49 protein-coding genes (1 of these 49 running past the window's edge) are annotated in these 57,671 nt (G+C 58.9%); 21 read left to right on the forward strand and 28 right to left on the reverse strand.

The annotated features are described in order from the left end of the window. From GIW28_RS16940 to kdpF, 5 genes are all read right to left on the reverse strand, one after another. On the reverse strand, positions 1–2,217 hold a 2,217-nt coding region (locus tag GIW28_RS16940), incomplete at its 3' end, for a sensor histidine kinase (RefSeq protein ID WP_236490403.1). Between the two features lie 125 nt (positions 2,218–2,342). Continuing rightward, positions 2,343–2,888: a potassium-transporting ATPase subunit KdpC gene (gene kdpC / locus GIW28_RS16945; protein WP_017136081.1), complete on the reverse strand. Its 546-nt coding sequence runs from the start codon at positions 2,886–2,888 to the stop codon at positions 2,343–2,345. Between the two features lie 75 nt (positions 2,889–2,963). After that, the gene (gene kdpB, locus GIW28_RS16950; RefSeq protein ID WP_236447519.1) at positions 2,964–5,021 is read right to left on the reverse strand and encodes a potassium-transporting ATPase subunit KdpB; all 2,058 of its coding nucleotides are present in this window, start codon (positions 5,019–5,021) and stop codon (positions 2,964–2,966) included. A gap of 21 nt (positions 5,022–5,042) precedes the next feature. Continuing rightward, entirely contained in the window at positions 5,043–6,743 is a 1,701-nt protein-coding gene (gene kdpA / locus GIW28_RS16955; protein ID WP_017136083.1) for a potassium-transporting ATPase subunit KdpA, read from the reverse strand. A gap of 9 nt (positions 6,744–6,752) precedes the next feature. Next, a complete protein-coding gene (kdpF, locus tag GIW28_RS16960; protein WP_003218754.1) occupies positions 6,753–6,842 on the reverse strand; it encodes a K(+)-transporting ATPase subunit F in 90 nt (29 codons plus the stop codon). A gap of 396 nt (positions 6,843–7,238) precedes the next feature. Between kdpF and eat the strand changes: the two genes are divergently transcribed. Next, complete coding sequence (eat, locus tag GIW28_RS16965) at positions 7,239–8,603, forward strand: ethanolamine permease (RefSeq protein WP_017136084.1); 1,365 nt, start codon at positions 7,239–7,241, stop codon at positions 8,601–8,603. A 111-nt stretch (positions 8,604–8,714) separates the two neighbouring features. Continuing rightward, on the forward strand, positions 8,715–8,882 hold the full coding sequence (locus tag GIW28_RS16970) for a DUF2897 family protein (RefSeq protein WP_017136085.1): 168 nt from the start codon (positions 8,715–8,717) through the stop codon (positions 8,880–8,882). Between the two features lie 6 nt (positions 8,883–8,888). Here GIW28_RS16970 and GIW28_RS16975 read toward each other — a convergent pair whose 3' ends face one another. After that, the gene (locus tag GIW28_RS16975) at positions 8,889–9,737 is read right to left on the reverse strand and encodes an urea carboxylase-associated family protein (RefSeq protein WP_236447520.1); all 849 of its coding nucleotides are present in this window, start codon (positions 9,735–9,737) and stop codon (positions 8,889–8,891) included. 15 nt (positions 9,738–9,752) lie between these two features. Next, a complete protein-coding gene (locus tag GIW28_RS16980) occupies positions 9,753–10,397 on the reverse strand; it encodes a GntR family transcriptional regulator (protein WP_236447522.1) in 645 nt (214 codons plus the stop codon). A gap of 133 nt (positions 10,398–10,530) precedes the next feature. On the opposite strand from GIW28_RS16980, the gene GIW28_RS16985 reads away from it, so the two are divergent. Then, positions 10,531–11,109: a TetR/AcrR family transcriptional regulator gene (locus tag GIW28_RS16985; RefSeq protein WP_099549088.1), complete on the forward strand. Its 579-nt coding sequence runs from the start codon at positions 10,531–10,533 to the stop codon at positions 11,107–11,109. Between the two features lie 27 nt (positions 11,110–11,136). Here the strand turns inward: GIW28_RS16985 and GIW28_RS16990 are convergent, their stop codons facing one another. Further along, positions 11,137–11,469, reverse strand: coding sequence for a ComEA family DNA-binding protein (locus GIW28_RS16990; RefSeq protein ID WP_017136089.1), 333 nt, complete (start codon positions 11,467–11,469; stop codon positions 11,137–11,139). A 111-nt stretch (positions 11,470–11,580) separates the two neighbouring features. Continuing rightward, on the reverse strand, positions 11,581–13,575 hold the full coding sequence (locus GIW28_RS16995; protein WP_099549089.1) for a polysaccharide biosynthesis protein: 1,995 nt from the start codon (positions 13,573–13,575) through the stop codon (positions 11,581–11,583). A gap of 1,189 nt (positions 13,576–14,764) precedes the next feature. On the opposite strand from GIW28_RS16995, the gene wecB reads away from it, so the two are divergent. The 10 genes from wecB (at position 14,765) to GIW28_RS17045 (ending at position 27,338) form a co-directional block, all read left to right on the forward strand. Further along, on the forward strand, positions 14,765–15,904 hold the full coding sequence (wecB, locus tag GIW28_RS17000) for a non-hydrolyzing UDP-N-acetylglucosamine 2-epimerase (protein WP_099549090.1): 1,140 nt from the start codon (positions 14,765–14,767) through the stop codon (positions 15,902–15,904). Continuing rightward, positions 15,901–17,166, forward strand: a complete 1,266-nt coding sequence (wecC, locus tag GIW28_RS17005; RefSeq protein ID WP_099549091.1) for a UDP-N-acetyl-D-mannosamine dehydrogenase — start codon at positions 15,901–15,903, stop codon at positions 17,164–17,166. Before wecB ends, wecC begins: the two co-directional genes overlap by 4 nt. A 133-nt stretch (positions 17,167–17,299) precedes the next feature. Next, positions 17,300–18,544, forward strand: a complete 1,245-nt coding sequence (locus GIW28_RS17010) for a hypothetical protein (protein ID WP_017136092.1) — start codon at positions 17,300–17,302, stop codon at positions 18,542–18,544. A 2-nt stretch (positions 18,545–18,546) separates the two neighbouring features. After that, positions 18,547–19,008: a serine O-acetyltransferase gene (locus GIW28_RS17015; RefSeq protein WP_026013606.1), complete on the forward strand. Its 462-nt coding sequence runs from the start codon at positions 18,547–18,549 to the stop codon at positions 19,006–19,008. Between the two features lie 16 nt (positions 19,009–19,024). Continuing rightward, positions 19,025–20,647, forward strand: a complete 1,623-nt coding sequence (locus GIW28_RS17020) for an O-antigen ligase family protein (RefSeq protein ID WP_236447222.1) — start codon at positions 19,025–19,027, stop codon at positions 20,645–20,647. Continuing rightward, positions 20,647–22,488 (forward strand): asparagine synthase (glutamine-hydrolyzing), encoded by a 1,842-nt coding sequence (gene asnB, locus GIW28_RS17025; RefSeq protein WP_268938775.1) that lies wholly within the window; start codon positions 20,647–20,649, stop codon positions 22,486–22,488. The genes GIW28_RS17020 and asnB overlap by 1 nt, the downstream gene beginning before the upstream one ends. 60 nt (positions 22,489–22,548) lie before the next feature. Next, a complete protein-coding gene (locus tag GIW28_RS17030; RefSeq protein WP_236447220.1) occupies positions 22,549–24,177 on the forward strand; it encodes a heparinase II/III family protein in 1,629 nt (542 codons plus the stop codon). 7 nt (positions 24,178–24,184) lie between these two features. Continuing rightward, on the forward strand, positions 24,185–25,363 hold the full coding sequence (locus GIW28_RS17035) for a glycosyltransferase family 4 protein (RefSeq protein WP_017136097.1): 1,179 nt from the start codon (positions 24,185–24,187) through the stop codon (positions 25,361–25,363). 2 nt (positions 25,364–25,365) lie between these two features. Next, positions 25,366–26,325: a UDP-glucose 4-epimerase family protein gene (locus GIW28_RS17040; protein WP_236447219.1), complete on the forward strand. Its 960-nt coding sequence runs from the start codon at positions 25,366–25,368 to the stop codon at positions 26,323–26,325. Next, complete coding sequence (locus GIW28_RS17045; RefSeq protein ID WP_236447218.1) at positions 26,322–27,338, forward strand: MraY family glycosyltransferase; 1,017 nt, start codon at positions 26,322–26,324, stop codon at positions 27,336–27,338. The genes GIW28_RS17040 and GIW28_RS17045 overlap by 4 nt, the downstream gene beginning before the upstream one ends. Before the next feature lie 60 nt (positions 27,339–27,398). Here GIW28_RS17045 and GIW28_RS17050 read toward each other — a convergent pair whose 3' ends face one another. The 11 genes from GIW28_RS17050 to mtnA form a co-directional block, all read right to left on the reverse strand. Further along, positions 27,399–27,626 carry a LapA family protein gene (locus GIW28_RS17050; protein ID WP_169985671.1) on the reverse strand — a complete coding sequence of 76 codons (228 nt, stop codon included), beginning with the start codon at positions 27,624–27,626 and terminating at the stop codon, positions 27,399–27,401. Positions 27,627–27,645: 19 nt separating this feature from the next. Continuing rightward, positions 27,646–27,939: an integration host factor subunit beta gene (gene ihfB / locus GIW28_RS17055; RefSeq protein ID WP_003172657.1), complete on the reverse strand. Its 294-nt coding sequence runs from the start codon at positions 27,937–27,939 to the stop codon at positions 27,646–27,648. Positions 27,940–28,071: 132 nt separating this feature from the next. Beyond that, complete coding sequence (locus tag GIW28_RS17060) at positions 28,072–28,356, reverse strand: hypothetical protein (RefSeq protein ID WP_017136101.1); 285 nt, start codon at positions 28,354–28,356, stop codon at positions 28,072–28,074. Between the two features lie 161 nt (positions 28,357–28,517). Further along, the gene (gene rpsA, locus GIW28_RS17065; protein ID WP_017136102.1) at positions 28,518–30,212 is read right to left on the reverse strand and encodes a 30S ribosomal protein S1; all 1,695 of its coding nucleotides are present in this window, start codon (positions 30,210–30,212) and stop codon (positions 28,518–28,520) included. A 120-nt stretch (positions 30,213–30,332) separates the two neighbouring features. Next, positions 30,333–31,022 (reverse strand): (d)CMP kinase, encoded by a 690-nt coding sequence (cmk, locus tag GIW28_RS17070; RefSeq protein WP_169985669.1) that lies wholly within the window; start codon positions 31,020–31,022, stop codon positions 30,333–30,335. Further along, the gene (locus GIW28_RS17075) at positions 31,019–33,229 is read right to left on the reverse strand and encodes a bifunctional prephenate dehydrogenase/3-phosphoshikimate 1-carboxyvinyltransferase (protein ID WP_236447225.1); all 2,211 of its coding nucleotides are present in this window, start codon (positions 33,227–33,229) and stop codon (positions 31,019–31,021) included. Before GIW28_RS17075 ends, cmk begins: the two co-directional genes overlap by 4 nt. A 28-nt stretch (positions 33,230–33,257) precedes the next feature. Then, complete coding sequence (gene hisC, locus GIW28_RS17080) at positions 33,258–34,370, reverse strand: histidinol-phosphate transaminase (protein ID WP_017136104.1); 1,113 nt, start codon at positions 34,368–34,370, stop codon at positions 33,258–33,260. Between the two features lie 9 nt (positions 34,371–34,379). Continuing rightward, positions 34,380–35,474: a prephenate dehydratase gene (gene pheA, locus GIW28_RS17085; protein WP_003172650.1), complete on the reverse strand. Its 1,095-nt coding sequence runs from the start codon at positions 35,472–35,474 to the stop codon at positions 34,380–34,382. Further along, a complete protein-coding gene (gene serC, locus GIW28_RS17090; RefSeq protein WP_026013609.1) occupies positions 35,474–36,559 on the reverse strand; it encodes a 3-phosphoserine/phosphohydroxythreonine transaminase in 1,086 nt (361 codons plus the stop codon). Before serC ends, pheA begins: the two co-directional genes overlap by 1 nt. Before the next feature lie 246 nt (positions 36,560–36,805). Next, entirely contained in the window at positions 36,806–39,469 is a 2,664-nt protein-coding gene (gene gyrA / locus GIW28_RS17095; protein ID WP_017136106.1) for a DNA gyrase subunit A, read from the reverse strand. Positions 39,470–39,892: 423 nt separating this feature from the next. Next, a complete protein-coding gene (gene mtnA, locus GIW28_RS17100) occupies positions 39,893–40,963 on the reverse strand; it encodes an S-methyl-5-thioribose-1-phosphate isomerase (RefSeq protein ID WP_017136107.1) in 1,071 nt (356 codons plus the stop codon). Between the two features lie 109 nt (positions 40,964–41,072). Here mtnA and GIW28_RS17105 point away from each other — a divergent pair, with 109 nt between their 5' ends. From GIW28_RS17105 to GIW28_RS17120, 4 genes are all read left to right on the forward strand, one after another. Next, positions 41,073–42,404, forward strand: a complete 1,332-nt coding sequence (locus tag GIW28_RS17105; RefSeq protein ID WP_236447633.1) for a TRZ/ATZ family hydrolase — start codon at positions 41,073–41,075, stop codon at positions 42,402–42,404. Positions 42,405–42,468: 64 nt separating this feature from the next. Continuing rightward, entirely contained in the window at positions 42,469–43,167 is a 699-nt protein-coding gene (gene ubiG / locus GIW28_RS17110) for a bifunctional 2-polyprenyl-6-hydroxyphenol methylase/3-demethylubiquinol 3-O-methyltransferase UbiG (RefSeq protein ID WP_003172645.1), read from the forward strand. Between the two features lie 4 nt (positions 43,168–43,171). Beyond that, entirely contained in the window at positions 43,172–43,843 is a 672-nt protein-coding gene (mupP, locus tag GIW28_RS17115; RefSeq protein ID WP_099549098.1) for an N-acetylmuramic acid 6-phosphate phosphatase MupP, read from the forward strand. Positions 43,844–44,020: 177 nt separating this feature from the next. Continuing rightward, positions 44,021–44,761: a YciK family oxidoreductase gene (locus GIW28_RS17120; RefSeq protein ID WP_017136110.1), complete on the forward strand. Its 741-nt coding sequence runs from the start codon at positions 44,021–44,023 to the stop codon at positions 44,759–44,761. A 175-nt stretch (positions 44,762–44,936) separates the two neighbouring features. Here GIW28_RS17120 and GIW28_RS17125 read toward each other — a convergent pair whose 3' ends face one another. The 6 genes from GIW28_RS17125 to GIW28_RS17150 are packed head-to-tail and all read right to left on the reverse strand — an operon-like array spanning position 44,937 to position 51,100. Beyond that, positions 44,937–46,451, reverse strand: coding sequence for an ABC transporter substrate-binding protein (locus GIW28_RS17125; RefSeq protein WP_176991199.1), 1,515 nt, complete (start codon positions 46,449–46,451; stop codon positions 44,937–44,939). A 35-nt stretch (positions 46,452–46,486) separates the two neighbouring features. Then, positions 46,487–47,458, reverse strand: coding sequence for an ABC transporter ATP-binding protein (locus tag GIW28_RS17130; RefSeq protein WP_236447634.1), 972 nt, complete (start codon positions 47,456–47,458; stop codon positions 46,487–46,489). Then, complete coding sequence (locus GIW28_RS17135; protein ID WP_236447635.1) at positions 47,455–48,411, reverse strand: ABC transporter ATP-binding protein; 957 nt, start codon at positions 48,409–48,411, stop codon at positions 47,455–47,457. The genes GIW28_RS17130 and GIW28_RS17135 overlap by 4 nt, the downstream gene beginning before the upstream one ends. Beyond that, positions 48,408–49,265, reverse strand: coding sequence for an ABC transporter permease (locus tag GIW28_RS17140; protein WP_017136112.1), 858 nt, complete (start codon positions 49,263–49,265; stop codon positions 48,408–48,410). The genes GIW28_RS17135 and GIW28_RS17140 overlap by 4 nt, the downstream gene beginning before the upstream one ends. After that, complete coding sequence (locus GIW28_RS17145; RefSeq protein WP_017136113.1) at positions 49,262–50,209, reverse strand: ABC transporter permease; 948 nt, start codon at positions 50,207–50,209, stop codon at positions 49,262–49,264. The genes GIW28_RS17140 and GIW28_RS17145 overlap by 4 nt, the downstream gene beginning before the upstream one ends. Before the next feature lie 3 nt (positions 50,210–50,212). After that, complete coding sequence (locus GIW28_RS17150) at positions 50,213–51,100, reverse strand: proline iminopeptidase-family hydrolase (protein WP_017136114.1); 888 nt, start codon at positions 51,098–51,100, stop codon at positions 50,213–50,215. 183 nt (positions 51,101–51,283) lie between these two features. Here GIW28_RS17150 and GIW28_RS17155 point away from each other — a divergent pair, with 183 nt between their 5' ends. After that, positions 51,284–52,048 carry a LuxR family transcriptional regulator gene (locus GIW28_RS17155; protein ID WP_017136115.1) on the forward strand — a complete coding sequence of 255 codons (765 nt, stop codon included), beginning with the start codon at positions 51,284–51,286 and terminating at the stop codon, positions 52,046–52,048. A gap of 93 nt (positions 52,049–52,141) precedes the next feature. Beyond that, positions 52,142–53,074: a proline iminopeptidase-family hydrolase gene (locus tag GIW28_RS17160; protein WP_236447636.1), complete on the forward strand. Its 933-nt coding sequence runs from the start codon at positions 52,142–52,144 to the stop codon at positions 53,072–53,074. Positions 53,075–53,173: 99 nt separating this feature from the next. On the opposite strand, the gene GIW28_RS17165 is transcribed toward GIW28_RS17160, so the two are convergent. Continuing rightward, positions 53,174–54,676, reverse strand: a complete 1,503-nt coding sequence (locus GIW28_RS17165) for a nucleobase:cation symporter-2 family protein (protein WP_138454049.1) — start codon at positions 54,674–54,676, stop codon at positions 53,174–53,176. 158 nt (positions 54,677–54,834) lie between these two features. Here GIW28_RS17165 and GIW28_RS17170 point away from each other — a divergent pair, with 158 nt between their 5' ends. Continuing rightward, complete coding sequence (locus GIW28_RS17170) at positions 54,835–55,668, forward strand: nucleoside-binding protein (protein WP_236447490.1); 834 nt, start codon at positions 54,835–54,837, stop codon at positions 55,666–55,668. 158 nt (positions 55,669–55,826) lie between these two features. Here GIW28_RS17170 and punC read toward each other — a convergent pair whose 3' ends face one another. Continuing rightward, positions 55,827–57,011 carry a purine nucleoside transporter PunC gene (punC, locus tag GIW28_RS17175; protein WP_236447491.1) on the reverse strand — a complete coding sequence of 395 codons (1,185 nt, stop codon included), beginning with the start codon at positions 57,009–57,011 and terminating at the stop codon, positions 55,827–55,829. A 122-nt stretch (positions 57,012–57,133) separates the two neighbouring features. On the opposite strand from punC, the gene punR reads away from it, so the two are divergent. Beyond that, positions 57,134–57,671, forward strand: partial view of a DNA-binding transcriptional activator PunR gene (gene punR, locus GIW28_RS17180; protein ID WP_099549104.1) — the 5' portion only. 377 nt of this gene lie beyond the right edge of the window; only the first 538 of its 915 coding nucleotides appear in the window; the start codon lies at positions 57,134–57,136; its stop codon lies off the right edge, out of view.

Below are 57,671 nucleotides of genomic sequence, written 5' to 3' on the forward strand. Positions count from 1 at the left end.
GCCCAGGGCGCTGCCGACGATATCACCCGGCGAGACCCAATCGCGTGCCAGCTTCAGGGCGCCGTGACCCAGGCGTGTCATGTCCAGCAGGTTCTGGATATAGCGGTCCAGGCGCTCGGCTTCATCGCGAGTGCCTTCAAGCAATTCGCGGCGGTCTTCCAGCGGGATGGCTTCACCGAGCGCCAGCAGGCTGTCGATGCTGCCGCGCATCGAGGTCAACGGCGTGCGCAAATCGTGGGACACCGAGGCCAGCAAGGCGCTGCGCAGTTGTTCGGTTTCGCCGTGCAGGCGCGCCGATTCCAGCTCCTGCGCCAGCTGTGCGCGCGCCAGAGCCTGGGCCAATGGCTGGCTCAATGCGGTGAGCAGACGACGGCGTTGGCCGCTCAATTCCAGGCCGGGTTTGGGGCTGACGCCTAGCAGGCCCAACGGCCCCTCCTCGCCCGACAGCGGCCACCACCACCAACGCCCAAACGGCAACGTGCCGGTGCCCATGCCAGCCGGTTGATCATGCTGCCAGGCCCAATCGGCGGCGGCGCGTTCGGCTTCGGTGAGGTTCAGCGCGGTGCCGGTTTCAACCTTCCAGCCGCCCTGGCCGTCGCGATTAAGCAGACACAGGTCCAGATCACTCCAGCCGTCCAGATGATGGGCCGCTGCACTGATCACCGCCTGGCGGTCGGTGGCCGCAGTGAGTTTGCGCGACAGGTCGAGCAGTTCGCTGGTTTCTTCCTGGGTGTCGCGCAAGGCCTGCAACTGCCGACGCTGACGCGCCGCGAGGTTGCCGGTCAGCGCCGCCATCAGCAAGAAAAACAACAGGGTCAGCACGTCTTCTTCACGCTGGATGGCGAAGGAGAATTTCGGCGGGATAAACAGAAAGTCGTAGCTCAGGAACGACAGCGCCGCACACACCAGCGACGGTCCCAGGCTGCTGCGCACACCGACCAGCAGTACCGCAGCGAGAAACACCAATGAGATATTCGGCAGCGGCAACACACTGGCTACCGCCCAGGCCAGCGCCGCCGCGACGATGGTTGCAACCACCGCCAGGCCATAGTCGAACCACACCAGCCCGCGCACATCCGGCAGGCGTGGCGGCGCGGGCATGTCGTCGCTGTCGAGCACGTTGATCTCCAAACCCCGCGCATTGCGCAGCAAGCGTGCCGCCAAACCCCCTCCGAACAGCCTGCGCCGCCAGCGCATCCGCGACTGCCCCACGAGTAGCAGGCTGGCGCGGCGTTCGGCGGCATGCTGGATCAGCGTCTTGGCCACTTCGCCAGCGCGCAGCAACACCACTTCGCCGCCCAGCCGTTCGGCCAATTGCTGGGCGTTCTGCAGGCGCAGGCGCGATTGCTCGTCGTGCGCACGGCCGTTATCGATATGCACCATGCTCCACGGCAAATGCCGGCGCTGGGCCACGCGGCTGGCGTGACGCACCAGGCGTTCGGCCTGCGCATCACCGTCCACGCCCACCAGCAAACGCCCGCGCACCGCCGGGGCGGCCTGACCGAGCTGGCGGTAGCCTTGGGCCAAATCGTCATCGACATGCGCAGCAGCGGTTTGCATGGCCAGCTCGCGCAGGGCCATCAGGTTGGTCTGGGTGAAGAATGCGTCGATGGCGGCGCGGGCCTGTTCCGGCACATACACCTTGCCGTCGCGCAGGCGCTCGAGCAGCTCGCGGGACGGCAGGTCGATCAGCAGCAGTTCGTCGGCCTCTTGCAGCACCCAGTCGGGCAAGGTTTCACGCACTTGCACGCCGGTGATGCCACGCACTTGATCGTTCAAGCTTTCCAGGTGCTGGACGTTGACCGTGGTGAACACGTTGATGCCGGCGGCGAGCAGTTCCTGGATGTCTTGCCAGCGTTTTTCATGGCGGCTGCCGGGGGCGTTGCTGTGGGCCAGCTCATCCACCAGCACCAGCTTGGGCTTGGCGGCGAGCAGGCCGTCGAGGTCCATTTCTTCGAGCATCACGCCACGGTATTCGCTGCGCAGCAAGGGTTGCTGCGGCAGGCCGCTGAGCAAGGCTTCGGTCTCGGCGCGGCCGTGGGTTTCCACCACGCCTGCGATCAGGCGCACACCCTGGCGCAGTTGGGTGTGGGCGGCCTGGAGCATGGCGTAGGTCTTGCCCACACCGGGCGCCGCACCGAGGAAGACTTTGAGCCGGCCACGGCCGTCCCGTGGCAGATCGGCTAACAGGGCATCGGCGCGGCCGGAGTCGCTCATGCTTTGGAGTTCCTTCAGGTGTTTATTTGGAATCCTTCAGGCCGTCATCGCGGGCAAGCCTGCTCCCACATTTGGAATGCATTTCCCTGTGGGAGCGGGCTTGCCCGCGATAACGGCACCACGGTTTACAACGTTTCCAGCGCCATGTTCAGCGCCAGCACATTCACCACCGGCGGCCCCACCAGCGGGCTTTCGATGTGCTCATCGAGCAAGCGCTGCAGTGTAGACACGGGCACATTTCGCGCCGCCGCCACTCGCGCCAGTTGATAGGCAATCGCCGCCGGTGGCAAGTGCGGATCAAGGCCGCTGCCGGAGGTAGTCAGGGAGGCCAAAGGCACCGGCCCCTGGCCTGGCACCAACTGTTTATTCGCGTCATCAAAAATACGCGTGGCCAATGCCGGGTTGCTTGGGGCCAGGTTGCTGGCGCTGCTGGAGACCGTCGCAAACGCGCCAGCCGATGGGCGTGGGTGGAACCAGCTGTCACCGGTAAAATCCTGGGCGATCAGGCTGGAGCCGCGCACTTTGCCCTCGGCGTCACGCACCAGGCTGCCGTTGGCCTGGTCGGGGAACGCAACTTGGGCGACACCGGTGACCACCAGCGGGTAGGCAACGCCGGTGATCAGGGTCATGAGGACCAGCAGGCTCAGGGCCGGGCGGATCATGTTAGTCATCTTTAAATCCTCAATAAATCGAGTAACCACTGTGGCGAGGGAGCTTGCTCCCTCTCCACAAAAAGTGCGATCCAGTTACACCAGGTGCAGCGCGGTCAGGAGCATGTCGATCGCCTTGATGCCCACGAACGGCACCAAAAGCCCGCCCAACCCGTAGATCAGCAGGTTGCGGCGCAGCAACGCCGCCGCACTCGCCGCCTGTACGCGCACACCGCGCAGTGCCAGGGGAATCAACACCACGATAATCAGCGCGTTGAAGACGATCGCCGAGAGAATCGCGCTCTGCGGGCTTTGCAAATGCATCACGTTGAGCACGCCCAACTGCGGGTAGATCGAGGCAAACAGCGCCGGCAAAATCGCGAAGTATTTAGCCACGTCGTTGGCGATGGAAAAGGTCGTCAACGCACCGCGGGTCACCAGCAGTTCCTTGCCGATCTGCACCACGTCCAGCAGCTTGGTCGGGTCGCTGTCGAGGTCGACCATGTTGGCCGCTTCGCGAGCGGCCTGGGTGCCGTCGTTCATCGCCATGCCGACGTCGGCCTGGGCCAGCGCCGGAGCGTCGTTGGCGCCGTCGCCGCACATCGCAACCAGGCGACCGTCGTTCTGCTCGTGACGAATGCGGGCGAGTTTTTTCTCTGGCGTGGCTTCGGCCAGCACGTCGTCCACGCCCGCTTCAGCGGCAATCGCGGCGGCGGTCAACGGGTTGTCGCCGGTGACCATCACGGTGCGAATCCCCAGTTTGCGCAGTTCGGCGAAGCGTTCGCGGATGCCGGGTTTAACCACGTCCTTGAGGTGGATCGCACCGAGCAGTTTGCCATCGGCGCATACCAGCAATGGCGTGCCGCCGCTCTGGGCGATCTTGTCGATTTCCCGCGAGAGTGCCGGCTGCAGGTCACGGCGTTGTTGGCCGATAAACGCCAGCAGTGAATCGACCGCGCCTTTGCGGAACACACGGCCTTGGTAGTCGACACCGGACAAGCGCGTTTCGGCACTGAACGGCACGGAGGTCAGCTCCTCCAGGGTTGGCTCGGCCTGAGGGTGCAAAGCACGCAGGTATTCGACGATGGATTTGCCTTCCGCCGTGTCGTCCGCCAGGGACGCCAGCAACGCGCCTTCAGCCAGGTCGCGACCACTGACGCCAGGCGCTGCGATCACGGCTGCACAGCGACGGTTGCCGAAGGTGATGGTGCCGGTCTTGTCCAGCAGCAGCACATGCACGTCACCCGCAGCTTCCACCGCACGCCCGGATTTGGCGATGACGTTGAGGCGAACCAGGCGATCCATGCCGGCGATACCGATGGCCGACAACAGGCCGCCGATGGTGGTCGGAATCAGCGTCACCAGCAGCGCGACCAGGAACACCAGCGGCAAGCTGCCATTGGCGAAGTGGGCGAACGGCTGCAGGGTGACCACCACCAGCAGGAAGATCAGCGTGAGGCCGATCAGCAGGATATCCAGCGCCACTTCATTCGGGGTTTTCTGGCGTTTGGCGCCTTCCACCAGGGCGATCATGCGGTCCAGCGTGGACTCGCCCGGATTGACGGTGATGCGGATCAGCAACCAGTCCGACACCAGCCGCGTGTTGCCGGTGACGGCCGAACGGTCGCCGCCGGATTCACGGATAACCGGTGCGGATTCGCCAGTGATCGCCGCCTCGTTGACGGCCGCGATACCTTCGATGACCTCGCCGTCACCGGGGATCATCTCCCCGGCCGCGACGCGCACCACATCACCTTTGCGCAGGCTGGTGGCCGGCACAACCTTGAAGCTGCCGTCGGCCTCTTTGCGGCGGGCGCTCAGGCCTTCGCTGCCGGCTTTGAGGCTGTCGGCGCGGGCCTTGCCGCGACCTTCGGCCAAGGCTTCGGCAAAGTTGGCGAACAGCACGGTGAACCACAGCCACACGGCGATTTGTACCGCCACAAAGGTCGGCACCGAAGTGTCCGGCACAAAGCACAACACGGTGGTGAGGATGGCGGTCAACTCGACCACCAGCATCACCGGCGAGCGTTGCAGTTGGCGTGGGTCCAGCTTGACGAAAGCCTGGACCAGCGCCGGACGCCAAAGAGCGGAGATGGCGGTTTTGGCCGGTTCCTGAGAACTCACAGGGGCCGCATTTTTTGCAGGCATATTCATTTTCATATCCCCTCTAGCTCTTTATTTAGGAGCAGCCATGCTCAGGTGTTCAGCAATTGGGCCCAGTGCCAGCGTCGGCAGGAAAGTCAGGCCGCCCACCAGCAAAATGGTCACGGTCAACAGGGTCACGAACAGTGGGCCATGGGTCGGGAAGCTGTTCTGGCCAATCGGTGCGGTTTTCTTCATCGCCAGGCTGCCGGCAAGGGCCAGTACCGGGAGGATGTAGCCGAAGCGGCCGATCAACATACCCAGGCCCATCATCAGGTTGTGGAACGTGGTGTTGGCACTGAAGCCGCCGAACGCCGAGCCGTTGTTGGCACTGGCCGAGGTGTAGGCATACAACAATTGACTGAAACCGTGCGGGCCGGGGTTGCTGATGGCCCCCGCCGGACCCGGCAGGCTGGCGGCGATGGCGCCCAGTACCAGGGTGCCGATCGGCATCACCAGCAAAGTCACCACCAGCAATTGCACTTCCTTGGCCTGCAGCTTCTTGCCCAGGTATTCCGGGGTGCGGCCGATCATCAGGCCGGCGAGGAACACCGCGATCAACACGTTGAGCAACATGCCGTACATACCGGCGCCGACGCCGCCGAAGATCACTTCGCCGACCATCATGTTGACCAGCGCCACCATGCCGCTCAGCGGGTTGAGGCTGTCGTGCATACCGTTGACCGAACCATTGGACGCCGCTGTAGTGGTGACCGACCACAACACGGTGGCAGTGGTACCGAAGCGCACCTCTTTACCTTCCAGCGGCGCGGTTTGCTCAACAGCTGGGTTGTTCAGGGTGGGGTTGGGCTGGTATTCGGCCCACAGCGAGGTCGCGCCGCCGATCAGGAACAAGGCCAGCATACAACCGAGGATCGCCCGGCTCTGACGCAGGTCTTTCACGTAATGGCCGAAGGTGAACACCAGCGCCACCGGGATCAGGATGATCGCCGACAACTCGAACAGGTTGGCCCAGGCAGTCGGGTTCTCAAACGGGTGCGCCGAGTTGACACCGAAGAACCCGCCACCGTTGGTGCCCAACTGCTTGATCGCAATCTGGCTGGCTGCCGGGCCGAGTGGGATCACTTGGTCCACGCCCTGCATCGTCACGGCATTCACATAGTGCGCGAAGGTTTGCGGCACGCCCTGCCACACCAGGAACAACGCGAACACCAGGCACATCGGCAGCAGGCCGTAGAGGGTGGCGCGGGTCATGTCGACCCAGAAGTTGCCCAGGGTCTTGGTGGATTTACGCCCGATACCACGGCACAACGCGACCAGCACAGCCAGGCCAGTGGCGGCGCTGACGAAGTTCTGCACGGTGAGACCGATCATCTGGCTGAGATAGCTCAGGGAGGCTTCACCGCTGTAGTTCTGCCAGTTGGTGTTGGTCATGAAACTGACCGCCGTGTTGAAGGCCAGCGTCCATTCCTGACCCGGCAATTTCTGCGGGTTAAGTGGGAGATATTCCTGGAACAACAACACGGTAAACAGCAACACAAAACCGGCCAGGTTGAACGCCAGCAGTGCCAGCGTGTACTTCTGCCAGCTCTGCTCCTGGTGCTCGTCCACGCCGGACAAGCGATAACAGCCGCGCTCGACAGGGCCGAGCACGGGCGAGAGCCAGGTGCGCTGGCCTTCCATCACCTTGTAGTAGAACCGCCCCAGGAACGGTGCCGGCACCAGCACCACGGCAAAGAAGGCGATGATCAGCCAATAGTCATAACTGTGCATAGCCTGCTCCTAGTTCCGATCCGCGCGTAACAGCGCAACCAGCAGATAAATGAACAGCGCCACGGCCAATAGCAGTGACACCCCGTCCAGAACACTCATGGAAGTCTCTCCGTTTTGCGGCGATTGCCGCGTGTGGGGCAATTGTCGGCAGGAGTGGCGTAAAGGAACGAGAGCGAGGGTATGGGCGGGGCGTAAAGACGGCGTAAAGAGTGGGTTTATGCGGGGTTTACAGGGGGATTTTCAGCGCCCGGGCGGGCCTCATCGCGGGCATGCCCGGCTCCCACCATTGAAATGCATTCCCTGTGGGAGCCGGGCTTGCCCGCGATGGCGTCGGTGAGGCCACCACCGCACCCATCTGGTGCGACGCCGAAAAAATTCAAACGCCAAACCGTCCCCATGGCGACAGTTCGGCGCCTTTACGACATGAGTTCGCGCAATGGCATGGCCGCTGCAACACCCAGTAATCATTCCAACCCGTTCAGGGAGCGCCACACGATGAACACACAACTCAAACCCACCTTGGGCACCCTGCATTTATGGGGCATTGCCGTCGGGCTGGTGATTTCCGGCGAATACTTTGGCTGGAGCTATGGCTGGGGCGTGGCCGGCACGCTGGGCTTTTTGGTGACCTCGTTGATGGTCGCCGCCATGTACACCTGCTTTATATTCAGTTTCACCGAACTGACCACCGCGATTCCTCACGCGGGCGGGCCGTTCGCCTACAGCCGTCGCGCCTTTGGCGAGAAAGGCGGTTTGATCGCGGGCCTGGCGACCTTGATCGAATTTGTCTTCGCACCACCCGCGATTGCCTTGGCCATCGGCGCTTACCTGAACGTGCAGTTCCCGGCACTCGATCCGAAACACGCGGCTGTGGGGGCCTACATCGTGTTCATGGGCCTGAATATCCTGGGGGTGAAGCTCGCCGCGACCTTTGAACTGGTGGTGTGCGTGCTCGCCGTCGCTGAATTGCTGGTGTTCATGGGCGTGGTCGCGCCGGCGTTCAGCTTCAGCAACTTTGCCCTGAACGGCTGGGCGGGTTCCGACACCTTTGGCGCACCGGCCATTGCCGGGATGTTTGCCGCCATTCCTTTCGCCATCTGGTTCTTCCTCGCCATCGAGGGCGCAGCCATGGCAGCTGAAGAGGCGAAAGATCCCAAGCGCACTATTCCAAAAGCCTACATCAGCGGCATCCTGACCTTGGTGATCCTGGCCATGGGCGTGATGTTCTTCGCCGGTGGCGTGGGCGACTGGCGCACCCTGTCGAACATCAACGACCCGCTGCCGCAGGCGATGAAAAGTGTGGTGGGCACCGGCTCCGGCTGGCTGCACATGCTGGTGTGGATTGGTCTGTTTGGCTTGGTGGCAAGCTTTCACGGCATCATCCTCGGCTATTCGCGGCAGTTCTTTGCCCTGGCCCGTGCTGGTTACTTGCCGCCGTTCCTGGCCAAACTGTCGCGCTTTCAAACACCGCACCGGGCCATTATCGCCGGCGGTGTGGTCGGTATCGCCGCGATCTACAGCGACGGCCTGATCAACCTGGGTGGCATGACGCTGACCGCAGCGATGATCACCATGGCGGTGTTCGGCGCCATTGTGATGTACATCATGAGCATGCTCAGCCTGTTCAAGCTGCGTAAGACCGAACCGCTGCTGGAACGCACCTTCCGCGCACCGGGCTATCCGATCGTGCCGGCTATTGCGCTGGTATTGGCGCTGGTGTGCCTGGTGGCCATGGCCTGGTTCAATGCGCTGATCGGCTTGATATTCCTGGGCTTTATGCTGGCGGGGTTCATCTACTTCCAGCTGACCGCCCAAGACCGTGCCGACGCACCGGCTGATGCGATGTTGACCGGGCGCTAAGGTTAACGAGGCGGAACAGGCCTACAATGAACTACTCAGAACGCCTGTTACTCAAAGCCGTTATTAGCGTGGGAACATCCTCCGACGCTGGTCCGCCTCAAGGAGAGCCTTATGCCGTGGTATGCGTGGTTGATTTTAGTGGTAGCGATCGGGTCGATCGTCGGTGGGCTGCTGATGCTGCGTGACAGCGCCAACAAGGTGGAACTCACCGACGAACAACGCAAACGCGTGGTCGAGCGCAACGCCCAGGCGGACGCCAAGGATGCGCAGGACCGCTGAAGCAGGTTATTCCCAGGCTGCCTTGGCAATATGCAAGCCGTGCTGCCCCTTGTAGGCAGCACGCTCAGGCTGGCTCCAGCCGTTGAGCAACGCCTCCTCCAAGCGATAGATCTCTACGCCCAGCGGGCGGCACACGGTCAATGGGTCTTGTGCGTCCGGCCCCCACATCGGTAGCGACAAGTCCCCGCCCGGGCACGTCGACAATGCGCAGAGCAAATCAATCTCGGCAAAAAACTCCAGGTAATCGCCCTTCTGCGCCGGGCAGGCTTTCATGAAGTACATGTCGTCATGATTAAGACCGGTGCACTGGAAAATATTCAGCACATCGTGCACGTCAAATTCGGTCAGGCCATGGGGCAGCACGGCGCGGGTCAAGTTGGAATGGCAATGGTGGTGGAAGTCTTCGCCGGTGAGCATGCGGTTCACATACGGGTCACAGCGAGTGCCGAGCAAATCGTGCAGGCGCCCACCGTGTTCATCGATGCCGTAGCCCGCCAGGCTGTCATCAGTGATGGTCACCAAGGGGCGCAGAAACGGCAGGTTCGACCATAGCCGGTCATGGGTACTGACATGGGCGCCCTGCAACTGCCGCGTGCGTGCCGCCCATAGGCGTTCGCGCGGGTCATTGGCGTTCCACACATTGAAATCGCCGACCTGTGGCCCTACCGGCGTTGTCACGCGAAACACATGCCCGGCCGGCACTTTCCACGCCCTGCCCGTGCGAATCGGCACTTCAAACTGCTCGATCAATGTGCGTTTACCCGCCTGGTCGCGAATACGTGCGTAGAAGGCCGTGTCCACTTGCAGCGCCGAGCCTTTGCTGACCTGATAGGCAGCCGGATAATCTTTGTACATGGGTGCAATCCTCCATCAAGGGTAATCAAACAGCGCCAGGGACAGCTGTTCAGAATCGTGCAGATAGAGGCTCATCGCCTCCTGCGCAGCTGGTTTATTGCCCTGCGCCAGCAAGGTGTAGATCTCACGATCACGCTCCAGCCAGGGCGACTGAAAACGTTGTTCATCGGGCGCCGCACAAAACACCAGGCGCAATTGAGCAATCACTTGGGCGAAAAACTCATCGAATAAAGGGCTGCGCATCAACCCGACAATGTGCTGGTGGAACACCAGGCTATGAGTGGCAACGGCGCGCCAATCTTCGCGCTCTCGCGCCAGCGTGGTGGCGTCGATGGCATTTTGCATACGCACGTCATGGTCGCCCGTCAGCGTGCCACTCTGGGCGATGGCCTGCAGCTCAAGGGTACGGCGGACCACGAACAGGTCACGCACGTCGTCGCGCGCCACACGCCGGACCATCACGCCCTTGTTGCGCACATAACGGGTGAGCCCCTCCTGCCCCAAACGGTGTAACGCTTCGCGAATGGTATTGCGCGAGGCGTTGTAGCGCTTGACCAGGTCCACTTCGACCAGCGCCACACCTGGCAGCAGCCGCCCACTCATGATGTCGGCGCGCAGTTCAAGGGCAATCTGATCGGCTAGAGACAAGCTGAGCGTCATCATGGCACCTCGATTGTTGAACAATTCATGCAACGGATGTAATCACTTTTCATGCCAAGCCCGCTGAATACTGTCTCTATGGGTAAACAGGTTCGACTCCGCTAAAATGCGCACTCGTTCTCGAGGCCGTCCTATGCGTTATTCAACAGACCACAAAGCCCAGACTCACCAACGCATCATCAAGGAAGCCTCCGTACGATTTCGCCGCGATGGTATTGGCGCCACCGGCCTGCAGCCCTTGATGAAAGCGTTGAACCTGACACACGGCGGGTTCTACGCGCATTTCAAGTCCAAGGATGAACTGGTGGACAAAGCCCTTCTGGCCGCCGCCGCAGAGCTGGATGCCCATTGCGCAATGTTGTTCAGCCAGAAACGGCCGCTGGATGCGTTCATCGACAGTTACCTTTCGCAATGGCACCAGACCTCGCCGGGTGAAGGCTGCCCGCTGCCCACGATGTCGTCGGAGCTGGGCCTGCGAGGGCAGCATAGTCCGGTAACGGATGCGGTACTTGAAGCCAGGTTGACGCAGATCGACTCAGCATTGGAGCACCCAAAGGGGGAACACGAGAGCCTGGTACTGATGTCGACATTGGTGGGCGCATTGGTGTTGGCCAGAAGCGTCGAAAACCCGGAACTGGCAGCCCATATCATGGAAGTGGTACGCGGGTGTTTGAAAGAACAGGTCTCGGACAAACAGAAGGCCGGTCAATGACCGGCCTCTTGCCCAGGATTTACACCCTTAGTTGATTGCCAGCCTGTCGCGGTTTTTCTCCAGCAACGCCTTGCCGATGCCTTTGACTTCCAGCAACTCGTCTACCGCCGTGAAAGGCCCGTTGCTGTCGCGATAGGCGATGATCGCCTTGGCCTTGGCGGCGCCAATACCGAACAGGTCGCGGCGCAGGACTTCAGCATCGGCGGTGTTGAGATTGACCTTGGTGGATTGCTCGACGTTAGCCATCTGGGCCGTGATAGGCGCCGGGGCTTCGGGTTTGATGGAGGGGGCTGCGGTGGTTGCTACGGAGAGGCTGGTGAGGACTGCAAAGATCAGGGAAGAAATATAGGCGTTTTGCATTGGTGACACTCCATGACAACGGTAGAAGAAAAGCAGCTTTCCAAAAGCTGCTTTTCTAACTTAGGCGATGTGGGGAGAGAGTCAAAAACGGGTGAGTAACAGGGTGTTAACTCACGGCTCCAAACGGCGCTGCTGGTAGATCCAATCGACGATTTCGCCGTCGGGCGAGTAGCCACTGACTGTCTCGCGCAGGATCTGACGCACACGGGTGTAGTCGTCCTCACTCACCGCGCCGAGCAATTCGCTCAGTTTGCTTTTGAGTACGTCCCACGCAAGGTGATCCTCGTTGGCGCTCATAATCATCGGGTGCTGGGTAGCGACGACGTTGTTGCCGATCAGCAACTCCTCGTAAAGCTTTTCGCCTGGCCGCAATCCGGTGAACTCAATCGCGATATCCCCGAGAGGGTTTTTATCCGTGCGTACACTCAGCCCGGATAAATGAATCATCTTTTCCGCAAGCTCTACAATTTTTACGGGCTCACCCATGTCCAGAACGAACACGTCCCCCCCCTGCCCCATGGAACCGGCCTGGATCACCAGCTGGGCCGCTTCGGGGATGGTCATGAAATAACGCGTAATTTTTGGGTGTGTGACGGTCAATGGACCGCCTGCCTTGATCTGCCGGTGAAAAAGCGGAATCACTGAGCCGGAAGAACCCAGTACATTGCCGAACCTGACCATCGTGAAGCGCGTTTTGTTTACGCGGGCCACGCCAGACTTGTCGCCAAACATCACCGGCGCTTTTTCAACGCTGAGGGCTTGCAGGGCTAATTCTGCAAGGCGCTTGGTACTCCCCATCACATTAGTGGGGCGAACAGCCTTGTCGGTGGAAATCAGCACAAAGTTCACCACACCGGCCTTCAAGGCTGCCTGGGCGGTATTCAAAGTACCAATGATGTTATTCAAGACACCTTCGGCAATGTTGTGTTCGACAATCGGCACATGCTTGTACGCAGCCGCATGATAAACCGTGTCGACGTGCCAGCTCTTCATAACATCAAGTAATTTATTCTCGTCGCGTACCGAACCCAGAATAGGCAATAACTTAATGGGCATTGACTCATGCGCAACGCGGTGTTCAAGTTCGGACAGGATACTGTAGAGGTTAAATTCGCTGTGTTCGAACAAGAGTAAGGTCTTGGGTTTCTGCGTCAAAATCTGCCGGCATAGCTCAGACCCGATCGACCCCCCTGCTCCCGTGACCAAGACCGACTGGCCAACGATACAACGTGCAAGCAGGTCTTCCTGGGCTGGCACTGCATCACGCCCCAGCAAGTCGGCAATATCGACTTCCTGAATATCGTCGACCTTGACGCGGCCACTGGCCAGGTCCATAAAATCCGGAACACTGCGCACATGCAGCGGAAAACGCTCCAAGTTCGAGAGAATCTCACGCCTGCGCCCGCGGCCCGCCGAAGGCACTGCGAGCAATATCTGCTGAGCGCCTGTTGTGTCGATCATCTGCTGAATATGCTTGGGCTTGAACACCTGCAGCCCAGAGATGACACGACCTGCGATACTCCCGTCGTCATCGATGAAGGCGACCGGCCGCATGACACGCCCCATGCGCAACGCAGCAACCAATTGATTACCCGCCGAGCCGGCTCCGTAAATGGCAACTTTCGTCAAGCCATCATCACGATTGGTAAAGGGAACATGCTGTGCTGCAGAGAACCAATCCCCCATGAAGTACTGGCGCATCGCTAGTCTCAACCCGCCTACGGTAACCAGGCACAACCACCAATAATTGAAAATAACCGAGCGTGGAACAACGTATTGATGGTTGCTGTAAAGATAGACAGCCAAGCCAAGAATAAGTGAAGAAAGGCTCACCGCCTTGATAATAGTAATAAGTGCATCGTTACCAAAGTAACGCATGACGGCGCGGTACATGCCAAAGCGAACAAACAGGGGAATGGCAATAACCGGAGCGCTCACGAACAGCCATAAGTATCGCTGGATCGGTTGTTCCATCTCGGCAATTCCAAGCCGTACGACGAAGGCCAACCATAATGAAATCCACACCAGTACAATATCAACAAGCACCTGAAGAATGCGCTTGTGGCGGCGCGGCAGATTTAATAAAAAAACTCTCATCTTATCCATGCCCCTCTCCAACACTTTTCCACGCTCCTAGAATCAAAACCCTGCCCGCGAATAGACGAAAATAGCGATCCACAATGAATAACCCGCACTGAACAAAAATCGTACAGACGTGGCAACTGCATGAAAATCTCCTTTCAGAAAAATCGCACTCCTTTGACGACCTTTCCTTGGGTTAATAACCCCTATTCTGTACAGAAAATACCACGGTGGTACTCGACACCTACAGTAAACACCATAGATGGGATGATACCCTTGTTGTGTCGGAAATCCTTTGAAATCCTTTCTCAGCCCCAAAAAAAACCAGGACGGGTAGGCACTGACCCCTACGAAACCGCGGGGTTCGAGCGCTCACGAACAAAAAATGGCGAACACCTGACAAGCTGCTAGGCTTGGCCCGAGACGTTGAGTTGCAGCCGTATCATTAGCTAGCACAGCAACAGCATCGTATAGCAAAATGTAACAAAAATGGTCACCCTTAAAACAATACGAGAGAGGCTGATGCCACCGTCGATGTTCATTAATGGTATAGCTGGACTCTAAGTCCCTTAATCTAGAACGTCCCGCGAATGCCCTTTTAGAGCCAGTCGAACAGCTGTTCCATTCCAATCTTGGAAAAAACACGCCTAAAGAGGCTATACTCCGCAACGCGTTCACCTGCGCCGCTAGAGCGGAAAGCGCTGTAGGAAAAATCTGTAAGCATCCGCCGCGACAAAATAATGACCGGATCACCCGCACTTGACGGTTGACTTTAATCATAGAGATGCTAATCCGCGATCATGTTTTAACGAAACTAACCAGCCCCAATGCAAGCCAATTTTTGCCTTGGAGCCGAATGGGAGGGATACTTTAGAGTATGCGCACTACTTGCTGAGTGATCATCGCAGGTGTACATACGCACTGCCAAACGGGACGAAAGGAGGACGCCCGAGAATTTTCACTAGACCCAGGCAAATGGCTTGGAATTCGCACGAACCTCAACTCACGGGCCTGCAACTGCCTGCGAGTGGAATTCCAAAAAATAACGCATGCACAACTATCAGATGTCATGTTTCCACTATCTGATTGTGCTGTCCCGCGGCCCTGCGCCCTGGCATAGCGTGTGCAAAAACGTATCACAACTGACGGCACCCTAATCCGCGGATTATGACGTAAGCGTGCATTGAATTTTACTTTAAGTAGCGGTGTTGCGATGACTTTAAGAACCCTGTGTGTATTCGGCACACGACCTGAAGCAATCAAAATGGCTCCCTTGGCGTTGAGCCTTGCAGCAGATGAGCGCTTCACTGCCAAGGTCTGCGTGACTGGACAGCACCGAGAAATGCTCGACCAAGTGCTCAGTCTCTTTGAAATCAAGCCTGATTTCGATTTGAACATCATGAAGTCCGGCCAGGATCTGACCGATGTCACGAGTGCCATCTTGCAGGGAATGAAAACTGTCTTCGCAACCTTCAAACCGGATATTGTCCTGGTCCATGGCGACACAGCGACGACGTTCGCCACCACATTGGCCGCTTACTATCACCAAATTCCTGTGGCTCACGTCGAAGCCGGCCTGCGCACCGGAAACCTCTATTCTCCGTGGCCTGAAGAGGCAAACCGCAAGCTGACTGGCGCTCTTGCGGCATTGCACTTCGCACCCACTGAAACGTCCAGGCAGAATTTGCTGAGAGAGGGGGTCGCAAGCCAAAGCGTCCATGTGACCGGCAACACTGTCATTGACGCGTTGCTGGATGTGGTGGGCCGAATCAAGACCCGTCCGGCCCTGCAACAGCAATTTCACCAGCAGTTCTCGTTTCTGGGCGATTGCCAGCGAGTGATCCTGGTCACGGGTCATCGCCGCGAAAGTTTCGGCGGTGGCTTTGAGAATATCTGCCAGGCCTTGATCAATACGGCCCTGGAGTTCCCCGATGTCGAGATTGTGTACCCCGTTCACCTGAATCCGAATGTACGCGAGCCAGTCAATCGCCTGCTCAGCGACATCCAGAATATCCATCTGATCGAACCCCTGGATTATCTGCCCTTTGTGTATTTGATGGATCGCTCTTATCTAATTTTGAGTGATTCAGGTGGCATTCAGGAAGAGGCCCCCTCTTTAGGTAAACCTGTGCTGGTGATGCGTGACACCACAGAGCGTCCAGAGGCGGTTGACGCGGGCACAGTCAAACTTGTCGGGACTGAAATTGAGGCCATTACCTCTAACTTGAGAGTCTTGCTGACTGATGTTGAAGCCTATGGCCAGATGAGCTTCGCTCACAACCCCTATGGTGACGGAAAAGCATCCGCACGAATTCTCGATGTACTTTCACGAATTAAAAAGGCTAATTCATGAGCTTTGAAACTGTTTCTGTAGTCGGCCTCGGCTATATAGGGCTTCCGACGGCAGCTGTTTTCGCTGCACGTAAGAAAAAAGTCATTGGCGTCGACGTCAACCCGAACACAGTTGCAACCATCAACCGCGGCGAAATCCATATTATCGAACCGGATCTGGATATCGTCGTACGGGCCGCCGTTACCGAAGGCTATTTGCGGGCAACTCTAACCGCAGAGCCGGCCGATGCCTTCCTGATTGCCGTCCCGACACCGTTCAAGGGCGATCACGAACCCGATCTTTCCTACATCGAATCAGCCAGCCGAGCCATTGCTCCCGTCCTGAAAAAGGGTGACTTGGTCGTGCTGGAATCAACCTCCCCAGTCGGGGCTACCGAGCAAATGTCTGCCTGGCTGGCAGAAGCCCGTCCGGACCTGACATTTCCGCAAACCCATGGCGCAGAGTCGGACATCCGCATAGCGCATTGCCCTGAGCGCGTGCTGCCGGGTCACGTACTGCGGGAGTTGATCGAAAACGATCGCATCATCGGCGGGCTTACCAGCAAATGTTCAGAAGCTGCGCGGTCTCTATATAAAACATTCGTTGAGGGTGAATGCATCATCACCGACGCCCGCACCGCCGAAATGTGCAAACTCACAGAGAACAGCTTTCGCGACGTGAATATCGCGTTTGCCAATGAACTGTCGATGATCTGCGACGAACTCAACATCAATGTATGGGAGCTGATCCGCCTTGCGAATCACCACCCTCGCGTTAATATCCTGCAACCTGGCCCCGGTGTGGGCGGTCACTGCATCGCTGTCGACCCCTGGTTCATTGTCAGCAAAACGCCCGCCCTGGCACGCCTGATCCGCACCGCAAGGGAAGTAAATGACAGCAAGCCAAAGTGGGTATTGGAGCAGGTTCAACTGGCTATCGGTCAATTCCTGCAGGAACATCCGTCGAAAACCGCCAAGGACGTTACGGTTGCCTGCCTCGGGCTGGCCTTCAAGCCGGACATCGACGACTTGCGTGAAAGTCCATCCTTAGAGATCACCGCACACATTGCCCAGTCCCATCCCGGTACTGTTCTGGCGATTGAACCGAATATCGCGCACCTGCCGGCTCGCCTTGAAGGTATTGCAACCCTGAGCGGAATCGATCAGGCGCTGTCATCTGCGCACGTGATTGTCCTGCTGGTCGATCACAGCGTATTCAAGAAAATCCCGGGCGCACGCCTGTCCTCGCTCAAAGTCATCGACACACGCGGTGTGTGGGCTTGAAAAAAGCTTGATGAATACCGCTTAATCGACGCAAGCCGTTAGTATTGCGTCGGTTTCCGAGCACCGAGCTGGGCACGTTTGTTAAATGATCATGCAATTGCATTTGTCATGATGAGGTTCAAGAGGTTCTGGCATGGTCAATTTATTGATCCAGGTGCTGACACTGATAAGTGGCCTGGTTGTTAACTTTGTGATTCCCGGACTTTACGGCTTGGAAGCGTACGGCGCATTCATCAAGGCCAACGTGCTGGTATTTTTATTTCAAAAACTGTTGGATATCGTCAATGAGCAGCTGATTGCCACCGTGGAGGCCGAGTACATTCTGGTGACTTCATTATTTATGGCCGTACTGATTTTTGTACTGTTCAGCGCTGTGAACCTGATTGACCACATTGGCAACCCACTCCTGCTTGGGGTGATGCTTTTGAGCTCGGCATGCCTGTTATCGCTGTTCGGGCTACGCCTGCAACGCTGGATCGTGGCCTACCTGGTGCTATTTCTTGGCGTGTTTTTCACGCTCCTGTTTATCAGCTACCAACAAATAGTCTCGCTGACTATCGTCGACATACTGATTCTGACCAACTTGATTCCGTGCGCGTTTGCGGTAGCGGTGCTGTTTTTCAAAGGTGCGAAACTGCCCGTCGGCAAACAGCTGCTGCAGACCTGCCAAGGTGTGCTGCTGTTATTACCCAGAATGATATCCATCACCCTGGTGTTCAATCTGTTCACCAACATCTTGCCCTTCATTCTTTCCAAGAGCCTGCCCGTGCGCGACCTTGGATTGTTCAGGGTCATCGTCTCGATCATTCAATCCGCTACCAGCCTGTTCCCCATCAACGTCAGGGCAGTGTTTGTCGCCTTCGTCTCGGGCGGGCAACGCCAAGCGCAATATAGAATCATCACGTCGATCGCTATTTTCTACTTCGCGTTGGTAGGCTTATCGGGGTACGCAGCGGTTTGGCTGTTCCCTCAGTACTCGAACTATCTGGTGATGCTGCCCTGCCTGCCAGTGCTGTACTGGGCAGTGGTGACAGAGCGCTATCTGGTCGCCTCCGGCCTGCACCGTAAAGTCATCGTGGCAAACCTTGTCATTGCGCCACTGGCCATAACGAGCATGATTCTGTTTGTCAAAGACTTGAACCAGGCACAGTTGTTCTACGCTATCGGGTTCTCGGCCTACTTGTTGTTCCTGCACATAAGCTGCCGTCCTGGCATTCGCTTGCCGGTAGTTTTTTGGGTCGCCTTACTCTCTCCCCTGACTATCTTTTTGACACACATCAGCCTGGTCTGGGCCGTGCTGTATATGTGCTCGCTCATGATCATTGCAGTGGGAGCACTCCAGCTTCGACCCGCTGATCTTCGCACGCTGAGGTTTTAACCGTGAACGCAGTAAAACTTTATCGAGTTGGAAACTGGCTGCACCGGCGTCGAGTGCCGTTATTACCAGGCCTTGTTCGAAATGTGATTTTCCTACTGTTCAACTCTTACATTCCAATTACCGCAACGATCGGAAGGGGCACGATATTCGCCTATGGCGCGATCGGCGTTGTACTGCACGCAAATGCCAAGGTTGGCGACGGCTGTGTGCTGGGCCAAGGCATCACCATCGGCGCCGCTGAGGGTTATGTCACCAGCGAGATCAATCGCTGCCCCGTCATCGGTGACAACTGCTACATAGGGGCCGGGGCAAAGATCATTGGCGATATCGTCATCGGCAATAACTGTCAAATTGGCGCTTCAGCGGTCGTATTGAAAGACGTGCCTGATAATTCAATCGTTGTGGGAATACCCGCAAAAGTGATTGGACAAACAGCCAGCGACTATAAAGCCATACGCCCTTGAACAATGGAGTACCGCAATGCGTCAACCTGACTGCGTAAAAAATTCTATGGCGATCACGGCGGCAGCGCTCATCGCCATTTTATTTATGCTGGATCCTGGCGTGCTTTTCTACACGGCCATTATCGGCAGCGCTTTATTGGTATTGACGGCCATCATGTCGCCTTGGCTGGGTTTATTGGCGCTATTCCCATTGGCCTTTGCTCTCCACCCCGCGCCCACTTCGTTGGGCGCTCAGGAAGTGGCGTTTGCTGCCCTGCTGGTGGCGGTATTCCTCAGCGCATTGATCAAATTGCTCCGTACTCTGGGTTTTACATCGGTCCTGCGCCTGTTCGCCGCGCCATTGCTAATAGGCCTTGGGTTTCTAGTGCTGAACCTGGTTGTAGCGATGTACCACCATGTTCCGATGACTGATTGGCTCAGAGGGGTCGTGCCCTTTCTGTTTATCTATGCACTGATCCCGATCTGCGCTCTTGTAGGCCGCGAAGAAAACAACGTTCGTTGGCTCGGCGCTTCGGTGGGAACCCTGATTTTATTGACCGCAGGCTACATCGTTTTCTATTACTTCTATCACGGTCTGTGGCAGCCGTACTGGACCCTTGAGGTCAACGGGGAGATGGTAAAAATCCCTTATGAAGAAGCGCTGCGCAACGTTAACGCACAGGGCCCAATGCGTGATCGCATCACCATGGTGCTGGCGCAAGCAACCGACGCGATCCTGCCGCTGGGCATGGTGCTCGGCTATGTCGTCGGCACGCTGACCCCTGACCGAAGGGTTGCATGGATCAGTGGCCTGATATCGCTGCTATGCACAGCCGCCGTGCTGATCACATTCACACGAAGCATGCTGATCAGTGCACTTCTCGTCATTGGCTTGTTCGCGCTCTATACCTTTTTCGCGCGCAGGCACTTATGGCTAAAAGTAGTATCCGGCATTGTCATTCAAGCGCTGTTTTGCCTTGTGTTTATTTTTGCCACCGGCATGCAAGACGTATGGCTCGGGCGCATGAACTCCCTGGCGAATACTGCATTACCTATCGCAACCTCTTCCATTGCGTCCATGGGAGAGAAACACACGCAACCTGACGCTGCGGTGCCTGTAGTCTCCGAGTCCAAGCCCGCTGCCAACGAGAAGCAGGACTTCAACGTCTCTTCCCGGGTACAGGAATATAAAATCGCCTGGCGCATGTTTCAGGACCACCCCGCGCTGGGCAATGGTATCGGGATCAAACACGAGATGCGCTGGGAGAAGCCCGGCGGTGATTCATTCACGGAGTCAGTTGGCTATATCCATAACTGGCCACTGTACATGCTGATGGTCGGCGGCGTCTTAGGGCTGCTGATGTACATCACTGTCCTCGGTGCTCCCGTTTTATATCGGTTCACCACTCTGAAATCCGACCCCGCTCACCTCACCGTGATTCGCACGGCGGTCATAACGCTGGCGATCTACGGGTTGTTCTTCGCGGTGTTTCGCCTGATCTCTTTCAACTTACTGCTCGCAGCAGCTTGGGGCGTAATGCTGGCGCATAAGCATTCAAATCAAATGATGGGTACCGCCTTGCCTGACGGGCATACAGCGTCACTCTCCAACACCAGGCCGGAAACGGTCGTCAAAGACACCAGGGAGACGTCGGTATAATGTGTGGCCTCAGCTTTTTTGCAGTCAAAGACGGTGTACCCGAGACCCAGGTCCAAATGGAAAAAAGCCTGGCGGTTACACGGCACCGTGGCCCGGATGCATCCGGCACCTATTTCGCCAGTGTCGCGGGCTATCAGGTAGGGCTAGGACACAACAGGCTGAGCATCCTGGATTTGTCACCGACTGGCAGCCAGCCGATGTTTGCCGACAATCATGGTGTAAGTATCGTGTTCAATGGCGAGGTGTTTAACCATCACGAATTGCGCCGGCAACTGATCGAAAAAGGCTATACCTTCAAAGGCACCTCCGATACCGAAGTTATCCTGCAATTGTACGTAGAACATCAAGAGCAGGCCTTTGCACTGCTTGAAGGCATGTTCACGTTTGTCATATTGGATGAGCCGCGCCAAAAAACCTTTCTGGTAAGGGACGTCGTTGGCATCAAGCCGGTGTATTGCTACACCGGCGTCGACGGCTTCTACGCCTGCTCAGAAATCCGCGGCCTGAAATGTTTTTCGCAGGTAAACACCGACATAGACCCTGATGATGTCTTTGAGTTTTTCAACAACGGCTTTCTCTACGAACCCAACACCGGCTACACATCCATCAAGAAACTGATGCCCGGTAGTTACCTGGCGTTCGACCTGGCAACCGGCAAGATGACAACCCAGCGTTACCAGAGCGCCATGAACTTCAAGACCGAGCAAAGCCTCGTGCAGGATGTGCGTTCTGCCGTGACGCGCCAATTGGAAGCGGACGTCCCGGTCGGGGTATTTTTCAGTGGTGGCGCAGACTCCAGCATCCTGGCAAGTTTCACCGGTGATGCTGACTTATTTTTTGCACAGTACGACGCAACGGACGACTCCGCTGTCGATACGAAGTTTTCCGCCAGGATCGCCGAACACCTTGGCAAAAAGCTGGTGGTCACGGAGATTCTCGACTCAGATATAGACCCCTTCGAGTCCATCGACTTCGTCGCTGCCAACACCGAAGAACTGGTATCCGACTATACGTTCTGGGCAACCTACCGCTTGTCCACCGAAGCCAGGAAAAGTGGATATACCGTCATGCTCAGTGGCATGGGCGGAGATGAGGCGTTTGCAGGTTACCCACGCTACACAGTACTCAAGCATCACACACTCATCAGGCTGCTGTATCCCGTATTAAGTGCACTGCTAAAACTCAAGTTATTTCCAAAGCGGCTCGACAAAAAGTTCGAACGGTTGGTGTCCTATGCTCAGGAAAACTATTGGCCCCTGGCGTATTCGCGCATGCTGGGGTACTTCTCCCGCCAAGAGTTGCAGGGCTTTTTTCGTGACTACAACGAGCTTGAACGACACTACAAGCAACGCCTGTCCGGCGTAATGGATCAGTACAGCGGCGCCGTTGAAGACAAAGTCAAATGTGCACAGCATTTTGACCAGACAGGCTTCTTGAGCCATAACCTGAGTGTCTCGGACAAGGCCAGTATGTTGGCCAGTATCGAACTGCGCGTTCCGTTGCTGGACGAGCGTGTGGTGGCCAGCGGTCTTGCAACCTCAAGTGCAGATTTGCTTAAAGGCGGAGCGCCAAAGGCCCCACTCAAACAGCTCCTGAAAAGCCTGCTTCCCGCCTCATTGGTTGATCGCCCCAAAACAGGCTTCAACCCACCTCTGGATGGCATTATTCAACGCATAGGCCAACAACGCCTGCTCGCCGAGTTCGAGCGCATCTACACCTATGTGGCCCGAGGAGAGGTGGAAAAATTAGTGAACAATCATTTTTCAGGCAGCGCAAACAACACCTACAAACTCTGGCAGGTGTTGTACTTCGAGCGCTGGCTGAAAATAAATTTCCCTTAACTGGCGTCAGTCAATACTCACTACTTTAACTTTCAAGTGACTGACCTAAGCAGGACGTTGATGCAACGAATAATCAAGCTCTACCACACCGTTAAAATGCTGCGATTGAAGCAGGTTGTTTACCGTCTTTACTATCGCTTCGCTAAAGTTCGGCCTTTTTCGGCACAAGGCTTTACCCGGCGCCCCGGAATTAACCTGGCGAAGGCTCCCCATTGGTGTGCCTCGCGCTTCGGTGCCGACGAACAGTTTGAATTCATGGGCCTGACGGCGCCGATTGATTGGCACGATCAGACACGCCCGAAAATTTGGCAATACAACCTGCATTATCTGGATCATCTGGCCTCTTCAGGCGAAGACCGAAGAGACTTCGACACGCGCCTGGTCAACAGTTGGATCACAAACAACGCCCCCTTTCACGGATGCGGCTGGGAACCCTATACGCTCTCTTTGCGCATCGTAAATCTGATCAAGTGGCTGCAACAACAACCGAGCCTGGAACCGCACTGGCTGGACAGCCTGGCTACACAGGCCCACGCGCTGTCTGAACAGATCGAATATCACATTCTCGCTAACCATTTGTTCGTGAATGGCAAGGCACTGGTGTTTGCCGGGAGCTTTCTGAACGGCGATCGGGCAGACAGCTGGCTGTCCAAGGGTTTGAAGATCCTTGATGAGGAAATCAAGGAGCAGTTTCTGGCGGACGGTGCGCACTTCGAACTTTCACCCATGTACCACGCGTCTCTTCTTTGGGACATCTGCGACCTGCTGAACCTGGCCACTCACTCCGAGCTGCCGGAACTTAACATTCGCAAAAACCAATGGAAACACCAGATTGAGCAAGGCCTGGTCTGGTTACGCAGCCTCCAGCACCCGGACGGTGGCATTGCGTTCTTTAATGACTCGGCATTCGGCATTGCACCCACACTGCTCGATATAGAGGCGTACGCGCTTGAATTGGGATGCCGTGCGCCCAATGACATGCCCACCGCTACGATTGCAGCTGTACACCAGGTTGAAAGTGGCTACGTGGCGATCAATTTTGGCGATCAGTGCAAAGCATTGTTGAACCTTGCGCAGGTTGCGCCTGATTACCAGCCAGGTCATACCCATGCGGACACCCTGAGCTTCGAACTCAGCCTGTTTGGACAGCGCGTGTTCGTCAACTCTGGAACGTCTCAATACGGCGAAGACGCGGAACGTCAACGGCAACGCAGCACGGCAGCGCACAACACAATAGAAGTGAACGGTGAAAACTCATCTGAAGTCTGGGCCGGATTCAGGGTCGCACGGCGCGCACGTACCACCGTGGGTAAGCTGGAACAAACAGTCGATACCGTACGTATCAGCGGCAGCCATGACGGCTACCTGCGTCTACCGGGGAAAAACCTGCACGTTCGCGAGTGGGTTGCGATGGCCGGTGAATTACAGGTGATAGATTCCGTCTCCGGCACATTCGATCAAGCTGTATCAAGGCTATTTTTACACCCTGATATCCGTATCACTCAACAAGGCAACACGGTAACGATCACCCTGCCCGGCGGTCAGGTCGCTGTCGCGACACTAGAGGGCGCAACCCGGATCAATGTGGTGTCTTCCACATGGCATCCGGAATTCGGCAAGTCTGTTCCCAATCAGTGCATCGTCGCTGAAATGTCGACAGACAAACTGACCACCCGCATAACCTGGTGAGGCTTACGTGAAACTTTTGATTTTGAGCTTTTACTACCAGCCTGATCTGTCAGCCGGTTCATTCCGCACGACAGCACTGGTAGACGCACTTCTGGAGCAACTCCCTGCAGACGCCCATATTGAGTTGATCACAACCCTGCCGAATCGCTACAGCTCCTTCAGCAGTCAAGCCCCGGAACTGGAGAAGCACCCGAGGCTCACCATCCGCCGAGTGGCCCTGCCTGGCCACAAGAGCGGGATGGTCGATCAAGCAAGAGCGTTTCTGGTGTATGCCAACGCTGCACGCAAGATTGTGCGAAACCAAGACTACGATCTTGTCTATGCGACTTCTTCACGCCTGATGACCGCTACGCTGGGAGCGGTGATCGCACGCACAAAACGAACGCCGCTCTACTTGGATATACGCGACATCTTTGTCGACACGATCAAGGATGTGCTGTCCAAAGAAAAAGTCTGGTTGCTTAAACCCTTATTATCGCTGGTTGAACGTTTTACCATTCACTCGGCGCAAAAGGTCAACCTGGTCTCTGAAGGTTTTCTTCCTTACTTCAAATCACGCTATCCCGACCAACGCTACTCCACCTATACGAATGGCATCGATGGCGAATTCCTGGATGCGCAACCCGTCGCTGAAGAAAAGGTGCCCAGCCCGATCCTGGACATTGTCTATGCGGGAAATATCGGTGAAGGCCAGGGGCTGCACAACATTATCCCCCAACTGGCCAAACAACTTGAAGGGAAGGTGCGATTCCGCGTGATCGGCGACGGAGGCCGGATCGAGCTTTTAAAACAAGCCATTGTCACTCACGCCTGTACTAACGTTGAACTCTTGAAACCGGTCAAGCGCGAACAATTGATCGAGGCTTATCAGTCGGCGGATGTGCTTTTCCTGCATTTGAACGACCACGACGCCTTCCGCAAAGTCTTGCCATCAAAAGTCTTTGAATACGCTGCACTGGGCAAACCGATCTGGGCGGGCATCTCTGGTTACGCAGCCAGTTTTGTCTCTGAACATATTGAAAACGCTGCCGTGTTTGCGCCGTGTGACGCCGCCGCAGGGATCCAGTCCTTCAAGACTCTCAATATTATGACGCGCCCGCGCCATGCCTTCGTCGAGCGTTTCGCGCGTGGCCGCATCATGCGCGAAATGGCGAAAGATGTTCTTTCACTCACAGGAACTCCTTGATTATGCAAATCCTCCTGACGGGAGCGAGTGGCTTTGTCGGTAGCGGGTTAATCGCGCCACTGCTTAAACGCCAGCACTCGATTACCGCTGCTGTACGCGAGCTCAAGGCCGATCTTGATACGCGCGTCAACCAGCGCCTTATCGGCGGGCTATCCGACGATCAGGATTGGCAGCTGTTGCTCGAGAGCCAAGAAACGGTGATCCACCTGGCCGCCCGGGTCCATGTCATGAGTGACGCATCCACCGATCCCCTTGCCGAATACCGGCGGATCAATGTCGAAGGCACCTTAAACCTGGCCCGCCAAGCGGCGGCTGCCGGGGTTAAGCGCTTTATATTTATCAGCTCGATCAAGGTCAATGGCGAGAGCACGGCGACTGGCGCGCCGTATACGGCTGACGGTCCCACAACCCCTACCGACCCTTACGGCATCTCTAAAAAGGAAGCAGAGCAAGGCCTGCGAAAACTGGCTTCTGAAACTGGCATGGAAGTGGTGATCATTCGTCCCGTATTGGTCTACGGACCCGGCGTTCAAGCGAACTTCCTGAGCATGATGCGCTGGTTGCATAAAGGCCTGCCCTTGCCCTTTGGCGCCGTGAACAATCGACGCAGCCTGGTTGCCCTGGACAACTTGATTGATTTGATTGTGACGTGCACCGAGCACCCCGCTGCCGCCAATCAAACCTTCCTGGTCAGTGACGGGGAGGACCTCTCGACCACAGCGCTTTTGCGTCGAATGGGAACGGCTCTGAACAAGCCCGCACGCCTGCTAGCTGTGCCGAGTTGGTTGCTGCAAACCGGCGCCACTGCGCTGGGTCGCCGGGCACTCGCTCAAAGGCTATGCGGCTCCCTGCAGGTCGATATTGGCAAGACCCGCGAACTGCTGGGCTGGACACCGCCGAGCAGCGTTGACCAGGCACTGAGTAAAACAGGTAAACATTTTTTGGAACGGCAAACTAAATGAATATGTGGTGGTTGTTACCGGCTGTGACGATTGTCGCACTCCTTTTAACGGGGGCCTTGCGTCATTACGCTCTGGCTCGAAGCCTGATCGACATCCCGAATGCGCGCAGCTCGCACGTCGTGCCTACGCCCAGGGGCGGTGGTGTCTCGATCGTCGTCAGCTTTCTGTTAGCGCTATTGCTGACTGCCAGCCTTGGCCTGATTACATGGCCACTCACGTACGCATTATTCGGCGCCGGGACCGGCATCGCGGTATTGGGTTTTTTGGACGACCATGGCCATATCAGCGCACGTTGGCGCCTGCTAGGGCACTTTATAGCCGCGGCATGGGCACTGTTCTGGATCGGTGGCCTGCCGCCGCTGGTGGTGGCGGGACTCGCCGTCGACTTGAGCTGGATCGGCCATATGCTGGCAGCGGTCTACCTGGTATGGCTGCTGAACTTGTATAACTTTATGGATGGAATTGATGGAATAGCCAGCGTCGAGGCTATTTGCGTATGCCTTGGCAGTGCGCTGCTCTATTGGCTAACAGGTCATGAGCTGATCGCGTTTACACCGTTATTACTGGCGTTTGCAGTGGTTGGCTTTCTGTATTGGAACTTCCCAAAAGCCCGTATCTTCATGGGCGATGCGGGCAGTGGGTTCCTCGGCATCACGCTGGGGGTGCTGTCGCTGCAAGCGGCCTGGGTCTCGCCGCAGCTACTGTGGAGCTGGCTGATCCTGCTGGGTGTGTTTATCACTGATGCGACATGGACCTTGCTGCGCCGCCTGCTCAGAGGCGACAAAGTCTATGAGGCCCACCGCAGCCACGCCTACCAGTTCGCTTCTCGCCAGTTCGGTAAACACGCACCCGTTACCCTGGTGGTAGCGGCAATCAACATTGGATGGCTGTTACCTATGGCGCTGCTCGTGGGCAACGGCACGGTGGATGGCTTTCTGGGACTGCTGGTGGCCTATCTGCCGCTGATAGCGTTGGCCGTAAAGTTCAGGGCTGGAGAGAAAGAACCGAATTGAACCAGTGCAAAGGGGCGGCGATCGCCTCCCCTTCCTTCCACTCATCAATAGTGGCCAGGATCAAACTCGAGTCTTGCGCCGCGCCCTGGCAACCCACGCCATCAGTGGGCCAACAAGCATTCCGACCAATAAAGCGAGCACTACGAAAACAGAAATTGGTAACTGCGGGGCTGCCCAACTCAGGAACTGCAGAGAAACCGACTGTTGATTTTCCAGCACAAATGCCACGATGCACAGCAGCAGCACCAACACTACCAGCATTGCAATAACACGCGTCAATCTACTCATGCCCACTCCCTCACGAGTATCAAACCTCGTCTTCATCCTCATTAACTCGATCGCGCAATTCCTTGCCCGGCTTGAAGTGAGGCACAAACTTACCGTCAAGGCTGACGGATTGCCCGGTTTTCGGGTTGCGACCCACTCGCGGTGCACGGTAGTGCAGGGAGAAACTGCCAAAACCACGGATCTCAATTCGATCCCCGGTAGCCAGGCATTGGGACATCTGTTCAAGCATAGTCTTGATAGCCAGCTCTACATCCTTGGATGAAAGCAGCCCTTGATGGGTGACAATTCGTTCGATCAACTCCGACTTCGTCATATTTTTCCCTTCTTTTTCAAGCAGCTAGGAAAAGCGCTTCGAAGGTTTTAGCATGACTTGGTGAATTTGAACAGCCCACCTGCCAACTTATCTGCAGCATAAACGGATACCCGGAACACATGCTTGACCCCCTCAATTACAGATCACCAACATGGTACGAGTGACAGCGCCGGCAGGGTTCCAGCCGAACAGATAGTCACCCTCCTCGTCCTTGGCATCACTGGATCGGGTGATGACCTTGTAGCCCTGCATTTTGCACTCCCGGGCAGCGCGCTTCTCACACTTGTCCCAGTTGCTGCCAAGGCCCGAGCAATCGATCTCAATGCCGCTGACGCCGCGCTTGGCGTGGGTTTTGGCACTGGTGGCAGTGCAGCCTGCCAGCAGCACCACTGCAAATAAAACGATAAGCCTGTTCATTCAAATCCTTATTGAAACAACAACACAGCGGAGCATTTGTTAAGAACTATAGTCAGCTCTGACACTGGGCTGCACGCCTTGGTTCTAACTTGTTGATTCAACGAATTTCAGGCACAAAAAAGGGCGACCGAAGTCGCCCTTTTTCTATGGTCTGACAGAACTTAGTTCTGCTTTTCCATTTGTGCACGCAGCAGGTCGCCCAGAGTGGTCGGACCCGAAGCGATGTCAGAGGTAGCTGGCTTGTCGCGCAGGCTCTGGATTGCTTCTTTCTCTTCGATCTCGTCCTTGGACTTGATGGAGAGTTGGATCACGCGGCTCTTGCGGTCAACGCTGATGATCTTGGCTTCTACTTCCTGGCCTTCTTTCAGAACGTTGCGCGCGTCTTCAACGCGGTCACGGCTGATTTCGGAGGCTTTCAGAGTCGCTTCGATATCGTCGGCCAGAACGATGATGGCGCCTTTGGCGTCAACTTCTTTCACAGTGCCTTTAACGATTGCGCCTTTGTCGTTCTCTTGAACGTACTCGGAGAACGGATCGCTTTCCAGTTGCTTGATACCCAGGGAGATGCGCTCGCGCTCTGGGTCAACCGACAGGATAACGGTGTCCAGCTCGTCGCCCTTCTTGAAACGACGAACAGCTTCTTCGCCCACTTCGTTCCAGGAGATGTCGGACAGGTGAACCAGGCCGTCGATGCCGCCGTCCAGACCAATGAAGATACCGAAATCGGTGATCGACTTGATGGTGCCGGAGATTTTATCGCCCTTGTTGAACTGGCCAGAGAAATCTTCCCATGGGTTAGATTTGCACTGCTTGATGCCCAGGGAGATACGACGACGCTCTTCGTCGATGTCCAGAACCATAACTTCCACTTCGTCGCCGACTTGTACGACTTTCGAAGGGTGGATGTTCTTGTTGGTCCAGTCCATTTCGGAAACGTGTACCAGGCCTTCCACGCCTTCTTCCAGCTCTGCGAAGCAGCCGTAGTCGGTCAGGTTGGTAACACGCGCGGTTACGCGAGTGCTTTCTGGGTAACGAGCTTTGATAGCAACCCATGGATCTTCGCCCAGCTGCTTCAAGCCCAGGGAAACGCGGTTACGCTCACGATCGTACTTCAGAACCTTGACATCGATCTCGTCGCCAACGTTGACGATTTCGGAAGGATGCTTGATACGCTTCCAAGCCATGTCGGTAATGTGCAGCAGGCCATCGACGCCACCCAGATCGACGAATGCGCCGTAATCGGTGAGGTTCTTGACGATACCTTTGACTTGTTGGCCTTCCTGCAGGGATTCCAGCAGAGCTTCACGCTCGGCGGAGTTCTCTGCTTCCAGGACGCTGCGACGGGAAACGACAACGTTGTTGCGCTTCTGGTCGAGTTTGATGACCTTGAATTCGAGTTCTTTGCCTTCCAGGTGCGTGGTGTCGCGCACAGGACGAACGTCGACCAAAGAACCTGGCAGGAACGCACGGATGCCGTTAACGTCGACAGTGAAGCCGCCTTTAACCTTACCGTTGATAACGCCCTTGACCACTTCTTCAGCTGCGAAGGCTGCTTCGAGAACAATCCAGCATTCAGCGCGCTTGGCTTTTTCACGGGACAGCTTGGTTTCACCGAAACCGTCTTCAACCGAGTCCAGAGCAACGTGAACTTCGTCACCGACATTGATAGTCAGATCGCCAGCATCGTTGTAGAACTGTTCCAGCGGGATCAGAGCTTCAGACTTCAGACCAGCGTGAACGGTTACCCAGCGAGCTTGGTAATCGATATCAACGATAACACCGGTGATGATGGAGCCTGCCTGAAGGTTCAGGGTTTTTAGGCTTTCTTCAAAGAGTTCCGCAAAGCTTTCGCTCATTTTAATTCCTGTTGATAAGGGCGAAGAATACGCCCATCTCCACACCCCAGACGGTGTGGGTCAGTTTCAGTTAAAAGAAGCCACCGCAGGACTATGACTGGTCCCCTGCGGCCTTCTTGATCACCCTGCGATATCGCGAATGGCGATTTCACTCAAGATGCGTTCCAGCACCTGCTCGATGGACAACTCCGTGGAATCCAGCTGTATGGCGTCAGCCGCCGGCTTTAGCGGGGCTACCGCACGCTGGGTATCACGCTCATCGCGTGCACGGATCTCATCTAGCAGACTCGACAGACTAACACCATCGACTTTGCCCTTCAACTGCAAGTAACGGCGGCGAGCACGCTCCTCGGCGCTGGCGGTCAGGAAAACCTTCAGCGGCGCCTCGGGAAACACCACGGTACCCATGTCACGGCCATCAGCGACCAGGCCCGGCGGCTCCTGAAACGCCCGCTGGCGCTGCAGCAATGCGTCACGCACGGCCGGCAGAGCGGCAACCTGGGAGGCCCAGGAGCCGACTTGTTCGTTGCGCAGGTCATCGGTCACGTCATCACCCTCAAGGATGATGCGCTGCGGATGACCTTCCGTCGCGCCGACGAACTGCACATCAAGGTGCGCCGCCAGCAGCTTCAGGGATTCTTCGTTGGTCAGGTCGACGCCATGGTTGCGTGCGGCAAAGGCCAGCAGGCGGTACAGCGCGCCGGAATCCAGCAGGCACCAGCCCAGGCGCTTGGCCAGAATGCCGGCGATCGTGCCTTTGCCCGAGCCGCTTGGCCCGTCGATGGTAATCACCGGTGCTTTGATATTCACAATTGAGCCTCTTGGGCAACACGGATGCCGACGTGGGCACACAGTGTAAGAAAATTCGGAAAAGACGTAGCAACATTGGCGCAGTCACGGATACGAATCGGCGCGGCCGCCCGTAGGGAGGCCACGCTGAACGCCATGGCGATGCGGTGATCACCATGGGATTGCACTTCGCCACCGCCCATTGGGCCACCGTCAATGATAATCCCATCAGGTGTCGGTTCACACTTCACGCCAAGGGCCAACAGACCATCGGCCATGACCTGGATGCGGTCGGACTCCTTGACCCGCAGTTCTTCGGCGCCACGCAGCACGGTGCGCCCTTTGGCGCAGGCCGCCGCCACGAACAACACCGGGAACTCGTCGATCGCCAGCGGCACCAGGGCCTCGGGAATCTCGATGCCTTTTAACTCAGCGGCGCGCACGCGCAGGTCGGCAACTGGCTCACCGCCCACTTCACGCGGGTTTTCCAGGGTGATATCCGCGCCCATCAGCCGCAGGATATCGATCACGCCAGTGCGCGTCGGGTTAACGCCAACGTGCTCCAGCAGCAACTCGGAGCCTTCAGCAATCGAAGCCGCCACAAGAAAGAACGCCGAAGAGGAAATATCCCCCGGCACTTCTATATGCGTAGCCGTCAATGCATGGCCCGACTCGACAGACGCCGTAGCCCCCGCCACGGCAACCGGATAACCAAACCCACGCAACATCCGCTCGGTATGATCACGGGTCGGCGCAGGCTCGGTCACCGAGGTCTTGCCCTCGACATACAACCCGGCCAGCAACAGGCAGGACTTCACCTGCGCACTGGCCATCGGCATCGAATAGTCCAGGCCTTTGAGCGCCTGGCCACCGCGAATTGTCAACGGCGGATGCCCGTCCGGTCCGGTCTCGATCACTGCGCCCATTTCCCGCAGTGGCTTGGCCACGCGGTTCATCGGGCGTTTGGACAGCGATGCATCACCGGTCAACACACTGTCAAAGCGCTGCGCCGCGAGCAACCCGGACAGCAAACGCATCGACGTACCGGAGTTACCCAGGTAGATCGGCCCCGGCGCCGGCTGCAAACCGTGCAACCCCACACCATGGATCGTCACGCGCCCGTGGTGCGGCCCTTCAATCACAACGCCCATGTCACGAAACGCCTGCAGGGTTGCCAGGGCATCTTCGCCTTCGAGGAAACCTTCGACTTCGGTCACGCCGTCGGCCAATGAGCCCAGCATGATCGAGCGATGGGAGATCGACTTGTCGCCCGGCACCCGGATCTGCCCGCTCAAGCGGCCGCCCGGTTTGGCGAGAAAGGTCTGCTCATCGGCGTTCACAGCGGTTTCCATGTAGGCCCGGCGCGCCAGGATCTTGCTGAAATGCTCACGCGCCACCCGCGCACGGGTGAACACGCCCAATAATTGATGGCCATCACCCGCATCAACCGCATCGCGCAAGGCGTCGAGGTCACTGCGGAAGGTGTCCAGGGTGCGCAACACAGCTTCACGATTGGCGAGGAAGATGTCGTGCCACATCACCGGGTCACTGCCGGCAATCCGCGTGAAATCGCGAAAACCACCGGCGGCGTAACGGAAAATCTCAAGGTTTTCGTTGCGCTTGGCCAGAGAATCCACCAAGCCAAAGGCCAGCAAGTGCGGCAAATGGCTGGTCGCCGCCAACACTTCGTCGTGGCGCTCGACCTGCATGTGCTCGACATCCGCGCCCAACTCGCGCCACAGACGATCCACCACCGCCAAGGCCGCCGGATCGGTCTGCTCAAGCGGGGTCAGAATCACCTTATGGCGACGGAACAACTGCGCATTGGACGCCTCGACGCCGCTCTGCTCGGAACCGGCAATCGGATGGCCCGGCACAAAACGCGCCGGCATGCCGCCAAATGCGAGTTTGGCGGCGCGCACCACATTGCCCTTGGCACTGCCGACGTCCGTGAGGATCGCCTGGCCAAGGTCCATATCCGCCAGCAAGGCCAGCAACTTCTCCATCGCCAGAATCGGCACGGCGAGCTGGATCACATCCGCGCCCTGGCACGCCAGCGCCAGGTCTGCCTCACAGCGGTCCACCACGCCCAGCTCCACCGCCAGCTTGCGCGATTGCGGGTCAAGGTCCACACCGACCACCTCGCCACACAGTCCGCTTTCACGCAGGCCCTTGGCGAAGGAGCCACCGATCAACCCCAGGCCGACCACCACCAGGCGACCGATCATAGGCACAGCAGGTTGCAATGCAGTGACATCAACCACGAGCCAGAACCTTGGCCAACGCCTCCAGGAAGCGACTGTTTTCGGCCGGCAAGCCAATGGTGATACGCAGGTGGTTCGGCATGCCGTAGTTGGCCACCGGGCGCACGATCACGCCTTCGCGCAGCAGGCCCTGGAACACCGGCGCGGCGACTTGGCCGAGGTCCACACAAATAAAGTTGCCCTTGGAAGGAATCCAGCCCAGGCCCAGCTCACGGAAACCTTCCTGCAGCTGCAGCATGCCGCTTTCGTTGATGCGACGGCCCTCTTCGAGGTACTCGGCATCCTTGACCGCCGCACACGCCGCCGCCAACGCCAGGCTGTTGACGTTGAACGGCTGGCGCACACGGTTGAGCACATCGGCAACCACCGCGGTGGACAAGCCGTAACCCACGCGCAGCGATGCCAGGCCGTAGGCCTTGGAGAAGGTACGCGACACCAGCAGGTTCGGGTAAGCCGCCAGGAAGTCCAGGCCGTCCGGCAGGTCGCTGCCTTCGGCGTACTCGATGTAGGCTTCGTCCAGCACCACCAGCACGTGCTCGGGCACGTCCTGCAGGAAGTCGTTCAGCGCCTGGGCGTCGAACCAGGTGCCGGTCGGGTTGTTCGGGTTGGCGATAAACACCACGCGGGTTTGCGCGTCGATGGCCGCCAACATGGCCGGCAGGTCATGCCCCCAATCCTTGGCAGGAATGACGCGGGCGTCAGCCCCCACAGCCTGGGTCACGATCGGGTAGACGGCGAACGCGTGCTCGCTGAACACCGCATTCAGGCCTGGCGCCAGGTACGCACGGCCGACCAGCTCAAGAATGTCGTTGGAACCGTTGCCCAGGGTTACCTGGTTCGGTTCGACGCGGCAGTTCTCGGCCAGCAGCGACTTGAGGGCGAAGCCATTACCGTCCGGGTAGCGGGTCAGCTCAGTCAGTTCCTCACGAATCGCCGCCAATACTTTTGGGCTTGGGCCCAGCGGGTTTTCGTTACTGGCCAGTTTTACGATCTTCGACGGGTCCAGGTTCAACTCACGCGCCAGCTCGTCCACAGGCTTGCCTGGAACGTAAGGCGACAGTTGTTGCACGCCCGGCTGAGCCAGGGCGAGGAAGTTGCCACTCATGTTAAAGCCTCACAAAACCGCTTTCGGGTAAGAGCCCAGCACCTTGAGTGCCACGGCTTCTTGACTGATTTTCTCCAGCACCCCTTTGACCAGCGGGTCGCGGTGGTGGCCGATGAAGTCGATAAAGAACACATACGTCCATTTACCGCTGCGCGAAGGGCGAGTTTCGATTCGCGTCAGGTCAATCCCGTTATCGTGGAACGGCACCAGCAGCTCATGCAGCGCGCCGGGCTTGTTGCTCATGGAGACGATGATCGAAGTTTTGTCGTCGCCGGTCGGCGGCACTTCCTGGCTGCCGATCATCAAGAAGCGCGTGGAGTTATCCGGGCGGTCTTCGATTTTTTCGGCCAGGCGCGTCAGGCCATACAGGCCCGCAGCCATGTCACCGGCGATGGCCGCCGAATTCCACTCACCCTTGACCCGCTTGGCCGCTTCGGCGTTGCTGGACACCGCCACGCGCTCGACATTCGGGTAATGCGCGTCCAGCCACTTGCGGCACTGGGCCAGCGATTGGGCGTGGGAGTAGATACGGCTGATGCTGTCGGTCTTGGTGTTCTCGCCCACCAGCAGGTGGTGGTGGATACGCAGTTCGACTTCACCGCAGATCACCATGTCGTGCTCAAGGAAGCTGTCCAGCGTGTGGTTGACCGCGCCTTCGGTGGAGTTTTCCACCGGCACCACGCCAAAATTCACCGCACCGGCCGCCACTTCGCGGAACACTTCATCGATGGCCGCCATCGGTTTGCTGATCACCGCGTGGCCAAAATGCTTCATGGCCGCTGCCTGGGTGAAGGTGCCTTCCGGGCCGAGGTACGCCACCTTAAGTGGCTGCTCCAGCGCCAGGCACGACGACATGATTTCACGGAACAACCGCGCCATCTCTTCGTTGCCCAACGGGCCTTTGTTGCGCTCCATCACGCGCTTGAGCACCTGGGCTTCGCGCTCAGGCCGGTAGAACACCGGCACTTCGCCCTCAGCCAGGGACGCCATTTTCACGCGGGCGACTTCCTGGGCGCAGCGCGCACGTTCACTGATCAGCTCCAGGACTTTCTCGTCCAGGCTGTCGATGCGTACACGCAGGGCCTTGAGTTCTTGCTCAGACATTAGCCGTGTTCCTTTTCGAACTCTGCCATGTAGGCAACCAGCGCGTTGATCGCGTGGATGTCGACAGCGTTGTAGATGGAGGCGCGCATGCCACCGACCGAACGGTGGCCCTTGAGGTTCAGCAGGCCACGTGCGTCGGCACCGGCCAGGAATGGCTTGTCCAGGCGGTCATCGGCCAGGCGGAACGGCACGTTCATCCACGAGCGGTCGGTGAGGTTGATCGGGTTGCTGTACAGGCCGCTGGCGTCGATGAAGTCGTACAGGGTGCGCTTCTTCTCTTCGTTGAGCTTGCCCATGGCGGCCACACCGCCCTGCTCTTTCAGCCATTCAAACACCAGGCCCGACAGGTACCAGGCGAACGCCGGCGGCGTGTTGTACATCGAGCCATTATCGGCCGCGACCTTGTAGTTGAGCATGGTCGGGCACAGCGAACGCGCGCGGCCCAGCAGGTCTTCGCGGACGATGTTGACCAGGATGCCGCTCGGGCCGATGTTCTTCTGCGCACCGGCGTAGATCATGCCGTATTTGGACACATCGATCGGGCGCGAGAGGATGTCCGAAGACATGTCGCACACCAACGGCACGTCACCCACTTCCGGCACCCAGTCAAACTCCAGGCCGCCGATGGTTTCGTTGGCGACGTAGTGTACGTAGGCCGCGTCTTTGGACAGCTTCCACTCGTTCTGACCCGGAATGGCGAAGTAATCGTACGGCTTGGCGGTACCCGCCACGTTGACGTGACCGTAGCGCGAGGCCTCTTCAATCGCCTTCTGACCCCAGATACCCGTGTCGATATAGTCGGCAGTGCCGTCTTCCGGCAGCAGGTTCAGCGGAATCTGGGCGAACTGCTGGCTCGCGCCGCCTTGCAGGAACAGCACCTTGTAGTTGGAAGGGATGTCCAGCAAGTCGCGCAGATCCTGCTCGGCCTTGGTGGCGATGGACACAAACTCATCGCTGCGATGGCTCATTTCCATCACGGAGAGGCCTTTTCCATGCCAGTCGAGGAGTTCACCCTGCGCACGCTGCAGGACTGCTTCAGGAAGCGCCGCGGGACCGGCACAGAAGTTATAGGCTCTCTTGCTCACATCCAATCTCACTCTGATCTGGTTGGGGCTGCAATCATGTTCGGCAACGGCCTTGCGCTGGCGCGAGCCCTTGTGGGAGCTGGCTTGCCTGCGATACAGGCACCTCGGTAGTTGCAGTGATACCGCGGTGATGCTATCGCAGGCAAGCCAGCTCCCACAGGGATCGAAGCCAGACCAAGGACATGTGTTTCAAAGGGGACACAAACAACAAGGGGGCGAATCTTCATCCGCCCCCTGTGTGTCCGCTTATTCCTGCGGTTCTTCTTCGTCTGCGGCAGCATCGAGGGTTGGCTCGTCGACGTTGTCATCGCCGGTTGCGATCACCTCGCCATCGAACACCGCACCGTCTTCGCCTTCCAGCTCTTCGCCTTCGACTTCCGATGGCTCCTGAACGCGCTCCAGGCCTACCAGCGTTTCGTCGCTGGCCAGCTTGATCAGCGTCACGCCCTGGGTGTTACGGCCCAGGCTCGACACTTCAGCCACACGGGTACGCACCAGAGTGCCCTGGTCAGAAATCAGCATGATCTCCTCACCATCAAGCACCTGCACCGCGCCAACCAGACGGCCGTTGCGGTCGTTGCTGACCATGGCGATTACGCCCTGGCCGCCACGCTTGTACTCCGGGAACTCGCTGATGGCGGTCCGCTTGCCATAACCACGCGCCGAAGCGGTGAGGATCTGGCTGCCTTCTTCCGGGATCAGCATCGAAATCAGCTTCTGCCCTTCCGGCAGACGCATACCGCGCACACCGCGAGCGGTACGACCCATGGCGCGAACGTCGGATTCCTTGAAGCGTGTCACTTTGCCGCCATCGGAGAACAGCATGACTTCACGCTCGCCATCGGTGATGGCCGCAGAGATCAATACGTCGCCTTCGTCCAGCTCCAGGGCGATCAGGCCCACGCTGCGCTGGCGGCTGAAGGATTCCAGCGGGGTCTTCTTCACAGTACCCTTGGCGGTGGCCATGAAGATGAAGTGACCTTCGGTGTATTCCTCGACTGGCAGCATGGTGGTGATGTATTCATCACTGTCCAGCGGCAGCAGGTTGACCAACGGACGACCACGGGCAGCGCGGGAGGCTTCCGGAATCTCGTAGGTCTTGAGCCAGTACACCTTGCCTTTGCTGGAGAACAGCAACAGCGTGGTGTGGCTGTTGGCAACCAGCAGGTGAGCGATGTAGTCCTCATCCTTCACGCCGGTAGCCGATTTACCTTTACCGCCACGACGCTGAGCCTGGTACGCAGCCAATGGCTGGGTCTTGGCGTAGCCACCGTGGGAAATGGTCACCACACGCTCTTCTTCCGGGATCATGTCACCCAGGGTCAGGTCGAGGCGCGCATCGAGGATTTCGGTGCGGCGCACGTCGCCGTATTCGGCACGGATCACTTCCAGTTCTTCGCGGATCACTTCCATCAGGCGCACAGCGCTGTTGAGGATGCGGATCAGCTCGCCGATCTGGTTGAGAATCTCCTGGTACTCGGCCAGCAGTTTCTCGTGCTCCAGGCCGGTCAGACGGTGCAAACGCAGTTCCAGAATGGCCTGGGCCTGTTCCGGCGACAGGAAGTACTTGCCGTCGCGCAGGCCGTATTGCGGGTCCAGGGTTTCCGGACGGCACGAATCGGCACCGGCACGTTCAACCATCGCCACGACGGCGCTGGATTCCCACGGCATCTTGATCAGCGCTTCCTTGGCTTCCGACGGCGTCGGCGAAGCCTTGATCAGCGCGATCACCGGGTCGATGTTCGACAGCGCTACCGCCTGGCCTTCCAGGATGTGGCCGCGCTCGCGGGCCTTGCGCAGTTCGAACACGGTGCGGCGGGTGACCACTTCGCGGCGGTGACGCACGAAGGCTTCGAGCAGGTCCTTGAGGTTCAGGATGCGCGGGCGGCCGTCGATCAAGGCCACTACGTTGATACCAAACACGCTTTGCAGCTGGGTCTGGGCGTAGAGGTTGTTGAGGATCACCTCAGGCACTTCGCCACGACGCAGCTCGATCACCACGCGCATACCGTCTTTGTCAGACTCGTCGCGCAGTTCGGTGATGCCTTCGAGCTTCTTCTCTTTAACCAGCTCGGCGATCTTCTCGATCAAACGCGCCTTGTTCAGCTGGTACGGGAGTTCGGTAATGACGATCTGCTGGCGGCCACCGACCTTGTCGATGTCTTCGATCATCGAGCGGGCGCGCATATAAATGCGGCCACGGCCGGTACGATAGGCTTCGATGATGCCGGCACGGCCGTTGATGATCGCGGCAGTCGGGAAGTCCGGACCGGGGATGTATTGCATCAGCTCATCGACGGTCAGCTCAGGGTTGTCGATGAGGGCCAGGCAACCGTCGATGACTTCACCGAGGTTGTGCGGCGGGATGTTGGTGGCCATGCCCACGGCAATACCGCTGGAGCCGTTGACCAGCAAGTTGGGAATACGGGTTGGCATGACGGCCGGGATCATTTCGGTGCCGTCGTAGTTCGGCACCCAGTCCACGGTTTCTTTATGCAGGTCAGCCAGCAGCTCGTGCGCCAGCTTGGTCATGCGTACTTCGGTGTATCGCATGGCCGCAGCGTTGTCGCCGTCGACCGAACCGAAGTTGCCCTGGCCGTCTACCAGCAGGTAGCGCAGGGAAAACGGCTGGGCCATCCGAACGATGGTGTCGTACACCGCAGTGTCGCCGTGAGGGTGATACTTACCGATCACGTCACCGACAACACGGGCAGATTTCTTGTACGGCTTGTTCCAGTCGTTACCCAGCTCGCTCATCGCGAACAGCACACGCCGGTGCACGGGCTTCAAGCCATCGCGCGCATCAGGCAGTGCCCGACCGACAATTACGCTCATTGCGTAGTCGAGGTAGGACTGTTTCAGCTCGTCTTCGATATTGACCGGGAGGATTTCTTTGGCCAGTTCGCCCATGAGAAGCCTGATTCCTTTTTCGGGTGAAACCTCGTCACATCCATATGGGACGAACGAAGCTCGCCGTTGCTGGCAGAGTGCCTGACAACGACTTACGACAAATCAACGAGTTATGACACGGATCTGCACGTTATGGGCAACCCCTCGGGGCGGCCCTGGAAACCGCCGGATGTTATCACAATCGCCGCCACGCACCTATCCCCCTGATGCGCATGGAGGCTAGTAATTTGACGGATGACAGGCTTGAGAGGGACGAGAGAGGCTCAGAGCGGGGTGGGTGCTGTTTTTTGAGGCTGGATCCAAGGGTTTTATTGACTTACAGGGCCAATCGCGGGCAAGCCCGCTCCCACATGTTGGCCTGCGAGCACCGTAAGTGTGGGAGCTGGCTTGCCTGCGATAGCGATCCAACAGCCACCAAAGCCCTCAATGCAGGCGCTTACGGCACATCAACTTGGCCAGCTTGGCAGTATCGGGCCGTTCGACAATGCCTTTTTCGGTCACGATCACATCAATCAGGTCCGCCGGCGTCACATCGAAGACAGGATTAAACGCCGCAACCTCCAACCGCTGCCCGCCCACCTCAAGCAACTCCGCGGCATCACGCTCTTCCAGGCTGACATCATCACCGGTGGCCATCATCAAATCGAGCGTCGAACTGGGCGCCACCACCATAAAACGCACGCCGTGGTGCATGGCACACACCGCCAATTGATAAGTGCCGATCGGGCCGATCACATCACCATTGGCCGCAATGCAGTCGGCGCCGACCACGACCCAGGTCACGCCCTTGGTCTTGAGGATATGCGCCCCCGCCGAGTCGGCATTGACCGTGGCCGGGATACCCTCGCCCGCCAACTCCCAGGCCGTCAGCCGCGAACCTTGCAGCCACGGGCGGGTTTCGTTGACATAGACATGTTCGACCAAACCCTCGAGGAACGCTGCGCGGATTACCCCAAGGGCCGTGCCCACGCCGCCAGTGGCCAGGGCGCCCGCATTGCCATGGGTGAGGATCGCCTGGGCGTTGCCCTGGTGCTTGCGGATGCGTTCGAGGCCCAATTGGGCCATGACCAGGTTGGCTTCGCGGTCGCTTTCATGGATCGCAATGGCTTCGGCTTCCAGCACCGCCAGCGGGTCGGCGTGTTTTTTGACCCGATCCAGGCGGTCACGCATGCGCTTCAAGGCCCAGAACAGGTTAGCGGCGGTCGGACGGCTATCGGCCAGCAATGCATAGTCTTCTTCCCATGCCGCCTGCCAGTCACCGCCTTCGGCGATCCGCTCGCGGGCGGCCAGCACCAGGCCGTAGGCAGCACTGATGCCGATAGCCGGCGCGCCACGCACAGTCATGCTGCGAATGGCTTGGGCGACTTCAGCCGCCGTGGTGCAGGCCACCCAGGTTTCCCGCGAGGGCAAGGCACGCTGATCGAGCAGGTGCAGTGCGCCATCACGCCAATCGATGGCCTTCACTTTCTCTGCAGCTAACAGTCGGTCGCGCATCCCTTACCCCGCACTCATGAACAAAAGCCGCCGATTATAGCGATCCGCCAGCCAGGACGCTCGGGTATACTTCGCCCTTCTTTTATAGCTGCCTGGGAAGAAGCCTGCGATGACCTCCACTGCCGCCCCGCTCGACTTATTGCTGCTGCCAACCTGGCTGGTACCTGTCGAACCCGCTGGCGTGGTGCTCAAGGAGCACGGCCTGGGCATCCGTGACGGGCGCATTGCGTTTATCGGGCCACGGGCGGCGGCCTTGAAGCTGACAGCCAGCGAAGTGCGCGAGCTGCCGGGCATGCTGCTCAGCCCCGGTTTGATCAACGCCCACGGCCACGCGGCGATGAGCCTGTTTCGCGGCCTGGCCGACGATCTGCCGCTGATGACCTGGCTGGAAAAACACATCTGGCCCGCCGAAGCCAAATGGGTCGATGAAGCTTTCGTGCGCGACGGCACCGACCTGGCCATCGCCGAACAGCTCAAGGGCGGCATCACCTGCTTCTCGGACATGTACTTCTACCCCAAGGTCGCCAGCGACTGCGTACATAACAGCGGCATGCGCGCGCAGATCGCGCTGCCGATCCTCGACTTCCCGATCCCAGGCGCCAGCAGCGCTGATGAGGCGATTCGCCAGGGCGTGGAGCTGTTCGGCGACCTCAAGCACCACCCGCGTATCAAGATCACCTTCGGCCCTCACGCGCCTTACACCGTGAGCGATGAGAACCTGGAAAAAATCCGCGTGATCGCCGAAGAACTGGACGCCGCCATCCATATGCATGTGCACGAAACCGCCTTCGAAGTGCAACAAGCCGTGGACAAGACCGGCGAACGCCCACTGGCGCGCCTGGGCCGTCTGGGCCTGCTCGGCCCACGCTTCCAGGCCGTTCATATGACCCAAATCAGCGAGGGCGACCTGGCTTTGCTGGTAGAAAGCAACACCAGCGTCATCCATTGCCCGGAATCGAACCTGAAACTGGCCAGCGGCTTTTGCCCGGTAGAGCGTCTGTGGCAGGCTGGCGTGAACGTGGCCATCGGCACCGACGGCGCGGCCAGCAACAATGACCTCGACCTGTTGGGCGAAACCCGCACGGCGGCGATGCTGGCCAAGGCTGTCGCGGGCTCGGCCACTGCCCTGGACGCCCATCGCGCCCTGCGCATGGCTACGCTCAACGGGGCGCGCGCCATGGGCCTGGACAGCGAGATTGGCTCGCTCGAAGTCGGCAAGGCGGCGGATATCGTCGCATTCGATCTTTCGGGGCTGGCGCAACAACCGATCTACGACCCGGTCTCAACGCTTATATATGCCACCGGACGCGAGTGTGTGAAACACCTTTGGGTCGCCGGCAAGCAGTTGCTCGACGACCGGCGATTGACCCGCATGGATGAACAACAGTTGACCGCCACGGCCATCGCCTGGGGCCAACGGATCAGCGGGCACAGCGAATAACGAAGGTCTTGAACCGCGCCGTTCAGGACTGAATAACCGATTTATCAGATTTAGAGGATTCACCATGAGCAACGTCGACCACGCCGAAATCGCCAAGTTTGAAGCCCTGGCCCACCGCTGGTGGGACCGCGAAAGCGAGTTCAAACCCCTGCACGACATCAACCCGCTGCGCGTCAACTGGATTGACGAGCGCGTCAACCTGGCCGGCAAGAAGGTGCTGGACGTCGGTTGCGGCGGCGGCATCCTCAGCGAAGCCATGGCCCAGCGCGGCGCCACCGTGATGGGCATCGACATGGGCGAAGCGCCGCTGGCCGTGGCCCAACTGCACCAGCTGGAATCCGGCGTGAGCGTCGAATACCGCCAGATCACCGCCGAAGCCCTGGCCGAAGAGATGCCCGAGCAGTTCGACGTGGTTACTTGCCTTGAGATGCTCGAGCACGTGCCAGACCCGTCCTCGGTGATCCGCGCCTGCTTCCGTATGGTCAAGCCGGGCGGCCAGGTGTTCTTCTCCACCATCAACCGCAACCCCAAGGCCTACCTGTTCGCGATCATCGGCGCCGAATACATCATGAAGCTGCTGCCGCGTGGCACCCACGACTTCAAGAAATTCATCCGCCCAAGCGAGCTGGGCGCCTGGAGCCGTCAGGCCGGGCTGACCGTCAAGGACATCATCGGCCTGACCTACAACCCGCTGACCAAGCACTACAAGCTGGCGAGCGACGTGGACGTCAACTACATGATCCAGACCCTGCGCGAGGAGTAAGCCTGTGAAGTTGCGAGCAGTTCTCTTCGACATGGACGGCACCTTGCTGGACACCGCGCCGGACTTTATCGCGATCTGCCAGGCCATGCGCACCGACCGCGGCCTGGAGCCGATCAACCCCCAGCACATCCGCGATGAAATTTCCGGCGGGGCACGGGCGATGGTCGCCGTGACCTTCTCGATGGACCCCGAATCGCCTGGCTTTGAAGCGTTGCGCCTGGAGTTCCTGGAGCGCTATCTCAAGGGCTGCGCAATCCACAGCAAACTGTTCGACGGCATGGCCGAGTTACTGGAAGACATCGAGAAATCCAAACTGGTCTGGGGCGTGGTCACCAACAAACCGTTGCGCTTTGCCGAACCGATCATGCAGCAACTGGGCCTGGCCGAGCGTTCGGCACTGCTGATCTGCCCGGACCACGTGAAGAACAGCAAGCCCGACCCCGAGCCGCTGATCCTGGCGTGCAAGATGCTCGACCTGGACCCGGCCAGCGTGTTGTTCGTGGGCGATGACCTGCGCGATATCGAGTCTGGCCGCGACGCTGGCACCCGCACTGCGGCGGTCACCTTCGGCTACATCCACCCGGACGACAACCCACGCAACTGGGGCGCCGACGTGGTAGTGGACCACCCGCTGGAGCTGCGCAAGGTGCTGGATAACGCGCTGTGCAGTTGCTGATTGTTCGAGATACCCACTAGCACTGAGATCACTGTGGGAGCTGGCTTGCCTGCGATAGCGGCCTGCCAGCTAGCACTTGCGGTGACTGATACTCCGCCATCGCAGGCAAGCCAGCTCCCACATGAAATGGATTCCACTTCAAGGCCTGTTTCAGCTTGAATTCTGTCGAGGTTTTTTATGTTTGATTACTCCGCACGTCCAGAACTGCTCAAAGACCGGGTGATCCTGGTGACCGGTGCCGGTCGCGGGATCGGCGCGGCGGCGGCAAAAACCTATGCCGCCCATGGCGCTACCGTGCTGTTGCTGGGCAAGACCGAAGCCAACCTGGCCCAGGTGTATGACGAGATCGAAGCGGCCGGCCAGCCGCAGCCGGTGGTGATCCCGTTCAACCTGGAAACCGCCCTGCCCCATCAATACGATGAGCTGGCAGCGATGATCGAAAAAGAATTCGGTCGCCTCGACGGCCTGCTGCACAACGCCTCGATCATTGGCCCACGCACGCCGATCGAGCAGTTGTCCGGTGAGAATTTCATGCGCGTGATGCACGTAAACGTCAACGCGATGTTCATGCTGACCAGCACATTATTGCCACTGCTCAAGCTGTCCCAGGATGCGTCGGTGGTGTTCACCTCCAGCAGCGTCGGGCGCAAGGGCCGGGCGTACTGGGGCGCTTATGGGGTGTCGAAGTTTGCCACCGAAGGCTTGATGCAAACCCTGGCAGACGAGCTGGAAGATGTGGCATCGGTACGCTCCAACAGCATCAACCCGGGCGGCACACGCACCAGCATGCGTGCCCAGGCGTATCCGGGCGAAAACCCGATGGAAAGGCCTGCACCGGAAGACATCATGCCGGTGTACCTGTACCTGATGGGGCCGGACAGTGCCGGGATCAATGGGCAGGCGTTTGATGCGCAGTAAGCCCTGACACTGTTCACCTGAAACAACAGGGAACCCAATGTGGAACTGGGTTCATGTGGGAGCTGGCTTGTGTGGGAGCTGGCTTGCCTGCGATGCGGGCAACTCGGTCTATCTGTTAAACCGAGTTGATACCATCGCAGGCAAGCCAGCTCCCACATTTGCTTAGCGGTGACCGTTAGTTCTTCACCACTTCCTCAAGGGTAAAACGCCCCAGCGGGTTCTGCAGGAAGTTGCTCACGTTCTTGCGTGAGATGTTGATGTACGGGCTGTAGTACAGGTCAATCCAGTTCACATCCTGCTTCGCCAGCTTCTGCAACTCCACATACATCTGCTCACGCTTGGCCGGGTCGGCCTCGATCCGCGCCTGCGCTACCAGTTCCTTGACCTTGTCGTTCTTGTAGCGGGTCATGTAGTTCTGGTTGGTGTCATGGCCGAGCACGAAAGTGGTCTTCTGGTCCGGGTCGAGGATGTCGTTGGTCCAGTACATCACCGAAATATCGTACTCACCGTCCACCAGCATCTGCCAGCTTTGGGTCGGGTCGACCTTTTGCAGGTTGGCGGTCACGCCGACCTTGGCCAACTGGTCCTTGATGATCACCGCAATCTGCTCGTCAGCTTCGTTGCCGGCGTTGACCACGTAGTTGAGTTTCAAGTCCTTGGCACCAGCCTCTTCCAGCAGTTTCTTGGCGGCGGCTGGGTCATACGGGCGTTGCAGGTTGTTGGCGTAGTGGTACAACGAGCCTTTGGGGATGTAGGAATAGGCCACGGTGCCTTGGCCGTACGTGGCGCTCTTGACCAGCGACTGCTTGTCGATGGCCATGTCCAGCGCCTCGCGCACCTGCGGCTTGGCCAGCAGGCCGTGGGCGTGGTTGATCAGCAGGTGATCTTCGCGGGTCGACGGGTCGGCATGGATCACCACGCTTTTGTCTTTCTTCAGCTCTTCCACGCGGGAGAACGGCACGAAGATCGCCGTGTCCAGCTCGTTGTTCTGCACCATGCGCATGCGCGTGTTGTCGTCGGTGACCGAGACCCACTCCACGCCATCCAGGCTCACGTTCCTGGCCTGCCAGAAGTTCGGGTTCTTTTTGAGGATCACGCGGTCGCCCTTGCGCCACTCCTCCACGGTAAACGCGCCGGAGGTCACTGGGTTTTCCGAGTAGGCGTCTTCGCCCATCGTGGTCATGGCTTTTTGCGACAGGATCGATACCGTCGGCGAGGCCAGTTGCGAGAGGAAGGCCACAGCCGGGGTTTTCAGCGTGACCACCAGGGTCTGCGGGTCGCTGGCCTTGGCCGTGCTGATCAGGCTGAACGGATCTGCCCACAGCGACGCCTTGTTGTCGCGGATGCGCAACAGGCTGAACGCCGCGTCATCGGCGGTGATCGCCGAGCCATCAGAGAACTTGGCGTCACGCAGCTTGAAGGTGTAGGTCAGGCCGTCCTTGGAAATCTCCCAGCTTTCGGCCAGGCCCGGTTCCATCTTGGTGCCCAGGTTATCCACGCGCACCAAGGTGTCGTAGACGTTGGCGAACACCCACGTATCGCGGTTCTGTGCGCTTTTGATCGGGTCGAACGTGGTGCTGTCTTCACGGCAGCCGATGGTCAGCACGCCGGCGGCGTGGGCCAGCCCGGCAGTGAGGGACCAGGCGGTCAGTGTCGCGGCGGCGAGCAACTTCAAGTGGCGCGATTGCATGTCATAACTCCTTGTTCATGAATGGCAGAAGTGGGTCAAAACAGAGGTTCTTCAAGCACGCAACTGTACCGATGCTCGTGCAGGTAATGGGTCGGCGGCAACACCACGGAACACATCGTCCGGGCATGCCGGCAGCGCGGGTGAAAGGCGCAGCCGGTGGGCAACTTCAGCGGGCTCGGGGGCTCACCGGGCAACGGTTCTGCGGGCAACGGCCGGTGCGGATCGATCTCGGGAATCGCCTCGATCAACGCCGCCGTATACGGATGGCGTGGCGCAGTAAACACTGATTCCACTGGCCCTTCTTCGACGATTTTGCCCAGGTACATCACCGCCACGCGGTCGCACAGGCGCCGCACGATGGCCAGGTCATGGGCGATAAACAGAATCGCCAGGTTCATGCGCTGTTGCAGCTCCAGCAACAGGTTGATGATCTGGCCCTGAATCGACACATCCAGTGCCGCCACGCATTCATCGGCAATGATCAGACGCGGCTCCACCGCCAGGGCGCGGGCGATGCCGACGCGCTGGCACTGGCCACCGCTGAGGGAGCCGGGTTTACGGCTGGCGAGTTCAGGGCGCAGGCCCACCAGGTCAAGCAGCTCGACCACGCGAGCCGGTATCTGCTCCGGGGCGACCTTGCGCTGCACCCGCAGCACTTCGGCAAGGGTTTCGCCAATGCTGTGTCGCGGGTTCAGGGCAGCGTAGGGGTCCTGGAAAATCATTGCGGTTTCATGCCGCAGGCGGGCGATGTCGATAGCACTGCCCCGGGCCATGTCGACGCCATCGAACAACACCTGCCCGGCGCTGATCGGGGTGAGGTGCAGAATTGCCCGCCCCAGCGTGCTTTTGCCACTGCCGGACTCGCCCACCAACCCCAGGGTTTCACCTGCGGCCAGGTTGAGCGACACACCATTGACCGCCCTCACCCACTGTTTATTAAGGCCCAACACACCCGTGCCGGACGCGGCAAACCGCACCTCCAGGTCCTTGATCTGCAACAGGCTCATGGGCGCTCTCCCAGCGGATAGTGGCAGGCTACGCGCGCACCTTCGGGCAGCACCTCAGTGCAAAACGCCGCCACTTGCGGGCAGCGCGGGTTGAAGCGGCAACCGTCGGGCAAGGCATCCAGTAACGGCGGCTGGCCAGGGATGGTGCGCAGCAAGGCGTGGCCGCTGCTGTGGGCGGGTTGGCAATCGATAAGGCCAGCGGTGTACGGGTGTTGTGGATGGGCCAGCACGTCGTATTTGCTCGCGTGCTCGCACAGGCGTCCGGCGTACATCACCGCGATGGAATCACAGGTCTGCGCCACCACGCCCAGGTCATGGGTGATCATGATGATCGCCAGGCCACGCTGGTCTCGCAGCTCCAGCAGCAGGCGCAGGATCTGCGCCTGCACCGTCACATCCAGCGCGGTGGTCGGCTCGTCGGCAATCAGCACTTGCGGGTTGCAGCCCAGGGCCACGGCGATCATCGCGCGCTGGCGCATGCCGCCGGAGAACTCATGGGGGTAGTTGTCGACCCGCGCCTTGGGATCGGGAATACCGACCTGGCGCAGCACCTCGATGGCTTGCAGGCGCGCGTCTTTTTTCGACGCACCCTGATGCAAACGGATGCCTTCGGCGATCTGCTCGCCGATGCGCATCAACGGGTCAAGGTGACTGCTGGGGTTCTGGAAAATCATGCCCAGTTGCCCACCGCGCACGGCGCGCATGCCAGCCTCATCGAGTTGCAACAGGTCGCGACCGGCCAGGCGCACAGCGCCGCCTTGCACCCGCAGGTTGGGCGACGGCAACAGGCGCATCAGGCCGCGACAGGCCAGGGTTTTGCCCGAGCCGCTTTCACCCACCAGGCCGAGGATTTCACCTTCGGCCAAATCAAAGGACACACGATCAACCAGCGTGACCTCTCGCCCACCATTGTTGGCGATCACGCTGAGGTCCTGCACGTGAAGCAGGCTCATGAACGATCCCCCAATACTTGCGCCACACCATCGGCGAGCAGGCTGAAACCCATGGCCAGGGTCACAATGGCCAGGCCCGGGAAGGTGCAAAGCCACCAGGCGGTGGTGATAAACGCCTGCCCTTCGGCGACCATCGTGCCCCACTCCGCCGTCGGCGGTTGCACGCCCAGGCCCAGGTAGCTCACGGCGGCGCCGTTGAGCAGCACCAGCACGGCGTCGGACATCGAAAACACAATCGAGCCAAACATCGCGTTGGGCAATAAGTGCCGGAACAGAATGCGCCCATGGCCAAAGCCCAGGCTCTTGGCGGCCAGGGCGAAGTCGCTTTCCTTGAGCACCAGGATCTGCGAGCGGATCAACCGCGCATACGACACCCAGCCCACCAACGCCATGGCGATATAAAAACTCTGCAAGCCCGGCCCGAGGATGGCCATGATCGCCAGCATCAACACCAGGAACGGGAACGCCAGCACCACGTCGATCACGCGCATGCACACGCTGTCGAAGCGCCCGCCGATGTAGCCGGAAACAGCGCCGATAAAAGTGCCGATCAGGAACGGGAAGATCACGCCGATAACGGCCAGTTGCAGGTCAATCCGCGCGCCCCATATCACCCTCGAAAGGATGTCTCTGCCGTAGTTATCCGTGCCAAATGGGTGGGCAAGGCTGGGCGCCAGCAAACTCAGATCGGTGTTCTGCGCAATCGGGTCATACGGCGCGAGCCACGGCGCGAACAACGCCAGGGCCAACCACATAAACAAGATCAACAGCCCCCACGCAGCGGTCAGCCGGCCGTTGCGAAAACCAAACCGCAGGCGCAAACGCCACGGCGCAATCAGTGGTCGGCTGCTCATTGCATCTTCACCCGTGGATCGAGGGCCACGGTCGCCACGTCCGCGACGAAGTTGACCACCACCGTCGCACACGCCAGCACCATCGCCACGCCCTGCACCACCATGTAGTCGCGGGTAAAAATACCGCGCACCAATAATTGGCCGATGCCGGGAATCGCGAACAGGCTTTCGATCACCACCGTGCCGCTGATCAGCCAGCCGATATTCACCGCCAGCAGGTTAACCGCCGGCACCAGGGAGTTGGGTAACACATGCCGACGAAACACCGCCGCCTCCGATAACCCGCGTGCGCGGGCAGCGGTGACATGGTCAGCCTGCAACTCCATCAGCATGCTCGCCCGCAGGTTGCGCACCAGCACCGCCGCCAGCGCCAGCGCAATGGTCAAGCACGGCAGGACCATGTGGTGGGCTTTATCTGTAAACGTGCGACCGTAGCCCGATACCGGGAACAACCCCCACTTCACACTCAGCAACAGAATCAGCATCAAGCCCAGCCAGAAGGCCGGCATGCCCAGGCCGACCGTGGTGAACACGCGGATCAGGTTATCCGCCCAACCGCCTTTGTTGCGCGCCGCCACGGTAGCCAGCGGCACCGCGATCAACAGCGCCAGCAGCACACTGCCGAGCACCAGCACCAGCGTCGGCTCGATGCGGGTGACGATCAGTTTCAACGCGTCGACCTTATAGAGCAGTGACTGGCCGAGATCGCCCTTGAGCAGGTTCTTGAGGAAGTAGAAATATTGCAGCCACAAGGGCTGGTCCAGGCCGTATTGGGCGCGGATTTTCAGCAGCGCGTCCGGCGTGCTGCGCGAGCCCAGCAAGGCGCGCGCCGGGTCGCCGGGGATCGAGCGCACCAGCACAAAGGTGATCAGGCTGATGCCAAACAACACCGGCAGCAATTGCAGCGGCCGGGACAGCACAAAACGGTAACGCGCAAGATTCATCCGTCAGCCTCGGTGGCGAGCGAGGAAGTCCAGCAGCACCGGGAAGTACGCGTGGGGTTCCTCATAAAACGGCATATGGCTGCTGTTGGGGAATACATGCAACTCGGCGTGTGTGGCGGCGAGTTTCATGCGATGGGCGCAAGCGGGTGTCAGTTCGTCGTGCTGGCCGGTGGTGATCAGGATCGGCATCTTGAAATCGGCCATCTCCGGGATGCGGTTCCAGTCCTTGAGGTTGCCGATATAGAGGAACTCGTTGGGGCCTTGCATGGTTTCGTAAGGCCCCATGTTCCAGTCGCCCAGGGAGCGCTTGACCGGCTCCGGCCATTCGTCCAGACGGCAGACGTGGCGGTAGTTGAGCAAGGTGATAGCGGCCTGATACTGCGGATGATCGAGTGTGCCCATGGCTTCATGGCGCTGCATCATGGCCACGGTTTCGCTGCCGAGGGCACCGCGCAGGCGTTCGAGCTCCTGGGACAGGTGCGGAATATCGCCGACGGTGTTTTCCAGGATCAGGCTTTTCAGGGCGTCGGGATAGTGGATGGCGTACTCGATGCCCAACCAGCCGCCCCACGAATGCCCAAGCAGATGCACGCGGCCCAGGCCCAGTGCCTGGCGCACGGTTTCGACTTCTTCGACATAACGGCCAATTTCCCACAGGGAAACATCTGATGGTCTGGCTGATGCGCCCGTGCCAAGCTGATCGAATGCAACCACTCGCAGGTTATGCTCTTTGAGCCAGCCATGGGCGTCGCGCAAGTAGTCACACGGCAGGCCCGGGCCGCCGTTGAGACACAAGAGCACCTCATCGCCGTCGCCAAAGCTGTAGGCCACGAGGTTATGGCCATCGACCTGCACGTTGTATTGCTGGTCGGGGGCAATTTCACGCCACATGCATACATTCCTTGTGTTGTATCGGCCTGGCAGGTAGCGGCCGTTTACAGGGCCAACACTACCGAGGATGCCGCGCGTCCATAACCTAGTAGTTCTTATAGGTTTGGCCTGGCAGTCCTTCGCCGGGGCGTGGCATTCTACTTGCCGCAAGTCGAGATTCAAATGAATTCGGGAGCAGAACGGATGCTGTCCAAACTTACTGCCTTCAACAACCGCCTCATGCCCGGCAGGAGCCTGGTTGAACAGGTGGACAACACGTTTGTCCTCGCCCAGCAGTTGGGCTTTGATGCGTTGGTGTATGACTACACGCCGGTGCCCATCGACCAGGACGGTTCGCTGATCACGCCTTCGGTGCTGGAGTCGCGCAACACGCCGTCGGACTGGCACGCGTTATGGTGCAGCGAAGGGTTTTACCAGATCGACCCGGTGCAGCACCTGGCCTTGAGCACGGTGTCGCCGTTCGTGTGGTCCTATGAGGCCAAAGCCGACACTGCGCTGCAAAAGATCATCGACCCGTGCCATGCGCCCGTGTCCTCTTATTTGCATGAACGCCAACTGACCTGCGGCGTCACCGTGCCGATCCACCTGCCGCGTGGCGGCTTCGCGTCGCTGACCGGCCTGCGCACCGGCAAGGCCAGCACGGTGCTGGAAGATGCCCAGCAAACCTTGACGGACTTCAGCCTGATCACCCATGCCTTGCAGGAAGCAGCCTACCCGCTGCTGAGCAAAGAGCTACGCACCTACCCGCACATCCATCTGACCAAACGCGAGCGCGAGTGCCTTAAATGGGCGGCGGAGGGCCTGACCGCCGCCGAGATCGCCACGCAGTTAAGCCGCTCACTGGCGGTGGTCACCCTGCACCTGGCCTCGGCCATGCACAAACTGGGCGCCAAGAACCGCGTACAGGCGGTGGTGCGCGCGACCCATTACCGCCTGCTCGAAGATTGATCCGTCGGTAAAACCTAGCTGTTTTGCTAGTTACTTAAACGCTGCGTGCCGACTATCGTATTCCTGATCCTTTTTTTCAGAGCAGGGTACGAAATGGAATTCATCGAGAAAGTCCGCGAAGGCTACGCGGCCTTCGGCGCCTACCAGACCTGGTACCGCGTCACTGGCGACCTGGGCACCGGCCGCACGCCCTTGGTGATCCTCCATGGCGGCCCCGGTTGCACCCATGACTACGTAGACGCGTTCAAGGACGTCGCCGCCAGCGGCCATGCGGTGATTCACTACGATCAAATCGGCAATGGCCGCTCTACGCACTTGCCGGACAAGGACGCGTCGTTCTGGACCATCGACCTGTTCCTCGACGAGCTGAACAACCTGCTGGACCACCTGCAGATCAGTGACAACTACGCGATCCTGGGGCAATCCTGGGGCGGCATGCTCGGCAGCGAACACGCGATTTTGCAACCCAAGGGCCTGCGCGCGTTTATCCCGGCCAACTCGCCCACCTGCATGCGCACCTGGGTCAGCGAAGCCAACCGCCTGCGCCAGCTGTTGCCCGAAGGCGTGCATCAAACCCTGCTCAAACACGAACAGGCCGGCACTTACCAAGACCCGGAATACCTTGCGGCGGCGCGGATCTTCTATGACCAGCATGTGTGCCGAGTAAACCCATGGCCGGAAGAAGTGGCGCGCACCTTTGCAGCGGTGGACGCCGACCCGACGGTGTACCACGCCATGAGCGGCCCGACCGAATTTCACATCATCGGCAGCTTGAAGGATTGGAGCGTGATCGGGCGCCTGTCGGCGATCAATGTGCCGACGCTGGTGATATCAGGACGCCACGACGAAGCCACGCCCTTTGTGGTCAAGCCGTTCCTGGATGAAATCACTGACGTGCGCTGGGCGTTGTTTGAAGACTCCAGCCACATGCCCCACGTGGAAGAACGCCAGGCGTGCATGGGGACTGTGGTGAAGTTTCTGGACGAGGCGTGTTCGCTGCCGCACCGAGCACTCAAGGCTGGCTGAGTTCAACTGTGGGAGCTGGCTTGCCTGCGATAGCGGTACATCAGTTACAGGTGCAGTGACTGGCTCGCCGCCATCGCAGGCAAGCCAGCTCCCACAGTTTTAGACCTCGGTGGTCTCAGGCTTTGCGGCCTTCCTTGGCACCTCAGCCACCACTGGAATCTCCTTCCCTTCAGCATCAAACAATTTACCGCCACTGAAGTAATCGCCATCGCGCAACGCCGCCACGTCGTGGAAGCACAAACTGCGCTCAGTCCCGGCCACAAACACCGACTGCTGGTCCGAGTTACCGGCGGTGAAGTGGTTGAACGCCAGGTTCAGCAGAATCGCCATGATCGCCGACGAACTGATGCCCGAATGGAAAATGGTCGCGAACCAGGTGGGGAAGTGATCATAAAAGTTCGGCGCTGCAATCGGGATCATGCCGAAACCGATGCTCGTTGCCACGATAATCAGGTTCATGTTGTTGCGGTAATCCACCTTGGACAGCGTGCGAATCCCGCTGGCCGCCACGGTGCCGAACAACACAATACCGGCGCCGCCAAGCACCGAAGTCGGCACAGCCGCAATCACCCGCCCCATAAAGGGCAGCAGGCCCAACACCACCAGAAATACACCGCCAGTGGCCACTACAAAGCGGCTTTTCACCCCCGTAACCGCCACCAGGCCGACGTTCTGGGCGAAGGCGCTTTGGGTGAATGAACCGAAGATCGGCGCAAACATGCTCGACAGCATATCGGCACGCAGGCCATTACCCAGGCGCTTGGAGTCGACTTTGGTGTCGATGATCTCGCCGACCGCGAGGATGTCCGCCGAGGTTTCCACCAACGTCACCATCACCACGATGCACATGGAAATGATCGCCGCCACATGGAAGGTCGGCATGCCGAAATGGAAAGGTGTCGGGAAGCCGAACATCGGCCCTTGGGCGACGCTGGAGAAGTCCGCCATGCCGAGGAATACCGCGATCACGGTGCCGATCACCATGGCCAACAGAATCGACAGGCGCGAGATGGTCGCGCTGCCGATCTTGCTCAGCAGCAACACCAGCACCAGGGTCAGTGCCGCCAGGCCGATGTTGGCCATGCTGCCAAAGTCCGCTGCGCGGCTATTGCCGCCCATGGCCCAGCGCGCTGCCACCGGCATCAGCGTCAGGCCGATGGTGGTGATCACGATGCCGGTGACCAGCGGCGGGAAGAACTTGGTGATCCGTGAGAATACCGGCGTGATCAATAAGCCGATAAACGACGCGGCCATCACCGCCCCCAGTATCGCCGGCACCCCGCCCGCGCCATCACTGCCGACAATCGCCACCATCGTTGCCACACCGGCAAACGACACGCCCTGCACCAGCGGCAACTGGCAGCCAAAAAACGGCAGGCCGAGGGTTTGCAGCAACGTGGCCAGGCCACCGGCAAACAGCGAGGCGGCGATCAGCAGGCCGATATCCGCCGGCGACAACCCGGCCGCCTGGCCGACGATCAACGGTACGGCAACGATGCCGCCATACATGGTGAGCACATGCTGCAGGCCGTAAGCCATGTTGGCCGCGACGCCGAGATTCTCGTCTTCTGGCCGCTGCGGTGACGCCTTCGGGATAGTCATGGTGAGGGGTTCTCTGTTTTTGTTGTGCGAACACTGTATGCAATGTTTGGACTGGATGTCCATAGAGTTGTATACAATCAATCGAACAAGATACCCTCCATCGGCGTTACAAAAACAATCCGGCCGTCATGAGCCAGAACGCCAAAGGACCTAGAACAATGAAAAAGGCATTACAGGGCGCCACCGTTGCATTGACCCTTCTCGGCGGTGGGGAGGCCGTCGCGCTGGAATGGATGAACAACAGCGTGGGGTTTCGCTACGGCCAGCACTTCACCAACCCCAACAACCCCGACGACTTCAGCAAGCGCATCTACAGCTTTACCCACGCCAGCGGCTACCAGTACGGCAGCAACTACCTGAACCTTGATGTGTTTTTGTCCGACAGCAGCGACCCACGCAAGGGCACCGACCACGGTGGCAGTGAGATCTACGCCGTGTACCGACACCAGCTGTACGCCTCACGGGTATTCGATGTGCCGCTGGGCACCGGCCTGGTCAAGGATTACGCCCTGACCCTGGGCTTCGACGCCAACCGCAACAACAACTTCGCCTCAGCTAAAAAACGCGCGCTGGTGATCGGCCCGACGTTGAAGTTCAACACCGTCGGCGTGCTGGATTTGAGCCTGATGTACTACAAGGAAAAGAACCACACCGGCATCCCCGGTGCGAAAGAGTCGAACCACACCTTCGACGACACCTACATGCTCAACCTGACCTGGATGCGCCCGTTCGACATCGCCAACCACGCGGCGAAGTTCCAGGGGTTTATCAATTACGTCGGGGAAAAGGGCGAGGACTACCACGGCCGCGACACCGCGCCGGAAACCCTGATGCGCACCGCGCTGATGGTGGCGGTGCGGCCAGGTAAAAGCGTCAAGCCTAACCTGTACCTGGGGGTGGGTTACGAGTACTGGCATAACAAGTTCGGGGTGGATGGTGGCATGGGTACTCGCACCTCCACGCCTACGCTGAATATGGAAGTGACGTTCTAACTGAAGAAACCCAATCAACTGTGGGAGCTGGCTTGTGTGGGAGCTGGCTTGCCTGCGATGCAGACAACTCGGTGCATCAGGTACACCCTGTTGATGCCATCGCAGGCAAGCCAGCTCCCACACTAGCCCTCCCCCACATTTTTGCTTGGGTTTCAGTTTTAGGCGCTTGCGAGTTCCGACTTATCGGCTTTCGGCCGCGCCAACAAGTAACCCAACACCGCCAGCGGCGCAGTCGCCAGCATCACAATCACGGTGATCAACAGCGGCTGGTCGATCAACGACGACACCAGCAGGCTGCTCAGAAAGCACAGGCCCAACTGCAGGGTGTTCTGCAGCGCCGCCGCCTTACCGGAATTTTCCGCAAAGGGCATCAACGCATTCGCCACCACGATGGGGTAACTCGCACCGTTGACCAACGCCATCAGGCAGAACGGAATCAACAAGGTGGTCAGGGTCGGCACGGTCAAGGTCGCAACCAGGTACAACGCGACCATGCTGATGCAATAGGCCACCAGCAACCACGGCAGCAGGGTTTTGCCCTGGTAATGCTGCAAGGCACTGCGACAGCTGTAACCGCCGACCAGAAAGGACAAGGTCGGCAACACGTAACTCAGGCCGATGTCATTCGGGCTGTAACCCATGTCGCCAAGGATGAACGGCGACGCGGTGAGCCAGGCAAAGAAGCTGGCCGAACAGGCGGCGAAGATCATCACATTGCCGGTAAATACGCGGGAGGTCAGCAACTGCCCGTAGCCAAGGCGCGAAGGTTCGCCCTCCTCGGCCAGACGTTTCGGCATTTTGCGCAGCAACAACGTCGGCAACAGCAACAGCACTGACACAACCAGCAACACCGCGAAAATTGCCTGCCAGCCAAAGTGGTTCAGCACCATCGCGCCCAACAGCGGCGCCAACGCCGGTGACAGCGACATCAACGGCATGATGCTGGCGAACACCCGGTGAGCCTTGTCGGCCGGGTAACGGTCAATCACCAGCGCCTGCCAACTCACAGCGGCGGAACACACGCCAATCGCCTGGATAAAACGCAACGCCAACAACTGCGGCGCCGTCTCGACCCAGAACATCCCGGCGCAGCCCAGCACAAACAGGCTCAGCCCGGCGAGCAGCACCGGCTTGCGCCCCAGGCGATCGGACAATGGCCCCCACAGCAACTGCCCGAGCGCAAAGCCGGCGAGGAAAATACTCAAGCTGGCGCCCACCGCGCCCGCACTGATCTGCAACTGCTCGCCCATGGCGCCAAACGCCGGCAAGTACATGTCCATGGCCAGATAACCGAGCATGCTCAGCCCCGCCAAATACCAGGTGAAACCAAAAGAATTTTTCATTGAAGCCTTGTGGATGCTGCCATCAAACTATTTGCTGACTGGCGCCCATTATGAAGCTGACAGGCTGTGTGTGAAGCGATAATAATTGGACACTTGAATCAAATATTTTGAAGGCAACCGCTATGTGGTCCGAATACTCCCTGGATGTAGTCGATGCCGTGGCACGCCATGGCAGCTTCAGCGCCGCTGCCCAGGAATTGCACCGAGTGCCGTCAGCCATCAGCTATACGGTGCGCCAGTTGGAGGAATGGTTGGCGGTGCCGCTGTTTGTGCGCCGCCATCGCGATGTGGAGCTGACCCCCGCCGGCCGTCTATTCATAGACGAAGCGCGCGGGGTGATGAAAAAAATGCTCGGTACCCGGCGTTTGTGCCAACAGGTGGCCAATGGCTGGAGCGGCCAGTTGAAGGTCGCGGTGGACTCCATCGTCAAACCCCAGCGCTGCCGGCAACTGGTGCTGGATTTTTATCGGCAATTCCCTGAGGTGGAATTGCTGCTCGAATACGAGGTGTACAACGGCGTGTGGGACGCCCTGGCCGATGAGCGCACCGACATTGTGATCGGTGCCACCAGCGCAGTGCCGGTGGCCAGCCGCTTCACGTTTCGGGACATGGGCCTGCTCAACTGGCTGTGTGTGGTCAGCGCCCAGCACCCGCTGGCAA

It is taken from the genome of Pseudomonas sp. PA-5-4B (assembly GCF_021606215.1).
Lineage (GTDB): Bacteria > Pseudomonadota > Gammaproteobacteria > Pseudomonadales > Pseudomonadaceae > Aquipseudomonas > Aquipseudomonas edaphica.

What these genes read in the sequence shown, in the direction of transcription:
- GIW28_RS17105 (WP_236447633.1), top strand. Translation starts at nt 41,073, where the DNA reads ATGACCTCCACTGCCGCCCCGCTCGACTTATTGCTGCTGCCAACCTGG.
- GIW28_RS17170 (WP_236447490.1), top strand. Translation starts at nt 54,835, where the DNA reads ATGAAAAAGGCATTACAGGGCGCCACCGTTGCATTGACCCTTCTCGGC.
- GIW28_RS16970 (WP_017136085.1), top strand. Translation starts at nt 8,715, where the DNA reads ATGCCGTGGTATGCGTGGTTGATTTTAGTGGTAGCGATCGGGTCGATC.
- mtnA (WP_017136107.1), bottom strand. Translation starts at nt 40,963, where the DNA reads ATGCGCGACCGACTGTTAGCTGCAGAGAAAGTGAAGGCCATCGATTGG.
- GIW28_RS16985 (WP_099549088.1), top strand. Translation starts at nt 10,531, where the DNA reads ATGCGTTATTCAACAGACCACAAAGCCCAGACTCACCAACGCATCATC.
- GIW28_RS16975 (WP_236447520.1), bottom strand. Translation starts at nt 9,737, where the DNA reads ATGTACAAAGATTATCCGGCTGCCTATCAGGTCAGCAAAGGCTCGGCG.
- rpsA (WP_017136102.1), bottom strand. Translation starts at nt 30,212, where the DNA reads ATGAGCGAAAGCTTTGCGGAACTCTTTGAAGAAAGCCTAAAAACCCTG.
- GIW28_RS16990 (WP_017136089.1), bottom strand. Translation starts at nt 11,469, where the DNA reads ATGCAAAACGCCTATATTTCTTCCCTGATCTTTGCAGTCCTCACCAGC.
- GIW28_RS17120 (WP_017136110.1), top strand. Translation starts at nt 44,021, where the DNA reads ATGTTTGATTACTCCGCACGTCCAGAACTGCTCAAAGACCGGGTGATC.
- pheA (WP_003172650.1), bottom strand. Translation starts at nt 35,474, where the DNA reads ATGTCTGAGCAAGAACTCAAGGCCCTGCGTGTACGCATCGACAGCCTG.
- ihfB (WP_003172657.1), bottom strand. Translation starts at nt 27,939, where the DNA reads ATGACGAAGTCGGAGTTGATCGAACGAATTGTCACCCATCAAGGGCTG.
- GIW28_RS17160 (WP_236447636.1), top strand. Translation starts at nt 52,142, where the DNA reads ATGGAATTCATCGAGAAAGTCCGCGAAGGCTACGCGGCCTTCGGCGCC.
- wecC (WP_099549091.1), top strand. Translation starts at nt 15,901, where the DNA reads ATGAGCTTTGAAACTGTTTCTGTAGTCGGCCTCGGCTATATAGGGCTT.
- GIW28_RS16995 (WP_099549089.1), bottom strand. Translation starts at nt 13,575, where the DNA reads ATGGATAAGATGAGAGTTTTTTTATTAAATCTGCCGCGCCGCCACAAG.
- GIW28_RS17075 (WP_236447225.1), bottom strand. Translation starts at nt 33,229, where the DNA reads ATGATCGGTCGCCTGGTGGTGGTCGGCCTGGGGTTGATCGGTGGCTCC.
- wecB (WP_099549090.1), top strand. Translation starts at nt 14,765, where the DNA reads ATGACTTTAAGAACCCTGTGTGTATTCGGCACACGACCTGAAGCAATC.
- eat (WP_017136084.1), top strand. Translation starts at nt 7,239, where the DNA reads ATGAACACACAACTCAAACCCACCTTGGGCACCCTGCATTTATGGGGC.
- GIW28_RS17125 (WP_176991199.1), bottom strand. Translation starts at nt 46,451, where the DNA reads ATGCAATCGCGCCACTTGAAGTTGCTCGCCGCCGCGACACTGACCGCC.
- GIW28_RS17145 (WP_017136113.1), bottom strand. Translation starts at nt 50,209, where the DNA reads ATGAATCTTGCGCGTTACCGTTTTGTGCTGTCCCGGCCGCTGCAATTG.
- gyrA (WP_017136106.1), bottom strand. Translation starts at nt 39,469, where the DNA reads ATGGGCGAACTGGCCAAAGAAATCCTCCCGGTCAATATCGAAGACGAG.
- ubiG (WP_003172645.1), top strand. Translation starts at nt 42,469, where the DNA reads ATGAGCAACGTCGACCACGCCGAAATCGCCAAGTTTGAAGCCCTGGCC.
- GIW28_RS16980 (WP_236447522.1), bottom strand. Translation starts at nt 10,397, where the DNA reads ATGACGCTCAGCTTGTCTCTAGCCGATCAGATTGCCCTTGAACTGCGC.
- GIW28_RS17030 (WP_236447220.1), top strand. Translation starts at nt 22,549, where the DNA reads ATGCAACGAATAATCAAGCTCTACCACACCGTTAAAATGCTGCGATTG.
- GIW28_RS17130 (WP_236447634.1), bottom strand. Translation starts at nt 47,458, where the DNA reads ATGAGCCTGTTGCAGATCAAGGACCTGGAGGTGCGGTTTGCCGCGTCC.
- kdpA (WP_017136083.1), bottom strand. Translation starts at nt 6,743, where the DNA reads ATGCACAGTTATGACTATTGGCTGATCATCGCCTTCTTTGCCGTGGTG.
- GIW28_RS17040 (WP_236447219.1), top strand. Translation starts at nt 25,366, where the DNA reads ATGCAAATCCTCCTGACGGGAGCGAGTGGCTTTGTCGGTAGCGGGTTA.
- GIW28_RS17155 (WP_017136115.1), top strand. Translation starts at nt 51,284, where the DNA reads ATGCTGTCCAAACTTACTGCCTTCAACAACCGCCTCATGCCCGGCAGG.
- GIW28_RS17135 (WP_236447635.1), bottom strand. Translation starts at nt 48,411, where the DNA reads ATGAGCCTGCTTCACGTGCAGGACCTCAGCGTGATCGCCAACAATGGT.
- hisC (WP_017136104.1), bottom strand. Translation starts at nt 34,370, where the DNA reads ATGAGTGGCAACTTCCTCGCCCTGGCTCAGCCGGGCGTGCAACAACTG.
- kdpC (WP_017136081.1), bottom strand. Translation starts at nt 2,888, where the DNA reads ATGACTAACATGATCCGCCCGGCCCTGAGCCTGCTGGTCCTCATGACC.
- GIW28_RS17165 (WP_138454049.1), bottom strand. Translation starts at nt 54,676, where the DNA reads ATGACTATCCCGAAGGCGTCACCGCAGCGGCCAGAAGACGAGAATCTC.
- GIW28_RS17050 (WP_169985671.1), bottom strand. Translation starts at nt 27,626, where the DNA reads ATGAGTAGATTGACGCGTGTTATTGCAATGCTGGTAGTGTTGGTGCTG.
- GIW28_RS17060 (WP_017136101.1), bottom strand. Translation starts at nt 28,356, where the DNA reads ATGAACAGGCTTATCGTTTTATTTGCAGTGGTGCTGCTGGCAGGCTGC.
- kdpB (WP_236447519.1), bottom strand. Translation starts at nt 5,021, where the DNA reads ATGAATATGCCTGCAAAAAATGCGGCCCCTGTGAGTTCTCAGGAACCG.
- asnB (WP_268938775.1), top strand. Translation starts at nt 20,647, where the DNA reads ATGTGTGGCCTCAGCTTTTTTGCAGTCAAAGACGGTGTACCCGAGACC.
- GIW28_RS17140 (WP_017136112.1), bottom strand. Translation starts at nt 49,265, where the DNA reads ATGAGCAGCCGACCACTGATTGCGCCGTGGCGTTTGCGCCTGCGGTTT.
- punC (WP_236447491.1), bottom strand. Translation starts at nt 57,011, where the DNA reads ATGAAAAATTCTTTTGGTTTCACCTGGTATTTGGCGGGGCTGAGCATG.
- GIW28_RS17150 (WP_017136114.1), bottom strand. Translation starts at nt 51,100, where the DNA reads ATGTGGCGTGAAATTGCCCCCGACCAGCAATACAACGTGCAGGTCGAT.
- GIW28_RS17045 (WP_236447218.1), top strand. Translation starts at nt 26,322, where the DNA reads ATGAATATGTGGTGGTTGTTACCGGCTGTGACGATTGTCGCACTCCTT.
- kdpF (WP_003218754.1), bottom strand. Translation starts at nt 6,842, where the DNA reads ATGAGTGTTCTGGACGGGGTGTCACTGCTATTGGCCGTGGCGCTGTTC.
- GIW28_RS17010 (WP_017136092.1), top strand. Translation starts at nt 17,300, where the DNA reads ATGGTCAATTTATTGATCCAGGTGCTGACACTGATAAGTGGCCTGGTT.
- GIW28_RS17020 (WP_236447222.1), top strand. Translation starts at nt 19,025, where the DNA reads ATGCGTCAACCTGACTGCGTAAAAAATTCTATGGCGATCACGGCGGCA.